Origin of the sequence: Mycobacterium bulgaricum (assembly GCF_041287165.2) — a bacterium.
Classification (GTDB): domain Bacteria; phylum Actinomycetota; class Actinomycetes; order Mycobacteriales; family Mycobacteriaceae; genus Mycobacterium; species Mycobacterium bulgaricum.
This window is the reverse complement of record NZ_JBGGKV020000013.1, coordinates 1-56,702: the sequence shown is the minus strand read 5'-3', so window position 1 is coordinate 56,702 and position 56,702 is coordinate 1. Positions and strand designations below refer to the sequence as shown.

Genomic DNA, 56,702 nt, shown 5'->3' with positions numbered 1-56,702 from the left:
TCGTCGACCTGTTTGTAGGTCAGGGTCCCGCGTTCGTCGACGATCGCCGGCAGGGACGCATACTTGCGGCCGCCCTGGATCGTCATGGTCGCCTGGGGACCGTAGACGCGGGAGAGCTTCGCCGTCCGCACCGACCCTTTCAGGTCGCCGAAGTCGATGATGCCGGTGTCCACCAAACGCTTGAGTGCTCGTCCCGACTCGGCCGCCAGCTGCACTTTCTTCCGCACACTGCCGAGCACGTCATTCATCCGGAGGCCTCCTCGCCATGTCGTCTTGGACGCAAGGTACCAAGCGTCGACGGCTGTCGACATCACGCGTTGTCACCGGGGTTGATCCCAAGGACACCGGTTCTCGTCCCGACAGTGGTCTTATCGTGACCTTATTTTTGCCTTATGTTTCTTAGGATTGGGTGTAACCTCCGAGGAACGTCGAGCAAAGGAGCCCACGATGCGACCTTCACATGCCACACCAGTCGTCCTCGTCAACGGCGCTTCCGGGGCCATCGGAGCTGAGATCGCGCGGCAGTTCGCGAGCAGCGGGGCCCACGTTCTCGTGAATTGCGGCGATCCTGGTCGGGCGTCCGAGGTGGCCGACGCCATCCGCTCCGCAGGCGGGCTCGCAACCCCGCTCGCCGCCGACACCTACGACCAGACGCAGACCGCAGCGTTGATCGCTTCGGTGGGGGCTCGCTTCGGCAGGCTGGATGCAGCGATCCTCGCCGCGTCCGAGGCGCCTGGGCGGAGCGCGGCGGCACTGAAGCGGTTCGCCGAGTCGGTACTACCGCTGATGTCCGCCGGCGGTTACTTCGCCTTCGTGACGAACCACCAGGCCCACTTCTATCCGAACAAGGCCGTGCCGAAGGGCTACGCATCGGTCGCGGCGACGATGCGCGCCGGCGAGACCGCGCTCTATGCCATGCGTCCCCAGTTCGCGGGCGCCGGAGTCCGATTCAGCGTCGTCACCGGTGACATGCACGGGGACACGACCGCCGTCGCCACCGCCGTCGTCTCGGCGGCCACGGCCGTCAACCCGTCGGGTGTGGTGTGCGTCGGCAGCGCCGACTACCTGATGACGGCATAGTCGTTCGCGCCCCCGACGGGCGCCTCGCCGTGCTCCAGGCGAGCGGGTTGAGGTGACGGAACGGGTCTGCCGCACGCACGTCCTGCAGATCGCCGAGGATTGTCTCCAGAGCGATCTGTGTGCGCTCCTTGATCGTCAATTCCCATCGCGCAGTGTCGGTTTCGGTGGGCCGAGACGTGTCGATCGGAGATCCGAACCGCAGGTACATCCGTTGCGGCCGCGGGATGAGCGTCGGACCGAGTCCTCGGACCAGCGGGAGGCCGACGCCGCTGACGCCGTGTAACCGCTGACCAAGGCTGCGGGTCATCCGCTCCCAGGTGCCGCCCCGTTCGACGAAGCTGCGATACACGTCGTCCCCGCCGACGAGGCCGACCGGGACGATGGGGTATTCGTGCGCGATGGCCAGGCGCGCGAACCCGCTGCGCCCCTCCCACAACAGCGCATACTCCTCGCCTTTGAATTTCAGCATGTCCCTTCCGCCTCCGGGAAACACGAGCACGGTCTCGTTCTGACGCATCAGGTCAGCCCCGGTCTCGGGGTCCCCGACCACAGCTCCCGCCGCTTCCAGCGCGTCTCGGAAGAGACCGCCGGTGTCGGCCAGCTGCCGAGTGGCCAGGCCGCGCACCCTGGTTCCGAGTTCGCGGTAGACGAAATAGGGAATCGCCACGATCTCCGCCCACCCGGAGATCGTGTGGTTGCCGACGAGGAGGAAGCGTCCGTCGCGCGGGAGCCCGTCGAGCCCGTCGACATAGATGCGAGAAAGGTCGACCGCGGGCGACAAGGTGTCGGCGAGGCCGAAGATCGCCTTCTGCATCACCTCCACCCGGCGTGCGCGATCGGTGAGCGATTCGATCATGACGGTCTCCTCGGGATGGTTGTCTGCAATGCTACACGCGTTGCTGACCGAAATACCGATTTGGTCAGTACGCCCATAAAGGCTGCTCGCAGGCTACGATCCACACGTGGCTTCTGCGAATGGTGATCTGCCGGAGCAGCAGTCGACGAAGGCCGCGCGACTGCTGGCATCCGCCGGTGAACTGCTCCTCTCGCGCGGTGCGCGTGGATTCACCGTCGCCGACGTCGCCAAGCGCGCCCGGGTCGGCAAGGGCACCGTCTACCTGTATTGGCCCACCAAGGAAGACCTCCTCACAGGATTGGTGGGCCGAGGTTTCCTTGGCTTGATCGACGATCTGGTCACAAGGATCACCGACGATCCCGAACTCGCGCGTCCGTCGCGCTTCTGCCCGATGATGCTCGAAGTCGCCACGCGTCAGCCACTGCTGGCGGCGCTTCAGCGCCACGACGACGACCTCCTCGGCGTCCTCGCCGATCATCCACGTTCGGTTGCTTTGCACGATGCGCTTGGCCCCAGCGCGGTCATCGGTACGGTGCTTCCCATCTGGCGTCGCCACGCACTGGCCCGCGACGACTGGGACCTCGCCGATCAGGGGTTCGCGCTGCACGGGCTGATCACCGGGATGGCGATGTCTGTCGTCGAACCCGGTGCAGGCCCCCGGCCTGCCGCTGATCCGTTGGAGGTCTTGGCAGACGCTGTCACCGCACTACTGGGCCCCGAGCACGCGGACCGCCGTCAGATCGCTTCTACAGCAGCGGAAGTGATCGAATTTCTGCGCGCGGGCAGGGCCACCGCCCTTCGCCTCATCGGCTAGGCCGGCGCCGACTTACTCCTCGTTCACAGCCTTTTCGAAGGTGCGCTCGTTACGCCCAAAGCATCGCGATGCGACGCCGACCCGGCTAGCGTGTGTCTGCCCACCCGGGCCGAGAGGGGAGACACACTCATGGGTATCGGTTGGTCGCGGCGTGAGACCGCGGCACTACGGCGACATCCCGCCCGCGGTCTCGCCGTGGCCGTCGCGGCGATCCTGCTGGGCCTGCTCGGTGCGGCGTCGGTCGCAGCCCCGCACGCCCACGCCGACGGTGAAACTTATGTCATCGCGACCGACACGACGTTCGCCCCGTTCGAGTTCCAGGACGACAAGGGCGACTTCGTGGGCATCGACATGGACCTGATCCGGGCCATCGCCGAGGACCAGAATTTCACCGTCGACATCAAGCCGCTGGGCTTCGACGCGGCACTGCAGGCCGTGCAGGCCAATCAGGTCGACGGCGTCATCGCCGGTATGTCCATCACCGACGAACGCAGGAAGGTCTTCGACTTCTCGGAGCCCTATTTCGAGTCCGGTATCCAGATGGCGGTGCTGAAGGACAACGAGGACATCAAGTCTTACGAAGATCTGCGCGGCGAGCGAGTCTCGGTCAAGAACGGCACGCAGGGAGCTGATTTCGCGAATTCCATCAAGGATCGGTACGGCTTCGAGGTCGTCTCGTTCGCCGACTCGTCGACCATGTTCGACGAGGTGAAGACCGGCAACTCGGTCGCGGTCTTCGAGGACTACCCCGTGCTGCTCTACGGCATCGCCCAGGGCAACGGCTTCAAGACCGTCACGCCGAAGGAAGACCCGACCGGCTACGGATTCGCGGTCAACAAGGGACAGAACCCGGAACTGTTGCAGAAGTTCAACACCGGGCTCGACAACCTCAAGCAGTCCGGCCGTTACGACGAGATCATCGACACCTATCTCGGTGAGAACGCCACAGCCGCCGACGACTCGTTCTTCGGATTGATCAAGAGCACCTTCCCGCTGTTGCTCGAGGGCCTCAAGATGACGGTGATCCTCACCGTCGTGTCCATCGCGATCGCGCTGGTCCTCGGCACGATCTTCGGGCTGATGCGGGTGTCGCGATCCATCTGGCTGCGCGCCGTCGGCACCACGTTCGTCGACATCTTCCGCGGCACACCACTTCTGGTGCAGGCGTTCTTCATCTACTTCGGCATCCCGGCGGCGCTGGGCTTCCAGATGTCGGCGTTGACCGCCGGCATCATCACGCTGTCACTGAATGCCGGCGCGTACATGACCGAGATCGTCCGCGGCGGCATCCTGTCGGTCGACAAGGGACAGATGGAGGCGGCGCGCAGCCTCGGCATCGGCTACCTGCCGACCATGCGTAAAGTGATTCTCCCGCAGGCGATCCGCACGATGATCCCGTCCTACATCAACCAATTCGTCATCACGCTGAAGGACACGTCGATCCTGTCGGTCATCGGCATCGCCGAGCTCACGCAGACCGGCCGGATCATCATCGCCGGCAACTACAAGTCGTTCGAGATGTGGCTGATCATCGGCATCATCTACTTCATCGTGATCATGGCGCTGACCAAGCTGTCCGACCGGGTCGAGAAGAGGATCATCAAATGAGCCAGCTGATACCGGAAGCGGCCGCCGCCGAGCCCGAGGGCAAGGTCAAGATCCGCATCGAGGGACTCAAGAAGTCCTTCGGTGAACTCGTCGTCCTCGACGGCATCGACACCACCATCAAGCACGGCGAAGTGGTCTGCGTCATCGGACCGTCGGGGTCCGGCAAGTCCACGTTCCTGCGCTGCCTCAACAAGCTCGAGGACATCACCGGCGGCACGGTGGTCATCGACGACTTCGACCTGTCCGACCCCAAGGTGGACCTCGACGACGTGCGACAGCACATCGGCATGGTGTTCCAGCACTTCAACCTCTTCCCGCACATGACGGTCATCGAGAACGTCACGCTGGCACCGCTTCTCACCAAGAAGATGGACAAGGCGGCGGCCGAGAAGCGGGCGCTGGAACTGCTGGACCAGGTGGGGCTCAAGGAGAAGGCGAACGTCAAACCGGCCACGCTGTCGGGCGGTCAGAAGCAGCGCGTAGCCATTGCCCGGGCGCTGGCGATGAATCCGTCGATCATGCTGTTCGACGAGGCCACCAGCGCGCTGGACCCCGAGATGGTCGGCGACGTGCTCGAGGTGCTGCGCGAACTCGCCCGCGGCGGCATGACGATGGTGGTGGTCACCCATGAGATGGGATTCGCGCGCGAGGTCGCCTCCCGGGTGCTGTTCATGGCCGACGGCAAGATCGTCGAGGACGACACCCCGGCCGAGGTGTTCGACAACCCCAAACACCCACGGCTGCAAGAGTTCCTGTCGAAGGTACTGTAGCTCCGGTGACAGCCAGACGCGTCGCCGTCATCGGGGCCGGCATGTCCGGCGCTGCCTGCGCCCAGGCTCTGAGCGAGCACGGGATCGCCGTCGACGTCCTCGAACGCGGCCGGACGGGCGGTGGCCGGATGTCGTCGCCGACGGTGCAGGAACGACGCGTCGATCTGGGTGCGGCGTATCTGACCGCCAAGGACGAATCCTTCTCCGCGGTGGTCGACGACTGGGTGCGCCGGGGCCTCGCCCGCCCGTGGACGGACACGTTCGACGTCGTGTCCCCCGACGGGCGCGACACGTCCTCCGGGCCTGTGCGCTACGCGGCAGCAGACGGATTGCGTTCTCTGGTCCGCGATCTCCTGCCCGGTGACGTCCGCTACGAATCGCACACCGACTCGGTGGACGTTCTCGACCACGACGCCGTGGTGCTGGCGATGCCCGACCCGCAAGCCGCCCGGCTGATTCCCGACGCGTTCGAATGGGTGGACTACGAGCCCGTGATCGCTGTCGCCGCCGGGTGGCCCGAGCTGTGTTGGGATGTGAGCGACGCGGCGTTCGTCAACGACGATCCCGACGTCTCCTGCATCGCCGACGACGGCGCACGTCGCGGGGACGGCGCCCCGGTACTCGTCGTCCACACCACCGCCGGCCGGGCACGCCGTCACCTCGACCGGCCCGACGACGCCGTGGCGCCGGCGCTGGCCGCGGTGCGCCGTCTCCTCGGTGTCGCGGGGGAACCGACCTGGACGCACGTGCACCGTTGGACCTTCGCGAAGCCGGTCGGCACCCACGGTGACGACGCGTACGGCCTGCTCACCGGCGGCCGCCCGATCGGCGTGTGCGGCGATGCATGGTCCCCCTCGGGTGCGCCGCGCGTGGAGTCGGCGTGGCTGTCCGGCCGGCGGCTGGCCGGCGCGATCGCCGACGCGCTCTCCTGACTACTGGGCAGTCAGCGCCCACCGGATGCCGCCGACGAGCGCCCGTCCGGACCACCGCACCGCCGTGGCCTCCAGCGGCGGTAGATAGGGCAGCCGCAGCGGCAGGCGAGCCCACACCGGCAGCATCGCCACCGAGGTCGCGGCGACCACCCCGTAGGGAGCGCGGGCCGGCAGCGGCAGCGGCGGGGTGAGCAGCAGGAAGCGGGCGGCGTCGCGGGCAGCCGCCGTGCCCTGCAACTCGGGCCGGTAGGCCTGGATCCGCTCCCGCAACTCGGCTTCGGTGCGAGGCGGATCCGCGACCCCGAGTGCGGTGGCCACGCGGGCGGTGTCGGCGACGTACCCGTCGCGGCCGCCCTGGTCGAGGGGGTTCGCGCCGTAGAGCTGGTGGGCCAGAAGGAAACTGTCGATCTCGGCGATGTGCACCCACTCGAGCAGGTGCGGGTCGGAGGCCTCGTAGGGTCTGCCGTCCGGCGCGACCCCGCGGACGCGGCGATGGATGCCACGCACCTTGTCCACGGCGCGCTGCGCGTCGTCGGCCGGACCGAAGGTGGTCATGGCGAGGAACGTGCTGGTGCGTTGGAGGCGCCCCCAGGGGTCGCCGCGGTAGTCCGAATGTTCGGCGACGCCGGCCATCGCCAGCGGATGCAGCGACTGCAGCAGCAACGCGCGCAACCCGCCGACGAACATCGACGCGTCGCCGTGGATGCGGCGGATCGGGCGGTCCTCGGCGAACCAGCGCGGTCCGGGCGTGCCGTGGATCCGGGCGCGATTGCCCGGCCCTTCGGGCCCCGCCACCATGCCGAACAGCGCGCGACCCACGCCGCTTCTGATCGCGTTCATCTCCCGCGCCAACACCATGGTTACGACGGTACGTGCGCGTCACGTGTGTCGTGCGTCCGTAGCGCTGACTTCCTGATGACGGCGCCTATGGCGGCGGGGTGGTGCTGAAGATCGGCCAGCAGATCTCCGTGGCGGTGAACGCCGTGGGAGTTGCGAGTGTGCTGCCGAGGTAGTGTTCGCGGATCGGCCCCTGGTCGCTGATCAGATGCTCGTTTGCGTAAATCCCGAGAGCTGCATAACTACGGTCGATGCCGTCGTGACCGCCCGGATGGGTGAGCACCGCGAATTCAGCCTTGGGCAAGACCTCGGCGCGGACGCCGTCAGGGGGCACCGCGGATTGCGGCGCAGGAACGAAAAGCGTTGCTCTGCCCCGTGATTCGAGGAACAGTGCCCGCTCGTACAGGCCGCCCGGCACAACCGCCGTGGGTGCGCCTTCCGCCGTCGCCACAGCGTCGCGCAGTGTCGTCAGTGTTGCCCCGAACCAGCTGTCGATCTCGGAAGTGTCGATGGTGGCGCCGATAGACCACACGGCGAGCGCAGGTTCATGGCGCACCTCCACGTGGGCGGGAGTGCGCACCGGAGAGAGCAACTCGCGCAGCGCGCCCACGGTGTCACGGGTCTGCTGCAGCTGCTCCTCCATCTGCGCGAGATGGGTTGTGATGATGTCGGTGCGGGCTGCGGCGTCGTCGGCGCTCAGCAGCGCCTTGATGTCGGGGATGGACATGCCGAGAGCGCGGAACCGGCGGATGATGTGTGCGTGATCGACCTGGCTGGTGTCGTAGAAGCGGTAGCCGGTGTGGACGTCGATGTGGGCCGGTTCGAGAATGCCGATGTCGTGATAGTGCCGTAGGGCCTTCCTGCTCAAGCTGGTCATCACGGCGAAGTCACCGATCGACACCTTTGCACCCATGGCGTCCTCCTCTGCGATCCCCGGCGTATTCCTGTCAGGCCATCGTGCAGCTTCCCCCTGGGGGAAGGTCAACGTCACAGTGCCTCTCCGATAGTTTTTTCGTCCCGGGGTTGACCTTCCCCTTACGGCAAGCTCCACCGTGGGCTCATGACCAACACAGACTGGGATGCACTCCCCGACACCGTGAGAACGTTCATGACCGCGCTGGATGCCCGTCACGTGGATCACGTGCTGACCACACTCACCCCGGACGCCGTCGTCACCGACGAAGGCCACGACTATAAGGGACACAACGACATCGGGTCCTGGGTCGCGACAGCGGCCGGCGAGTACACCTACACCACCGCATTCACCGGCGCGACCACCACTGCAGCCGGCGTCGACGTCGGGCAGCACCTTGAGGGCGACTTTCCCGGCGGGGTCGCCGACCTGCATTACCGCTTCACCCTCGCTGGCGCGCTGATCAGCCGGGTGGTGATCGAGCCGTGAGCAGGAGATGGTTCATCACCGGTGGCACGCCCGGCAACTTCGGGATGGCGTTCGCCGAAGAAGCGCTCGCGGAAGGGGACCGCGTGGTGCTCACGTCCCGTCGCCCGCAAGAGCTGGCGTCGTGGGCGGACCAGTACGGTGACCGCGTTCTGGTTGTGGCGCTCGATGTCACCGACGCTGCTCAGGTCTCCGAGGCGGTCCGTATCGCCGAGGAGCGCTTTGGCGGCATCGACGTGCTGGTCAACAACGCCGGCCGCGGCTGGTACGGATCCATCGAGGGAATGGACGAGTCCGCGGTGCGTGCGATGTTCGAGCTGAACTTCTTCGCGGTGCTGTCTGTGACGCGTGCAGTACTCCCGGGCATGCGTGCCCGCGGGGGCGGGCAGATCGTCAACGTGTCCTCCGTGGCCGGTCTCGTGTCGGCGGTCGGTTTCGGCTACTACAGTGCGACCAAATTCGCCATCGAAGCCGTCACCGACGCCCTGCGCGACGAGGTCGCCGGGCAGGGCATCTCCGTGTTGACGGTCGAACCGGGGTCGTTTCGCACCAACGCCTACGCCGGCTTCGCGAACGAGCTCGTCGAGGAGCCGATTCCGGAATATCACGACCTGCTGGAGCAGGTTCGCGCCGCATTCGTTGAGATGGACGGTGTGCAGCCCGGCGACCCGCACCGCGGTGCCCGTGCCGTGATCGCCGCGATGGCCCAAGACCCACCTCCCCGCCGGCTGGTTCTAGGCAATAGTGGCTACGACGCCGTGATCGATGCGTTCGAGCAGAACCTCGCCGACGTCCGGGCCAACGAAACCCTCTCGCGGAGCGCTGATTTCCCTTCGTAGGCGGCCCGGGGGCGCTCGAATCCGCGGTGCAGCGCGGCGTAGATTGATGGCGGTCAGGCCGCTCGATTGTCGGGAGGCGCGGGACCGCCGGGTCCACCGGGGTCGTCCACCGGACGCGGCGTACCGGTCTCGGCATCGTCGATGCGATCACCGTCGGAAGATTTCACCGGTCTCTCAATATCACTGCCGCGGTGAAGTTCTGGATCGTCCGGCGGGCGCAGGAGGCGATCGGGGCGATGATAGTTGTTGATCCGGGCTTGGCCGGTGTCGAGGTCGGGTGGCGGGATCCATTCGACCTCGTGGCGCTCGTTCATCCGGGTTACCCAGCCACCGGCACGGTCGACGCTGCGGTTATCGGGTCCGCACGCCAGACACATCTCATCGACATTGGTGTTGCCACCATCGACCCAGTCGGCGACGGCGTGGTGGACCTGTGAGCCGTAGGCCCCGACGGTGCAGCCGGGCTTGGTGCAGCCGCCGTCGCGAGATATCAACATGATGCGCTGCGCCGGCGAGGCAATGCGTTTGGTGCGGAACAGCTCCAGCGCCGACCCGGTGGCTTTGTCGAACACCGCCAGCGCGTGGTGGGCATGAGCACCCATGCGCACCACGTCAGCGATCGGGACGACGGTGCCCCCGCCGCTGACACCGACACCGGCGCGGGACTCCAGATCTTGCAAGGTGGTGCGGATGACGACCATCACCGGGAGGCCGTTGAGTTGGCCGAGTTCCTCACTCATCAACGCGATTCGCCCGACCGCCACGATCGCATCGTGTTGGCGCTGGGCAAGGCTGCGGTGATCGTTGTCGATCTGCGCTTGGGTGGGCGTGCCTGAGGTGCAGGGTTCGGGATCGGCCGGGTTGCACATGCCCGGGGCGGCCAGGCGAGCCAGCAGCGACTCCCACACTGCACGCGCTTCGGGGGTCATGTCGGCGACGAGGTGGGTCATGCCGTCGGCGCCCTGTTTACCCATCGACACGCCACGTTTGCGCTCACGCTCGGCGTCATCGGGTTCGGGGCCGTCTTGATCCAGCAGGAACAAGGTGAGTTCGGCCAGGTCCTTGACTTCTTTGGGGCCGTTGCCGACGGCGTTGCGCACCAAATCGACTTGGAATTGGTCGCGGGTGGTGGCATGGACAAAACCGGGCAGCTTCTTGATCGCTTTGCGGATCACCTCCACGTGCTCGGCGGTGATCAGACCCAGACGCTGCGCGACCGCTGTGGCATGCAGCACCGGAGGCAGCGGTGGCCCGGTCACCGAGGGCCGCGGCGCCAGCAATGAGGCTTCAGTGAGCCGCCGGTTGGCCTCCGACGTCGAAATCCGCCAGCGCACGGCGAGGACTTCTTTCCAATTCTTGGCGCCCATTGCTTGCGGTGTCGTCTCGGTCTGCAACCGCGCCAGCAGACGGTGCGATACCGAAGGCAGCTGACACGACAGGGTCTCCAATTCGTCGAGCGCGCCGAGAAGCTCGGTCCGGTCGAGCATGTCGACATCGCAGGCATCTACGGAGTCGAAGGCGGCACGCAACGTGGAAACCGCGCTCGCCACATCACCTTTCGACATTATTCGAACATACATTCGACCACCGACAAATCGAGCGGCCGACGTCCTCGGGCCGGTACTGCTCGCCGGCATAGGCGCCGATGGCCACGTCCGGCGGCAGTACCCGTCGCGCGCGTGCGCAAACTCATCGTTCATGACGTCCTGTGGAAGAAATCGTCAGAATTCCGCGGCCGCCACCGGGGTTTCAGGCGTTGGCGGCCGTGTACTCGTTCTCAGCAATCTTCATGTAACCGGCCCGATTCGGAGGAGCCATGACACCGTGCACCGCCGGCCTTGCCCCGGCCCGCCCCCGGCTGCCCCATGGCTGAACGGGGACGCCGAATAGTCGTCACCGGCGCGTCGGGCAACGTTGGCGCCGGAGTGCTCAGAAGCCTCGCCCGGCTCGAACCCGACGCCGAGGTGGTCGGGGTCTGCCGGCGACCGCCGCCCGACAGCAGCGGAATCTACGACGGCGTGCGCTGGCACGCGGTCGACCTCTCGGCACCGGATGCCGCGGCGCAGCTGGCTCCGGCGATGCAGGGCGCCGATGTCGTGGTACATCTGGCGCTGGCCATCCTTCCGGTGGACGGCGAGGAGTACCTATACAAAGCCAATGTGCTTGGTACACAGGCGGTCTTGGATGCCATGAACGAGGCCGGCATCACGCATCTCGTCTACGCGTCGAGCCTCGGCATCTACTCCCCCGGTCCAGGAAAGCCCGTGTCCGAAGAGTGGCCGACAGCGGGCCAGGAGTCGTCGACCTACAGTCGCCACAAGGTCCTGGTGGAGGCGCTGCTCGACGACTTCGAGGCGAGCCGGCCCGAGACGGTGGTGGGCCGGTTCCGGCCGACGGTGGTCGTGCAGCGTGACGCGGCATCGGAGATTCGATCGCTGTACCTGGGACCGTTCATCCCCAGGGCCGCGCTCACGCTGCTGCAGCGTCGTGCGCTGCCGGTGCTGCCGCTGCCGAACGACCTGTCGCTGCAATTCGTCCATGCCGACGACGTCGGGGACGCTGTGGTGCGACTGGTGCAGCAGCGCGCACGGGGCTCGTTCAACATTGCCTCCGACGTACTGGACCGCAACCAACTGGCCGGGCTGGTCGGAGCCCGCCCTGTGGCAGTCGATCCGGCTGTGATGAGGCGCGCGGTTGTCGCCCTGCATCGCCTGGGGGTGGTGGCGGTGACGCCCGGCTGGTACGACGTGGCGACGCGGTCACCGTTGATGGACATCTCGAAGGCCCGCAACGAACTGGGATGGAGCCCCGGCTGGCCGTCGACCCATGCGGCGCGTGAACTGATCGACGGTCTGGCAGACGGCGCCGTGGGCGGCAGCGCAGCGATGGGACTGAACGGCCAGGAATTCGCGGCCCCGTCCTCAGTGCAGCGCCTGCACGACGCGAGCCTGCTGCTGTGGTGTGTGAGCGCCGTTGCCCGCGCCGCGAATCCCGGCCGTCCCGGGCCTCTGCACGCCGCGTTCATCGCGACGAACCTCCTATCGGGGACGCCCGCGGCATTGGCGCGGGTGCGGCAGAGGCGCCGCGACACCGTGGCGCTCACCGCGCCGGTTGCCGTTGCCGCAGCGGTGATCACGAGCCTGCGTGGCGGTCGCCCGGCGGCCGTAGCCGCCATCGTTCTCGGCGCACTCGGCATCGCGGAGCGCCGCCGCATCGAAGGAAAGGCCGACAGATGACGACGCAGAACCCGAAAACGGGCCAGGTGGTGGTGATCACGGGCGCGTCGAGCGGCATAGGCCGAGAGGTGGCGCTGCTGTACGCACGACGCCACGGCCGTCTCGTGCTGGCGTCACGATCGGAGGATTCGCTGCGTGAGGTGGCCGAGGAATGCTTCGACGCGGGTGCGGCCGACGTCCTGATCCAATCCACGGACATTGCCGAATGCGATGACGTACAAAAGCTGTTCGATGTCGCGATTACGACATTCGGCGGTGTCGATGTCACCGTGCAGTCCGCGGCGATCACCGCATTCGGCCGGTTCGAGGACATTCCCGCCGACGTCTTCGACGCGATCATCCGCACCAATCTGCTGGGGTCCGCCAACGTCGCACGAGGCGCACTGGCGCATTATCAGCAGGTTGGCTCCGGACACCTGGTTCTGGTCGGATCCCTGCTCGGCGCGGTCGCGGTCCCCTATCAAACTGCTTATGTGGCAAGCAAGTTCGCGCTCAGTGGCCTCGTTCGGGCGCTACGTCAGGAGAATAGGAACCTGCCGGGCGTCAGGGTGCACGGCGTCTATCCCGGGCCCGTTGACACGCCGGTATACGGCACGTCAGAGAATTTCCTCGGGCAGACGCCGCGCGTGCCACCGACCGCTGACGCGGCGGCAACCATCGCCAAAGCGATTGTGCGGGCATCGGATCGGCGGAAGTCGACGGAGCGTCAGATCGGATGGTTCAATCTGCCGGCGATCGCGGCCTACCATCTTCTGCCGAGGGCGTTCGACGCACTCATCGGGCCGTTGCTGCGCTCCACCGCGTTCACGACAGAAAGTCCGGAGTCCGCTCGCTCACACTGACGAGAAGTCCTGGGAGGAAACCCGTGGGCCAAAAAACCGAAGAGACGAAATTGTGCGCCGCGTGTGGGCGCCCGTTCGCCAATCGGAAGAAGTGGCGGTCGCGTGGTCAGTGGGATCAGATCATCTACTGCTCGCGACGCTGCCGGGGCGCGGCGGGCTGACGACGGCAGCGTTGTCACCGCCGCAGGAAGTCGCCCCACACCCATCCACCGCCGCCGGGTACCGCCCCGCCACTCACCTGGCACCAGTTGTCGGCTTTGCACTGCTGCAGGTCCACGGTGGCGCCCCCGCGCAGGATGCCGGTCACGGTGCCGACACCACCCGGGACGTCGTAGACGTCGACGTCGGAGGTGACGGTCGCTGTGGGCGTGGGCGGCGGCGCAGGGGCCGGCGCAGGCGCTGGTGCCGGCGCCGGAGCGGGGGGCAGATTGTTGACCGGCGGGCCCGGGTTCGGCTTCGGCACATCAGGCTTGCCGACGATGATTGCGACATAGCTGAGTTCGGTGACGTCGTCACGGACCATGCCGACGCCGTATTCGTAGTAGCCGCACTTGTGAATGTCCTCGGTGGCGATGGACATCAGCTGATTGTTGGCAGTTCTGGTCGGGTCACCGGACGCGATATTTCCGAGCGCATCGCCGTTGTAGGCATCCGCGGGGAATGTCGGCGTGTCGAGGGTGGCAAGGGCCCGCGCTGTCCGCACCCACTCCTGGGCATAGCCCTCCAGCACGCCGGAGTACTGAATCGGGTTGCAGATTGAGTTATTTCGCGCATTCTCCACCAGGGCGCGGATGTCGCCGAGGGGGTCGGCATTCGCAGCGGGAACCGCCGCAAAGCTGCCCAGCGACACCAGCGTCGCCGAGACCAGAAAGCCTCGACGTGCGCGGCGGGCGGGTGCGCGGGTCTTGCCTGCGCTGGTGGTACCGACTTCGTGGTGCAACGCAGACATGGCTCGGACCTCTTCCAATTCGGCTGACGCGTCATGGCTGTCCATAACGCTGAGACGAACGCTATGTCGGGTCGCGCAGACCTGATTGCGTAGTCGACTACCTGAGTTTCGCCGGCGGCGCGGTCGGGTTACCCGGGCGGCTTCTTTCGGTCGACTTGGGGTCGACAACCGGATCGTTCAGTGGCCTCGATCGGTGGGGTCTCCGAACCCGCTGCGGCCGTTGGCCGTTGGTTGGAGCTGCGGTCATCAACCCTGTGACATCCGCCGTCGCCGGGGTCAGGCCTACTTGTCTTCTCGCGCGTTGTAGCTCTGGTGCACCGGCGACTCCCAGGTGTAGGGCTCCTCGGGGTGCCCGGAGCCGCCCAGGATGAACGCCCGGTCGCTGCGGTTGGCCCGGAGGATGGTCGCCAGCCATGTACCGACGGTGCTGAACCGGTTGCGAACACCCGTGAGAAAGGCGATGTGGATGAAACCCCACCCGACCCAGCCGGGGATCCCGGCGAGCTTGACCGGCCCCGCCTGCAGCAGCGCGTGGCCTCGGCTGATGTAGGCCGCCGATCCGAGGTCGCGGTAGCGGAATTTCTTGCGCCGCTTGCCGGTGACATCGCGCCGGAGGCACGCTGCGACGTGCCAACCGCCCTGCATTGCGTTTTCAGCGACTCCTGGCAGGCCGTCGCGGCCGGCCAGATCGCCGATCACGAAAACCTCCGGGCGGCCGGGCACCGACAGATCGGCGTCCACCGCGATGCGTCCCGCGCGGTCGGTGGTGGCGCCCAGCACCTCGGCGGCATGGCGGGCGAACGGCACCGCCTCCACGCCTGCCGTCCACAGCACCGTACGGGTGGCGTAGTCCTCGCTGGGCCCCCCGTTCTTCGGACTGACGGTCACGCCGTCGCGGCGCACGTCGGTAACCCGCACCCCGAAGTGCATCTCCACGCCCAGCTCTTCGAGTGCACGCTGCGCCCGCTCCGACAGCGCAGGGGCGAAGCTCTTGAGAACGCGATCGCCCCCGTCGAACAGCAGTACGCGCGCGTCCTTCGGTTGGATGCTGTGAAACTCGTTGGCCAGCGATCGCGTGGCCAGCTCGCGGATCTGGCCGGCCAGCTCGACACCGGTCGGTCCCGCTCCGGTGACCGCGAACGTCAACCACTGGTCGCGCTCGGGGCCCGGCGGCAGGGTTTCGGCGATCTCGAACGCGGCGAACACCCGTCGCCGGATGCTCAGCGCGTCATCGAGGGTCTTCATGCCGGGCGCCCAGGTGGCGAACTCCTCCTTGCCGAAATAGGACTGGCGCATGCCCGCGGCGATGACCAGATAGTCGTACTCGAGCTCGAAGGTGGAGTCGTCCGGACGACGGGTGGTGACCCGTCGAGCGTCGGCGTCGAGCCGGATGGCTTCACCGAGCAGTGTCGTGACGTTGCGATGATGCTGCAGTTCGTCCCGCAGCGAGCGGCTGATCTGCCCGATGCTCAGCGTTCCCGTGGCGCACTGGTAGAGCAGCGGCTGGAAGACATGGCATGCCGCGCGGTCGACCAACGTGACGTCCACATCGACCCCACCCAGCCGGCGGGCGCAGAACAGCCCGCCGAATCCGCCGCCGATGATCACGACCTTCGGGCGGCGTCTGCCGCTGCCGGGTCGTTCCTGGTCGATTGCGTCCACTGCAAGGTCGAAAGACATGGGACAGCCATACCCCGTGACCCCGGTCTTGTTAACCGACGCGGCCGATGAGCCCCTCACGGCACTCCGTCCCCGGCGGCGCTGGCGCCGCTTGCTGATCACCTGGGACGCCTCAGGCCCGGCGGAAGTACCTACGCGACTGAACGCCTCGACACGGTGGCGCCGGCGGTGCGTGGCACGGAAGGCGAGAGCGCAGTTCGAGCCACGATCGGTTCTTGCCGGCGAGCTGTTCGGTGCCCCCAGTCGGACTCGAACCGACACTGTGCGGATTTTAAGTCGCACTTTTCGGTCTCCGTACGGTAGCTGTATCGCCCCGGCGCGATCCTTCAGAGGCTACAAAAGCCCATTTCAGACGGTACAGAATCGGCATTGGCGATCCATCAGCGGCTGCGCGATCCGTTGCCGCATCTCCGCAAGTTGGCCAATGCCTGCTGACGCGACGCCGACGACAGACTGCTGAGAGCCTGTCGCAACCTCTGCCATGTCGGTACTCGCGGCTAGCCTGCACCCTATGGGATCGGGTGGGGTGGTCGAGACCTTTCGCGACTTCGGCCGGATGACCAAGTTTGCGATTTGGAGCATGCTCGGTGCGGGTTTGGCGTTGTTTGCCGTGTGCCTGATTGCGGACCTCGTCAGCGCTGAGTGGATACGGACGTATGCCTACGTTCCCAATATTCTGGCCGGCCTGACCGGCTTCCTCGTCGGTGTGCCATTCGCTTTGGTCGTGCTCGCTACCCTTGCTAGCCAACGAGACGACAAGGCCGCTGCTGACCGCGTGAACGCGGTATCGCAGATCGCATGGAACCAGTTTCGCGAAGCGATCACCGCTTTCTGTAAACCGGAACGGCTAGAAGCAGTGAGGGCTAACGCTGGACGCATCCAGTTCATCCACGACGAGACGTGGCAGGGGTTGAACGTTGATGTCGCCAAGCAATCGGCCGAAGAGTTCCAACGCACGGTTGCATTCGCTGCCCAGCAGAGTTCTGCATGGAGCGAGGCGTTTCAGAGCTTCCTGCGAGACGTCGGCACCATTTCAGATCTGACGCTGGAGTGGCTGGCAGCGGTCCGCGACTGGAACACCCTGGACCAGTACATCCGACTGCAACGGCTAGAACGCGGTCTACCGTGGTTTCATCGCGAGTTGGATACGTTACTGCAGCAATGGATGATCGCCGACAAACACCCGATGCGTCCGTTCTTCGACGTGCATGACCGGCAGAGCGGGCAAATCCATCGCTACGGCGACGCAGGCGATATGTACACAGCCTTCGAAAACGTTGGGAGCCTTGCTTCGCTGGGCTACAGCCAAGAGACGTTTGCCCAAGTTATGGGCTACACCAATCAATACCCTGTCACGCGTGTCAATGGTTACGCCGCTTACGCTGAAGTGGTACTAGAGCAGATGGGGAAGCTGTCGGCCCTGGTGCAGCAAATTGACCGGAGTGGTTGGCCCGCAATCGCTCCCGAGAATCCGCCGTTGGATCCGGTAGCCTCCCTAGGGGCCAAGTAGCGAGATTCCCAAGCTCTCACTAGCCGCTTGCGAGAACTCAAATCTCACCTTGGCCGCATTGGCGCGCTTTGACTCAAACTGCTCAACCGCCGCGTCGATTGCCTTCTGATCAGGCGGCATCTGCGATCTGGCCAGGGCCATGTCTGTGTATGCGAATGAAACGTCGTGGTGTGCATCGAGTAGGTCCAGTGCTCGCAAGCGCACATTGCCAGAGCCGACCAAATCGAGAGCGGCAGCAGCGCTAGTCAATTGGTCACTCGCCGTCTGCCAATCGGCGAGCAAAGCCTGTGACTTATTGAGATTGTCGATCGCTTGTTGATCAATTTCAAGCGGACGCCGGTACTCGGTCGTCATCACCTTGTCTTCCACATTCTCGAGCAGCAATGCCTTCGCCAGAAAGTCGCTATACGCAGTCTTGCGTTCTTCGCGTTGAAACTCTATCGAGCTCTGCTCGCGCTCGGCCCGCTGCGTTTCGATGCTCGTTTGATATCCGAAGAACGACACAGCACACGCGGTGACGACCCCCGCAGCGATGCCCGCAAGCGCAACGCCGTTCTTCGTCCAGAAGCTCTCAGGCGGCGCTGATGTCGGCGGCGCAGAGCCCGGTCCAGGTGGCGGTGTGTCCCGGCCCCTGCCCGCGTCGCCTTTTCCAAGATGACTTCGATCGTCTGCGTCCTGATCCGCCTCGTCATCTGATGGATTTGTCATACGCTTAACCTACCCAGAGCGGCGACGTATTGACACGACTGTCTTGGGTTCAACAACACCACGCCCAACCTTCGGGGCTGTTTGTTCGTCCTCGTTGACATAGTCCGCGTATGTAGTCAGTGTCAAAACAAAAGTACTGTAGCCCAACCACTTTGACACCTGCATGTAGTGCTCCCCCGCGCTCAGGTTCATGGTAGCGAAGGTGTGGCGCAGATCGTGAAAGCGGACGTTGCCTAGTCCCAATGCCTTGCAGGCGGGTCGGAAATGGTGCCCGTACAGAGCGGCCGCGCAGACGGGCTTGGCCCAATCGAACACATAGCGATTCCGCCGACCAGGAAACAGCGGCGCGTGCGGGATGTACTTAAGGCCCTGCTTATCGGACGCGGAGAACGGATGCGTGTCAGTCAGATACTCGCGCAACTCGTCCGCCAACCACGGCGCCAAGGGCACCACACGGTCAGCGCTGGCATCGCTTTTCGGCGTTCCGTAGGTCCCCTTACCTTGCTTGCGTGCGGCGGGTGCGGGCGATTCGGATGCTGCCGACGGTGCCGGGGATGTCGGACAACGTCACGTCCTGCACCTGCAGACCTTGCAGCTCTGCGGCCCGAACACCGGTGTGCGCCGCGAACAGCACCGCCAGGGCATAGACGGGGTTTCCTGGCCGGGTGTAGGTGCTGCCTGCCGGACCGGACGAGTTCGCCGCTTCGCGGGTCGTCGCATGCTCGGAGGCGATCCAATCAAACACCGCGGCTACTTGATTGGCCGTTAGCGGTCGGTGCTTGAACGGGGTGCCGCTGCGTTTGGTCGTGCGACGTCGACCGGCGACCACAGGGTTAGCGGTGATGGCCTGATCGTCCTGTGCCACATCAAGGATGCGCTTGAGCGTTCCGACGATGTGCTTGACCGTTTTCGGGCTGCGGGTGACCAGGCAGGTGCCGGGGAGGGTGGCGGCCTTCGCTCTGCCGTGACGACGGTGATAGGGCGCAAGCAACTTGGCCCGAAAGGCCGTCACCTCCGCCGTGGTGATCCCGGCCACCGGCCTCTGTCCGAACACGGACGCTAGGTGAGTGCGATAGATCTTCTCGTAGTCCTCGATGGTGTTCGCATCGATGGAGCCGAACAGGCCGTCGAGGTACTGCTTCGCGTACACGCCAAGAGGAGTGTTGGCCTTCGCTTTCGCGCTCGATGGGCTCACGCCTGCAGCGGTCTCGAGATCGGTTTCCACTTTCCGCAGTGCCGCCTTGGCTTTCCGCTCGGTCGGGAACGTCTCGGACGTCTGCTTGAGCTTGCCTGTGGGCGCTCCGAACTCGTCTCTGACCGGCTCGCGCCACACGACCTGATAGCTGGTCGTCGGATTGCCGAACCTGTCGAGCTTGCCGGTCTCACGCTTGCGGATGTACGCCATGTCAGTCGTCCTCTTCGATCAGTCCCGGGACATCAGCCATGCCCTTGCACGTCGGCTCTGGCCGCTCCTGGATGTCCTGGCTGTCGTCGTCCTGTTGCCGGTCGCGGTTCATGCCGTCACTGCCTCAGCGGTGGCGCTGGCGTAGATGCGGCGCACAGTGCTCGGTTGCCACGTCGGTTTGCCTAGGGGCGATAGGACTTTCTCGGCGGAAAGCGCGGAAGCGATAGCGTCGTATGTGCAGCCGGCGTCCCTGTCCTGCACGATTCGGCGAACTACCGAAGCTGATGCAGCTCTAGGACGCCCGGACTCTTTCGCCTCTGCGCTTCTTCGCGGCCAGCGCGGCCTTCGTACGCTCGCTGATCAATTCGCGCTCGTACTGTGCGAAGTTGACCAGGTTCATGGCCATCATGCGACCGGCTGCTGTGGTCAGGTCCACGCCAAGGTCAAGGATCACCAGTGACCATCCTTGCGCCTGTGCGGCCTCGATAATGTTGGCGGCGTTGACGATTGATCAGCTCAAACGGTCCAGCTTCGCGATCATCAAACCGTCACCCTGTCCAGAAGCTAGAAGCTGCAACACTTCCTGCAGTTGCGGGCCGATGATCTTCCCCGACACGCCTTCGTCAGCGAAGTGCTCCACCGTCCAGTTGCGCCGTGCAGCCTCAGAGTCGATGACATCGCGCTGCGCTTCAAGACCGTTCCGGCTCATCGCCTGCTCGTCGGTGCTCACTCTCGTGTAGCCAAACATCAACCGTTGCATCGGTTCTCGTGCCTCTGCCTTGGTCGGCATGTCGTGTCCTCTCAGTCGGGGCGCAACCGCTCGGTTGCGCCTTAAGCCCTAATTTCTAGCCGACCGACACAAAGGTGGCTACAATGTTTGACCTGCGGAAATGCGCCATCTCAGGGCCGCCTGTAACCCTTATGCGGCGATCCGATGGCCTTCTGTGGCTCCCACACGCCGCTGTCCCTGTTCGCCTGGTTCGCCATCCTGATTGCCGCCATGCCCGTGATGTGCACTTCTCGCGGCGCTGGCGTGCCCGGCGAGGATGCCCCGTCGCGGGCCTCAGGCTGGCCGTGGCGGTCGTCGCCGTGGCGGTCGGCCTGTGTGGCGGGTCGTGCCGCGAAGACCGGTCGGCGTCGTTGGCAGCTGACCCGCCGTGCCCGTTGATGCCTCCCCCAGCCTCTGCCTGCTGCCCGTGGGTAGATGTGTCGTAGGCAGGTGCCGGGGAGGGTTGACCGCCGGCTGATATGCCGTCTTCCATAGCGCCGAAGTCAAATCCGGCTGCGCGCGGATCGACACTGATGCCCTCAAATACGGTCTCATAGGGCTTCGTTTCACCCTGGGACAGAACGACCTCGGCCGGGGGTTTGAGGCCTGCACGGTCGAGACTGTTCTGAATCGCCTTCAGTTGCACATCGGGCGGCTTGGTGTCGTCGAACGCGAACTCAATCAGCTTTCCTATCAAGCGGTTTGAGGCGTTCTCGACACGGATGCGAGCAGCCTCCTTGAACCTCTTCGTCGCTCCACCGTGTGTCCGACACACCGTCGCTCCGTAAATGGCAAACTTGCGGCACCGTTCTCCACGACTATTCGTTGCAACACAACGTCGTCCAGGATTATCGGCCAGCAACGCATCTTGCCGATTGGGCAGTTCGATGGGTTCGGAGCTCGATGCCCGTTCGACGACAACAGCCGGAAGATTCTCGCTGTCCTCAACTTCCACTGCTTCAACGTCGATGATTTCGTTGTCATCACTCATGGCGCTGTCCGTTCCTTCTGCGCTGCAGGCATTTCCGCAGGTCACCGCGACTCGACCTTGCTGACCTGGGAAAAGGTGGTTTTGGTGGTTTTGTCTGATTCGCCCATGGGGTCACCAAGCACGGCACAAATGCAGCCAGTGAGGTGAATGTTTCAAAACCACCAAACCCACCTTTTCGCAGGTCAGAAGCCATTTCCAGCACCCGCCTTCGGCCGCAAACCGGCGATGCTGGCCCGGTTCTTCAAGTGCTTGAAATCCTTGTCGCGCAACGTCTGCAGAAACTCCTGTATCCCCATCTGCTTGGCTCTGGGGCGGCTCACCGAGCCGTGTGTGTCCACAGCAGCGGCCCACTCGTTGTAGTCGTCGAGCAGAACCCGCGCCTTGGTCTGGAAGTCCGTCCCCGTGCCACGTTCGCAGCACTCGTCAAGCCACCGCTCCACAGCGTCGTTGCGGCGCCGGTGCTCCTGCGTTGCGGCTTTGACCGCACCGGGAACGTCGAGCTTGCTTCCGTCCCGCCAGTAACGCAGCAACCCGGCATGGGCCCACATAAAGATTCCGTCGGATTCCTTCTTCAATTGTTCGTCGATGTCCGGGATCCGATCAGGGTCGTCCAGCGCGAAATGGCGGGGAAAATCAATGATCATCAGTCGGTCCCAGATGGCCGCACCCTGCCCCGACACCTGTGGGAGGTGGTTGGTCACCATGACCGCCAGCCAACTGCGATGGAACCGAATGTTGTCGCCAAGACTCAGCCGTTAGGTGTTTCCAGCCGCACCTAGCGGCTGAGTGCTTCCTAGCCGTAGGCAGGGGCCGGGGGGGTGACGCGACACGCTCGAAAATAGACATAACTTTGTCGGACAAGTGTGCTTTTCTATACGGCTGCCCACCAGAAGGGAGCCACACACTATGTGACAGTACGAGGAAAGCACCGATATGGACGACGAACAGGAAGAAGTAGAGCGCGTACGAGAGTGGATCGGCCAGCTGGAGGCATTCAGCGGAGCACTCGGGGACCTGGAAGGCGAATCGCCGACCGACTATTGCGAAAGTGCGTGTAATGCGTGGCAGCACATCGCCATGGACGGCAGTCCGCCGCCGACAAGTCCGGCAGTGTTGATCATCAGTGAATCGTTCGCAGTGCTGACGAGAGTCATGACCCAAGTGGCAACGGACTGGGCGGACACGCCAGACGAGCGCGACCGCCTTACGCGCAGCGATGTCGAGCAAATGGTGCGGGATGGCCTCGCACCCATACTCGACGAGACCAAGCGGTGGCTGGATGCGAATTTTCCCTCGCCTGAACAGATCGCCGAACGCAATGCGGCTGTCCGCACGGTCATCGAGGACTCCCTGGCATACCACAGGACAAGGAGCGCAGAGCACGACGCTCAAGACGCAGAAGCGGCCGCAGACCCCTACGGCGCCATCCTGGTTCACGTTGACCCTAGTAGATCAGATGCCCCGATCATCGAGAAGGTGTGTTCGTTGACCGAAGACGAGGACAAGCGTTACCGCGATGCGTACGAACAGCTTCGGCGCATGATCGACAGTGAATTGCTGGAGCACATCTCCGACGAGAGCGACCGGCTGTGCGACGTGATGGTGGCACTGCTAATCGATTTGCGAGACAACCGCATACCGCTTTTCGACGAGGACGCGTATGACGCACACAGGCGCAAGATTCGCTCTGCGTTGATCTCGTTTACCGCTGCGTTGTACAGCCACAGGGAGCAGACGGTCAGGGCGGCGAAGAAGACGCTCAATCGCGGTCCCGGAGTTCAGGAAGTCGAGAAATTGTTTGACGACCTGCGCAAGACGTCGTTTGAGTACGGGTGGCTGGAGGAATTGCGGGGCGCGCTGCAACACGGTGACATCAACGCTTTCAGATGGGGCTTCGGCGCGTCACTAGATGATGAGCCCACGGCGAACGTGTACATGAGTCGGCGATTCATGCTGGATTTCACGCGCAACTCGTCACAGAAAAAGTGGCTCCAACGCCACAAGTTGCAAGACATGGACACTGACCCGAGCGTGCTGGACATGATCAAAGCGGTTCAGCCACTCATGGGACCGCTTCAGGAGAAGCTGGACGCCATCTTGTACCCGAACGTTGCGGACGACGTTGCGACCGTTCGGCAACTGCTGAACCGTTACCCTCACCCGAACGGACTGCACGCATTGCAAAACGGCCCCGGCTTCACGCGGCGTAACTTGTGGCCGCCAATGAGCCCTTTGGCCGCGCGCGTGCTGAAGTTCGCGGCGACATACGAGCCCGGAAGCCAAGGTTTACAGGCGCAACCAGGGTCACTGTGAAGTTTTCAATCAACACCTATCGTTGCTAGAAAATACGTGCCAGTCGCGGAATCGAACCGCGATCCTCAAGTAACGGAAACCATTCTGGCTAAGGGAGCTACCTCTCAGCGGGGACCTGGCGGACGAGCAGCGGATTCGGGCCTCCAGGCTCGACATGCCGACTCAGGGCCGCCGCTTGGGCTAGGTAGACACTTAGGCGTTCGGCGTCATAGGCGGTCATGAAGAGGTTGAGGCCCGCGTCGGTCCCGACACCGAGCACGACGGTTGGTTTCTGGTCATCATTGAAATCCACTACGTCGACTTGAACGTCTAAGTCACGCGAGGTGTCGAAGCGGGATACCAAGCTCGCGCCGATGCCACGGATGTGGCCGTCGCCCCAGATCGTTACAGTGGGTTCCTCTGATGTGCCGTTGCTGCTCATACTGTCAATTCCGTTCTTTCTAAGTTGGATTCGGTCGCCGGCTGGATGCTGGCGAGCAGCTCGTCGATCAATCTGCAGATCTCTGATTGCTTCTCGACGCCGACGCCGTCGAGGCCGTTGATGTTGTGAATGGCTGTCTTCGCACGGGTTAACGTGTCAGCAGCGTTCCGGGATCCCCTCGCACCGCCATTGCTGCGCTTTGACTGGCGCACCTCGCGATAGAAGTTGCGCCACATTTCGCGGTGCTCTTGGCTGCGTACGTCAACCGCCGACAGCTTCGGGTCGTCGTCGCCCGGTAACAGCTGCTCGGCGGGCGTGCAGTGGCCTTCCTCGGCGGCTAGCTGCCATATGTCGTAGACCAGCTGAACAGTGCGCTCGGATACGCGCGCTAACTCGGCGAACTTCGAGCAGGAGACCTTATTCCGAACCTGTTCGGATTCTGATGGCTTACCGGGTCGTGCCCGTTTACAAACGTCGCGGGCGACCAGCAGGCCAAGCTGCCAGCCACCCTCGAAATTGCGGCTGAATCTGGCCGCGTCGTCTTCGACGAGACATAGGTACCCCGTGTCATAGGTGTGCGGAATGAAAGTCCATTCGTTCACCTAGCGCCTTGGGACTTGTGCGCTTTTACAGACACTGCAGGGGACGTGTGGGGTGACGAGCACGTCCGGTCACACGGTGGGCATCCCAGCTGACCTGTACTCGAAACGTCAGTGGGGGTCGTGGTAGCACGTGACAGTACCAGCTGCCACCGGGCGGTGCGAGCCTCAATTTCACATGCCTCACCGTCCGATCCGGCGCGTCAGCGGAACCCGGCTTAAGTCAACTGACTGCTGACGCGGTGCTGACGTGGACGCCTGAAAGAGTGGGAACCGCTCACTTGTTCGACTCCGCAAGGCCTTCTACCTGCAGGTTCTCAGTGCCCCCAGTCGGACTCGAACCGACACTTGGCGGATTTTAAGTCCGCTGCCTCTGCCAATTGGGCTATGGGGGCTTTGCAGTTTAGAGGGTAATTCAGGCCTTTGCCGCCTCGTCAAGATGCTCTGAATACCGCAGAGATACCGCAGTGCTATCGATAGCCTTCCCCAGGGCGTCCGCCACACCGCTCAAGTCGTCATTGAGAAGATGGCCGTAGCGGTCGAGCGTCATCGCGGCGGTCGCGTGCCCAAGCAGTCTCTGCACGACCTTGACGTTAGCGCCTGCACTGATCGCCAGTGACGCCGTGGTGTGTCTCAGCCCGTGCGGTACCAGCCCGTCGATGCCGATATCAGCACACGCGTTGTCGAACGCCCAGCGGTATTCGCCGAGTGGAAGGAACCCGCCCTTTCGGCTGGGAAAGACCAGCGCGTTGGGGTCGGCGGGCAGCTCGGCCTTGAGCTTTTTCCAAACCGGTTCGGGCACAGGCACGTGACGATCTCGCTTCGTCTTAGTCGTCGACTCCACGATGCCCTTACCGGTTACGGCTGTTGCGGACGAGCGCACCGTCAGCATCCGATCCCCCACATGCCGGCGGCGCAACGCAACGGCTTCGCCAAACCTCAGTCCGCAGTACCCGAGAACGAGCGTCAGCGTCTCGAACCGATCAGCAGCCTTCGCCAGCATTAGCAGCTCGGCATGGGTCAGGTAGCGCCGCTCACGCTCGCCCTGCTCGGGAAGATCTTCGTCCCGCTTGATCTCGAACGCGACGTTCTTCGCCACCTTCCCAGTCCGTTGGGCGTACTTAAGGACAGCGCCCACCAGCTGATGAGCTTGGGTGATCCGACTTGCCGACAGGCCGGTTCCGCGTTGCCCGCCGTCGACTGACAGCGCCCCTAGCCACGTTGAATATGATTCATAGTCAATCCGTTTCAGCTGAACACTTTCCCACTTCGGCAGCACCACAGTGTCGAGCAACGAGCGATATCCGGCAACGGTTTTCGGCTTGCGGTGCTGTTTGGTGGCGAACCACTGCTCGGCCACCGATCCGAAAGTCTCCGCACTCTTCCGCGGATCGACATACTCGCCGCGCTGCACATCGGCGGTCAGCCCATTTAGGTAGGCCTGCGCATCCGGCTTACGCTGGAAACTCTTGGTGCGCTCGGCTCCACTGGCGTCAACCCACCTGACACGCCATCGCGACACCTTGCCATATACCGCAGACCGCTCAGTGCGCATCGCGCCGTCCGGCGCCTTGACTCGTTTGTGCCAGCGGTCGTCAATTCCCGCTCGCTCGTTCCGAGTCGTCATACGCTGAAAGTACCGCAGTGCTCCGCTCCCCTCATCCGCTTCGTTGTCCGAAGGCCGGACTATGAGCCCGCCGAAGACGTCACGACCCCCGAGTCATTGAAAGGCTTTTCTTCAAGCGAATGTGGCTGTGGTCGTGGACAGACCGTCAAGTCACCAGTCACTGTTGGCTCAGGCGAACCGACCATAGCTGAGGAGTAATTTGATGGATTTGCTAGGAGCGAAGGAAGTTTCGGACATCACTGGAGTTCCGATGGGGACGCTGAGGTACTGGCGGCATTCGAATATTGGGCCGGCGAGTTTCACCTTGGGACGCCGAGTCGTTTATCGGAGGGCCGAGGTATTGCGCTGGATATCGGAGCGAGAGAGCGCAACCCGCCGCGGAGGCGGCGACGCCGCTTAGTGCCTGCGCACGAAAAAGACCTCGGGGACTAGCCGAGGCCTTCGTTCGAACCACCCGATCACGCCACACGGAAGTTCCTCATGAGAATAGCGCAGCATGCCCATAATCGACAGCACCACGGGCAGGAAATCCCTTGAGCGGCAGGGGGGAGGGGGACAAGAAGTCAGTCGCGGCACGCTTAGTCGATATGGCCCGGGAACGCTATGTTCTCGGAGTCTCCAAGGACGGCGAACCATTTGGCGCCGAACGCAGTCGACCCCACCTCGCGATACTCCTGCGTGGTGGGAGGGCTGGCCTACGGGCAGATCTCGCCGCTCGCTACTTCACCGAGACCGGTGCGGTCGCCGGGGGCCAAGCACTTACCGACGCCACACTGATTTTGGAAGGTCTGGCGGCCACGCAGGCACCCGACAAGTTGAACCTACGCGTTGCCGACCACCACGGGACGATCTACATCGACACTGGAGATCCAAACGGTCAAGTAATCAAAGTCTGCGACGGAAGGTGGTCGATGGCTCCCACTGCGCCGGTGCGGTTCCTCCGAAATACGAAGCTGACGGGGGCGATGCCGGCACCAAGCCCCCGCGGGGATGTGACGAAGCTCTGGGAGTTCGTCAATGTCGCCGTTGAGGACCGCCCAGTTCTTCTCGCGTTCCTAGTAGCTGCTTTGGTTCAGTGCGACGTCCCGCATCCGGTACTAGCCCTGTTTGGCGAGCAAGGTAGCGCTAAAACGACATCGACACGGAGCTTGGTCGAACTCATCGATCCTTCGCCCGCCCCCTTTCGTCAGGCGCCGCGGGACGCGGACTCATGGGCGGTTGCCGCTTCTGGATCGTGGGTCGTTGCTCTGGACAACCTGTCGGCCATCCCGCCGTGGCTGTCGGACTCGTTATGCCGCGCTGCGACAGGCGACGCCATGGTGAAACGGTCTCTATATACCGATGCCGATCTGGCTGTCATCAAGTTTCGTCGATGCGTGATTATCAACGGAATCGACGTCGGCGCCATCCGACCCGATCTGGCAGAGCGGCTAGCGATCGTCGAGCTGCGACGCATCGACCCCAGAATGCGACAGTCAGAGGCCGAGATGCGACAGCGGTGGGAAACAGCTCTACCAGGTATTTTTGGCGGACTACTTGACTTGGCTGCCTCCGTTCACCATCGGTTGGAGACCATCACAGTTGAGGACTCGCCCAGGATGGCGGACTTCTGTCGCACGCTGGCGGCCGTGGACGAGATCTTGTCGACTAATGGCGTACGCCGGTACATGTCGCGCGCCAATCAGTTGTCTGAGGACAGTTTGTCCGTCGACCCGTTTATCGAACAGCTTCGCTCGCGGACATTAGAACCTGCTGTTGGTCAATCCGGCAGTGATTTGCTGATGCTGCTCACACCGGTCAACGACGACTGGCAACGACCGAGGGACTGGCCGAAGAACGGTCGCGACGTTTCTGGGCTGCTGCGTAGGCACGCACCCGCTCTACGCAACCTCGGATGGGTGATCGAAGATGATGGCGCGCGCAACCGCAGGAACGTACTGCTGTGGACAATCTATCCGCCGTACAAAGATGTTGTGGCTCAGCGAGCCTCGCAACCCTCGCGTCTCTCGCTTACGCAGATCAGCGAGAACGCGAACTTCGACCGGAGTCAGCAGAAAGTTTTGAATGCCGACGCGAAGGCTGGCGAGGGTCGCACGGCGGCAGCGTCTTGACCGTGCGCTGTGGTGCAGGGAAACAGGTGCCCAGATAGTTGATCGCATACCGTTTCATCCGGTCTGATGATGCGTCAACACCGGCGAAGCGTCGACATGTGGCAGCTCGCCTCGGTGGGGTGGCTGGGTCCTAGAGCTCATCCTGAATCGGCAGCAGCAGGGCGATGGCGTGACCATCCTCCGCCCGGATTTCGAATGAATCCCCTCGTTCGACGCTCAAGAGCACTTCGTCGAAGTTCTCTAGGAGGTCCTGCATTGCAATGATCTTCACGATTGGTCCAAGAGTATGAGGTCACCGGTTACATGCCCGAGAGCAGTGAAGCACCGTGAGGCCAAAGACTGCCGCAGGCGCCACTCTGGCATTTGCGTCGGTCTTGTATCAGCCGGCGGAGCAGGTCAGGGCGTGGGAGGGCACCAAACTTCCTGGACTGCTCTGCAATCCGCGACAGCTTGCGGGTCTACGACCTCGATGTCGCGAAGCACGGAATCACAATCACCCAAGGAGCACCCATGGTCGGTCAGTGCCTTCATCCAACTCACCAGCACGGTCATTGAACGAGTTCCATCCTCGGAAGATCCGGTAGCCCACGCACGACCAAACGTGGCGGCCGCACTGTCGAGAAACGCTCTGTGCACCACTCGATATGCTTTGTCGAACTCCGATCGAGCCATCCAACCGTAGGCAACTAGTTGCGGCACACCGATTTCGCGTTCGATGATGCTTGGGCTCGCAAGGCGAAGGGCAGCGCTCCACTGTTCACGAGCGGTAGCCGGGTATCCGGGTGGCGAAGTGGGCTGAAGCATCAGCAGGTACCGACCGCCTTCCGAGTAATCGGCCCGTCGCCAATCTGGGTCTCGCCCGGGCACCGCTATAGCCGGGGGCGCATGCAGGGTCGTGCGGTCCCAGGTCGGCGGCGGAGGCTGTAGCGAAGCAATTGCGCACACTCTTTTTAGTGCTGAGCTGAGCTGTCTCAGCCTGTTCGCGTAGTCCAGCAGGGGATAACTCTTTAGTGAGGTGTAGTTGCCGCACAGCTCAACCCCAGTTTGCACGTGGAACTCGCGCGTCCAGGCACATGCTTGATCGACGACGTTCGCCAGATACGTATGCTGCCGCGCGAGCTCGGCGCGCCAAGCTTCACCATCTACCTCCTGAGGGAGCGAATCCATTATCAGGATGAACCGCCTGCAGCGTCGAAAATTGCAGTGATCCAGCCGGTTCCCCGACTGTCGAGGTAGGCATGTGCTGCGGCGTAGATCATGTCTTCCAGCGGCAGGTCCGCCTGCATTGCCCCGCAGTTGTCGTCAGCTATCCACCCCAGGACCACCTCAAGCGCCCGGCAAATAAGCCATTGCCCCCTGTACTCTGCACAGACGGTGTCAGTGCGTTCATCTTCCCAACCCGGCTGCACCATTCCGATGCTGAACCATTGCTGCTGAACCGCTTCGGCGAAACGGGCGCGATCCGAAGCGTCTACTCTGCCGTCAGCTGCAGCCGGCCACACCGAGTCGAAGTTCGGCGGAATTCGGGGGCCACCGTCGGCGACGATCGCAAGGCGCGCGTCGGAAACGATTGCTTCCGTGACCAGTTTGGCGGCTCGCTGGGTAAGCCCTCTGGCACGAAGTTGCGCTACACGCTCGAAAAGGTCGGGGTACTCCCGCTCCAATCGGTGCGGAGTATTCGCGTTGGCGATAGCGTCACGTTTTCCGATTGAGGCGGGCATGGACATACCGGAGCAGGTGGCCCATTCAGTGCCCCAGCGTTGCGCGGCAGTCATGAGCGCTGTTACGTCCGACCAGGTGGTCGCTGCAGCGGCTAAGCGCCAGCCAGCCGGCTCCGCGGCCTTGACTTCTGCGAAGGCGATCAGTGTCGCAGCCGGATCGAGATTTCCGATCCATCGGCTACGAAAGCCCTCTCCAATAGCTTGGTCAGACCAGAGCATCCGCACGCCCTTAGGGACCACAATCCCCGCGGGGACGTAACCCGCACCGTGATGTGTCAGCGCCACAACATGCCGATCGCCAGCCGCTGAATACATCAGGCCGACGGCCCACAGTGCGAAGGTTCGGCAGGATTCGGTGGCGTACAACAGTTCCCACGCCAACCATTTAACCGTCTGTAGATCACTCGACTCGTTGCGCCGCCGTTCCAAGTCCCGGGCCGCCGCGGCCGCTACCCGGGACGGCAGCGTCGCGGCGGGAGTTGTCAACGCTGCCGTCGCGACCGATGCGCCGGCAGGCGCCATTGAGGTGTGAGCGCCGCCAATCAATGGGACAGCACCGGCGGCCGGTGGAATTGCGGCCGGAACTGAAGGCGGCGGACCCAGCGGCCCCGGGGGCAGCAAGGGTGCTGAAACCGCTGGATAGGGATTAGTACTCGACACTACCTGCGGCCCGGCAATAGACGCTGGCACGGCACCCGTGGTCGCTCCTATTAACGGATGCCAGATTCCACTCGGAGATGCCGCCGGCTGCGCCGGCGTCGCAGTGGCTACGACAGCAGGGAAGCTGGTCGTCTGAGCGCCGGTGACCGATGACAGCGGCGCAGGACCACTTGCAGGCATGACCCCTTGCAGCGCGACAGCAGGAGACGGCGATGCAGATACTGCCGGTCGTACCAAACCCGACTGCGACATTCCTCCAGTGCCCGATCCCGATAGCGGAGATGCTGAACTTCCGAACGCGGCCAACGAGCCGATGGATGAGGAACGTCCTGGTCCGGCGAGGCCTACCCCACTGCTTCCGATGTCACCAACCGCGGCTACGGACGCAGGACTGGCGCTCTGCGCCGGGGGGTGCGGTGACAGCGATGAAGAACCAGGGGTAGGCCCGGTGCTGACCCGCGGCGCAGTGTTACCAGACCTGGATTCGGCATCAGACGGGTCTGGCACCGAAAGACGAGGCTGCGTATCACCGGTCTCCACTGCTGCCTCGGGTGGACGCTCAGGCGATTCGTCGGATCGCTTATCGGTCGACCGATCGTCATCGCCGGTACTAAACGGATCGCCATTCGGGGGTCCCTCCGGCAGAGGCGTAAATCCCTGGACGAATTGCACAGTTAGAGCGCGGATCTCATCGGCTGCCCCTACTGCGATTCCTCGCGCCCGCGCAGCAGCACTGGTGATGATGTTGATAGCGGTGGGACTTCTGCTCGGCACGTGTACCAGTTGTTGATGTGCCTCAGCATCAATCGTGTCAATCATCAGCTCAGCACTCATCTGGATCGCCGCAACACTCTGCATCAGATCAGCGGCAGCCTTATCCGCGTCGGCCTTATCGTCGGCCCGAACCTGAATACGCCTGTAGGCAGCGTGCATTGCTTCGAAACCATTTGACTGCGCCACACCGACAACCTGCAAGCCGTGCAAGGCGACCCGGTGAGCATCTACTGCAGCCGCAGTCGCCATCGCCAGACGACGTTGAGCAGCAGCCCGTCCTTCAGATTGCTCGCGGGTGACCGGCCATACATCGGGCGCCACGATGAAGCGTGAATAGCTACGAGCGGGTGGTGGAGCGGCCATTAGCCGGCCCCCGTTTCTTCGCAGGCACTTTCAGCGGCCCGCAGGGCACTCGAGTACTGATCAACCATGTCGTTGGAAACGGATGCGGGTTCACGGCGCAAATCTGCGTCGACCACAGCCACGATCGACCGCCGGACATCAGCGAGCGCATCAACAATTTCTCGTGGTACGCCTGGACCTAGCCGGGTGGCCATATAGTTCAACTCCGCACCCACCGCGCTGAAGTAGTAGCCCTGCACCCCCAGGCTTTGTGATGACTCCCAGTCATTGGCCCGGTCGACGCGATCGATGAAGGCGCCACGCGCAATCCCAACACCGCTCTTGAAGTTCCTCAGGCCAACACACGCCTCAATTGCTGCGTCGCGCTTTTCTGAGGGCTCCGCAGCAGACGTGGACGAGGTCGACGGCCTTATCGCGTGTTCAGACTGCCCACTTGGGAAGATCTTGAGACTCACAGCGAGCGACATGATGGCAACGACGGTGCTAACGACCGCGAGGTAGAACGCCAGCTTGCTCACAGTCACTCCACCACGGATCGAAGCTGTGTCGCGTTCAGTTCATCAACGACAACAAGGGAATTCACTGCTGCGGCCGCTGCAGTGCTTAATGCTTCAACCCGCAGAAGGAGCCCCGCCGCGTGACCCTGCTGGGCAGCGACAGAAGTGAAGTCTGCGAGGCCGGCTGCGGCGTCGATGATGGACAGACTGCCGCTAGCGATTGGACCGGCCGGTTCAACAGACGCGGCGTCTGAACCGGCCACGCCAGCTGCCGCAATTCCGCCCCACGCGGTGGCCGGCTGCAGATCTAGACGCTCCATGACCCATAAAGTACCGCTTCGCACAGACACTTCGCCACAGCTGAGCACACATCCGTTTAGCGGATACTCCCAGTTCAGTGGGCTGATCTGCAATTTCAAGCAAACAGGACACTGGCAGCCGCGTCATGTCCAGAACGTTTGATTCCAGCCGAACTCTCATATGTCAGGATCAGTCACGCTGGGATTGATGCCGCCGCCTGTTTGCATGGCCAGCAATGCCCCATCAAGTGAAGGCGGAACACGACATGCGTCGCATCTGACGGGGTAGCGCCGAGCCAGCGTACGCGTTAATTCCTATTTGGATAAACCACTTTGGCAAGTTCTCGGGCGGCCTCAAATGTGCTGCGGTCCAACTCTTTACGCCGTGCCCGCTCAGCCACACTCGACAATAATATCTTCATGGCATCCGCGTTTCGGAGCGCGAATTCTACCGCGTCGCATGCGGAACGAATTACCGGAGCGGTGGCACCGTGTTGCTGTGTACCCGATGCACTTCGGACGGCAGCACGAGGAACCTCGACGATGCGAATCGGTTCTCCGTGCCGCTGTGCTGCTGTACGCGCGGCCGAGGCGTCTCTGCGGCACGTGTCAGAGCAATAGCGACGCGGACGCCCCCGCCGGGAAGTGACTTCGGGATCTAGCATGACCGCGTCGCAACGGACGCACCGGTTCGGATCTGATGTCGGGTAGTTGTCCGCTGCGATCGGTTGATGATGGTCAACGCCAACTGCGCTATGGCTCCCCAGACTTGCGCCGTTTGCGCGGAGGGCCGCGGCGTTTCGAGACTCCGTTGCACGCTGCGCGCCGCCCTCGTCAGCACGCGCTCTGCGAAGGACATTTTGGAGGTCGCGAACCTCGACCTCAGCGAGAGTAGCGATCGACGCGATCGTCTGACCGCGGTCCCTCATCCGCCCAGTAACCGTTTGCAGGTTGACGAAATGACTCACACGCTTGCGGGCTGCGTCCGTGCGCACGTTTTCATTCACTTGATCGAGGCGCGCACTCTCCCAAGCGTCAACGGCGCCCAGCCGCTGGAGCAGCACACGAACCGAGGCGGCATCGTCTACATTGGCACGTTCAAGGCTCGCGCGTTTCTCGTTAGCCCTGCGCTGCGCTTCCACCGCACGCTTGCGCGCCCGTAACTTCTCACTTCCGCTCATAGACGCAAACGTAGGACGAGCCGCGCGCTATCGTCCACCACCACAGCCAAATTCGCGAGCAACTAGGGGCTGGCTGCTCGGAATGATCCGAACTGCCCACGATGCCACCGCGCCGTCCACGCAGGGAGAGTCGGTTACTACACTAATCAGCGGCAAGCCGTTTAACCGTCAGTCGTCGACGGTTGTTCGCCCTCACGGCGGCTTATGTAGTTGCCGCGCGCCGCGCGCCTCTCTGCGTCGGCGACGTCAGCGTTGAATGTGGCGGCGAACTCTGTGTACTTGACGTCGAGCAGGTGCTCGTCAGGCGGCGCGGGTTGCACGGCGGCTGGATTTGTGAGGGCGTAGTAGGCGTAGCGGCTGTCGAGACGGTTTTCCGGCACCAAAGTGATTAGCCTTGGGGTGAGTCCGCACTCTGCCGCCAGGTTCCAAAACTCTTCAATGGTGAAGGTGGTGGTCGATGCGAGGTTTCGGTCGTAGGCCGTCCCGGCGAAGCCGCGGGTCCGACGATCGCTGGTGTGGTACTTGATCTGGACCAACGCCATGCCTTCGGGAGCCAACACGGTGCGGGCGATTTCAAGGATGGCCCGTACCGCGTCGGTGTCGGTCGTTAATTCGATCACGTATAGACACAGGAAGACGTCGCTGCTGCCCGCCAATCCGACGGTGGCTTGTTCGGGGCAGGCGAGGTCGATGCGCCGTGTCTCGACGGGTGTCGTGCAAGTTGCGCGGACTTGTCGGACGCATTCGTCGAGGTTTTCTTCGGAGATGTCGGCGGCGATGAAGCGCTGCGCATGGGGGGCGAAAGCCACGGCGTTGGCCCCGCCGCCGGCGCCCCACTCCATCACCGTGTTCGGGCTGGGCGAATTAAGGGCTCGGGCGAAGGTCTCATAGATCTTCCAATGGTCGTCACCAACCTCCAGCCAGGCTTGATCGCCGATTCCGTTGCGCCAGTGCGAGTTCGCTTCCCAGGCCGATCCTGTGGGCGCCGACCAGTAGCGGGCGGCTTGCCCGGCGATCCGGTTCCGGAATCGCCGACTTCCCGCTGCTGCCAGCGCTGCTGCCAGGATTCGCTCCCCTCGCACTGCCACGTCAATACCTCCGGTCAAAAACTTGTTTCCGGTTGCGCTGACAGTAACCGGCCTTACGTTGAAATGGCCGCCTTCGACGCCGGACCGACCCGGCCCGACGCGACGCCGCCCACTAACGACGCCAGTGATGAGCTGGGTGTCGGCGGCGAAGCATTTGCTGATTACAGATAGCGAAGGTGCTCCTGATTTCGGGCGCGGCGGGAAGAGTTGCAGACGGTTGACCGGCAAGTGGCGATGGTGCTTGACCGCGTGGCGACCTCTTCCGATTCAGCGGCGGGTGTCAACCGTCGCCATAGGAGCCCAGGGCAAGGCCATGTCGATCGGCTTCTGACATCATCTACTATCTCGGTACGTAGGTTGTAGACGCGAGGCGATTACTTTGCCGGGCCCCACGGTAGGGAGTAGATGTGCTCAAGTTCTGTTTGATGGCGGTATTGGCTGTGATGGCGCCGATGGCGGGACTGGGCTCGGCTGGGGCGGCGTCGGCGGCGGAGCACTGTTTGCACCGCTTTGGAGCGCATCAGCAGGTAGCGGACGGTGGTGGCATTCAGAGTTGGTCGGTCGCGGATCTGAAGAAAAGCGGTGATGTGCCTGACTTCCCGGTGGCCGGCCAGCTGTGGGAAGCGACCGCGACGGTGACGGCGATCTTGGGCACTTCGACACCGGTAATCCCCAACTTCGCCGCAACCTCTGTAGGCGCCCGCTACCCAGCGCTGTGGCAGATGGCCAGCCCGCGGGGAATTTCCCCGGCCACCTTGACTCAAGGGCAGACGGCCACCGGCAAGATCTACTTTGACGTCACCAGCGAGAACCCCATGGCGGTCACGTACACCGCCGGTGGCGCCAGGCCACTGATGTGGTGCTGCGGCGAGACGATGATGGCGATGCCGATGGACGCATGCCCTTGCTGCGCCAACATGAAGGAACCGTGCCCCTGCTGTGCGGGAAAGATGTAGGGACGAGCAGCCATTGTCTGGCGGCCGACCCGTGTGGCGGGCGGGCCAGACGGTGAAACCATGGGTCACGCGCTGCAGGTCTGCCAGGTTGCGATGAAAGCGAGCCAGGGATCTGATAAACCAGGCCGAATATTCTTAAGGGTCTTCTTTCCACGCCCTTGCCACGTGAGGCAACCGATGCCGTTCAGTAGATTCGAGACAGACGTCTATCCGCGCACCAAAGCCTGGTCAAGCGCTGTGGAGAGGTCTTCATAACTGCGCGGCTGGATGCGTTCGCCGTTGAGGAAGAAGGTCGGGGTTCCTTGCACGCCTAATGCGGTGCCGTCGGCGATGTCGAGCTGGATGCGTTCCAGGGTGGCCGGGTCGTTGTAAGTGTCGTCGAATGCGCTCATGTCCAGGCCGAGTTGCTGGGCGAAGCCGCGGAATACGTCGTCGGCGGGAGTCTGCTGCTCGCCCCATTCTGCTTGTGTCTCATACATTTTCCGGTACATGGGTTCGAGTTGGCCTTGTTGGGCGGCGGCCTCGACTGCGCGTGCGGCGCGCTCGGCGTTGAAGTGCGAGCGCAGCGGGAAGTAGCGCAGCACGAAGTTCACCCGGTCGCCGTATTCGGCGCGCAGCTGCTCAATGGCGGGATACACCGCGCGACAGCCCTCGCACTCGAAATCGAGGAATTCCACGAAGTAGACGTCGCTGTCGGGTACCGAGTTGAGCCGGTGACTGTTGTCCCGGACCGTCTGTCCGGCTGCCCCGTCGAGTTCGATCGGAGGTGCCGAGTCGGTGCCTCGGACCGAGAGGAACACCGCGGTCCCGATCGTTGCTAACGCGATAACGAAGACGGTCAGCAGAACGCGGGTGTTGGTCAGGATCGCTCCGAGACCTTTCATGTTCATATCGACGTACTTTAGTATATGGATATGAGTGAACCGGTGGATACCTGCGATCTGCTCTGCTTGGACCTGCCCCACGCGGAGTCCATTCGCGCCACGGTGCCCGATAGCGCCACCGTCCAGGCCGCCGCCGCGGCGGCGCGCGGCCTCAGCGATGCGACCCGGTTGTCCATTGCGGCCGCCCTGGCGGCCGGCGACGAATTGTGCGTGTGCGATATGGCCTGGGTGGTCGGATTGCCGCAGGGCTTGGTGTCCCACCATCTGCGCCAGCTCAAGAACGCGGCGCTGGTGTCGTCGCGCCGTCAGGGCAAGTTGGTCATGTATCAGCTGACCGAGCGCGGACGCGAGTTAACCGCAGCTGTTTTGCCGAGCGTGGCCGCAACTAGCGCTAAGGAAGCCAATCGTGTCTGATGCGTGCTGCGGGCCACGCAACGACGTCGAACCCGACGCGGGTCCCGAAAGGCTTTGGCAAATACGGGAATTGCAGTTCGCGGCGCTGGCCGCGGTGCTGCTCGCTGTGAGCTGGATTGCCGGGCGGGTCGGCTACGAGGGCATCGCACACGCCGTCGAGCTGGCTGCGGTCGCTGCCGGCGCGATCACGTTCGTGCCCGATGCGGTGCGCGGCCTGCGGCATGGCCGTATCGGGGTCGGCACGTTGATGACGATCGCCGCGATCGGCGCAGTCGCGTTGGGTCAGTTCGCCGAGGCCGCCTTGCTGGGCATCCTGTTCTCGATCGCCGAGGGCTTGGAGCACTACGCCGTCAGCCGGACCCGTCGCGGGCTGCGCTCCCTGTTGTCGCTGGTGCCGCCGAAGGCCTCGGTGCTGCGGGACGGCATCGAGACGACCGTTGCCCCCCAGGATCTCGTGATCGGTGACGTCATGGTGATCCGTCCCGGTGAACGGGCTGCCACCGATGGCACCATCCGAGCCGGTCAGACGAGCCTGGACCTGTCGGCGATCACCGGCGAATCGGTGCCCGTGGAAGCCGGGCCCGGCAGCGACGTGTTCGCCGGTGCCATCAACGGTGGCGGAGCGATCGAGGTCGAGGTCACCGCCCCGGCCGCCGACAGTTCCCTGGCGCGGATCGTGCACATCGTCGAGCAAGCCCAGGAACGCAAGGGCGCCGGGCAACGAATGGCGGATCGGATCGCCCGTCCGCTGGTGCCGGCGATCATGGCGTTGGCCGCGGTGATCGCCGCGGTGGGCGCGGTGTTGGGTGATCCGATGCTGTGGCTGGAACGGGCACTGGTGGTGCTCGTGGCCGCCTCACCGTGCGCACTGGCGATCGCGGTCCCGTTGACCGTGGTCGCGGCCATCGGGGCCGCCAGCCGCCACGGCGCCCTGATCAAGGGTGGCGCGGCGGTGGAAGAACTTGGCCGCATCACCGTCGTCGCCCTGGACAAGACCGGCACGCTCACCCGCAATCAGCCCCGCGTCGTCGAGGTGATCACCGCCGATGACCTCAGCGACGCCGACGCCCTGCGGTGGGCAGCGGCCCTGGAGATGCGCAGCGAACACCCACTGGCCCAAGCGATCCTGACCGCCGCCGGCGACTCGCCGGCCGCCAGCGATGTGACCGCACTGGCTGGCCACGGTCTGCACGGTGACCTCGACGGCCACCGGTTGCGGCTGGGGAAACCCTCCTGGGTCGCCCCCGGACCACTCGCCGCTGACGTGGAGCGGTTGCAGGCCGCCGGCGCCACCGTGGTGGTGCTCGCCCGCGATGAACAGCCGGTCGCTGCCATCGCCGTGCGCGATGAACTTCGCCCCGAAGCCGCCGAAGCCGTCCGTCTGTTGAAGCGAATGGGCATCACGGTGGCCATGCTCACCGGCGACAACACCCGCACCGCGGACACGGTGGCCGCCGACGCCGGCATCACCACCGTGCACTCCGAGCTGCTACCCGAAGACAAGGCAGCCCTGCTGCCGACCCTCTCCACGGGCCGACCCATCGCCATGGTCGGCGACGGCATCAACGACGCCCCCGCGCTGGCCACCGCCGACATCGGCATCGCCATGGGCGCCATGGGCACCGACGTCGCCATCGAAACCGCCGACGTCGCCCTGATGGGCGAGGACCTTCGGCACCTACCCCAGGTGCTGGCCCACTCGCGCCACGCCCGCCGGATCATGGTGCAGAACATCGCGTTCTCGCTGGCCATCGTCGCCGTCCTGATACCGCTGGCCGCCTTCGGCGTCCTGGGCCTGGCCACCGTGGTCCTGATCCACGAAACCACCGAAATATTCGTCATCCTCAACGCCATCCGCTCCGCCCGCATCACCGCCCTTCCCGGCGTCACAGCGACAACCTTGCGAACCACAACCCACACCCTCGACATCGGCCCAGCACCCGTCCTCGACGACCCCTGCTGCAGCCCTCTACAGTCCGCGCAGACCCCCGCCACCAGCATCAGCCTTTCCCTGATCACCCCAGCCCCGGCACAGGATGAGCACGGGTGCGACTGCTGCGCCCCCACCGCATCTCCACCGGCCGTCAACGGCACGACCGCACCCACCAAGCGGACCAGCCGCCGATAGCCCCACCAAGCTCATCCCCACGACAGGAGCCAACTCAATGCCACGAATCAGTGAGCAGGCCCGCAAGGTCTACCGAGCGGAAATGACCGCCGCGAAACACGCCGCAGACCCCGCGACCCGGTGGCGACACTTAGAGCGGGCACACATCGCCTCCCAACCAAGTCCCTGGTTGCACACCTGCAACCACGCCGCCATGCTGGCGCTCGCACTTCGCCAACACGACCGCCGCGAAGCCATCGGCCAAGTCCTGCGCCTCATCGTCGCCGCCCCCGGCTCGATGACCGGCCGCTACCCGGTCGGCAACACCGGCCGCGTCAACGCGGGCCTCATGACACCCATGCCCATCCCAGACGACCTCGCCGCCGCCATCAAGCAACGGGTGAAGCCGAGACCCGTTCGAGACGACAGGGGTCTAATCTTCGTCTCGATGAATCAAGACAGGAACTGATTGGTCTCAAATTTTCAGAAACGAGACAGTCAACTAGTGACGTTCTTGCTCGGCGTCGTAGTAGTCGCGCGAAGCGGCCTCTCGATCGGAAGTGGCCGCTCTGCGATGACGTTGAGCTTTGGCCTTGTGCGCAGTGACGTCTCCGACGCCTGCTGACGGTGCTTGGTCGTGAACCTCGGCTGCCCGCTGATGTGCGTCGCCGGCGTGTTCGTGGAGATGGGCTGCGGACAGGTGGGCGTTTCGGCCCGCTGTTTCGCTTCCTCGGCGCGCTATGTCGCGTGGTCGACGTCCTCAGAAGTGACCGAGTGTCCAGCTCCAAGATCGGCTCGCCGGTGGGCACGGCATCAACGCCAAGTGCGGCAGAAGAAACTCCATGCACTTTCGTCGATGTCGGCGGTCATCAGCGTCTTTGTCGACGTGAACCACGACGAAACCGGTGACCGGAAGGCCTGTCACGGCCGCGACCAGCTCGACACCTCAGCGCTGCTGCCGTGCCAACGCAGCTTCGCCTCACCGACACGCAGAGCGTCGCGGGGCCTGCTGTCCGGAACTAGACCAACGCCGACGAGCGTGACCGCCCGGCGCACCAATACGCCTCTGAGACACACCCGGGTAGCTGGCGACAAGCCACCCGTGCGATCAGTGGCCGCAGGGCGGTCGAAGAACACTACGGCAGAACTCGGACAACTATCTGAGCGCTGTTGGCGCTGCTAGCGGGCACGACACAGTACGGCGCCGAACCCGCGGTGGTGAACGCATCTGCAATGATCGAGCGAGCGCATTGCGCAAGGAGGGGCCACATGGCGAGGTCTGACCTAGTGATTGATCTGGTCGAGGCGCAGCAGCGTGGCGACGTCGCCCGCTTTCGCATGCTGGTGGAGGCGATCATCGCCGAGGAGCGCAACAATCAGCACCATCTTGTGGCTGATCGTCTGTCCGAATTGATCACCACTGCCGGTGCTCGCAGCCTGCTCGCCCGTGATGACACCGCCCGCCAGGTCGCTGATCTGGTCACCGAAATTGTGCCTAAACGGCGATTGTCAGAGGTGCATCTGGCGCCTGCCGTCACGGCGGCGGTGAACGAGATCATCGAGGAGCATCACCGTAGCGAGCTTCTCCGCAGCCACGGCCTGGAACCGCGTAACCGCATCCTTTTGGAAGGTCCGCCTGGTAACGGTAAAACCTCGCTTGCTGAAGTGTTGGCAGCGGAGTTGATGGTGCCGTTCTACGCCGTGCGTTACGAGGGAGTTGTATCTAGCTTTCTTGGAGAGACAACGAGTCGAATCGATCACGTTTTCGAGTTCGCAAGGACTCGGCGCTGCGTGCTCTTTTTCGACGAGTTCGACACCATCGCCAAGGAGCGCTCCGACGCGCACGAAACCGGCGAGATCAAGCGCGTCGTTTCGACGCTGCTCCTACAGATCGATCGCTTGCCCTCCCACGTCGTCGCCGTCTGCGCGACCAACCATGGCGAACTGCTCGACCGCGCGGCATGGCGCCGCTTTCAGGTGCGGTTAGCACTGCATCCCCCGTCTCGCATACAGGCCACGACTTTTCTCGAGCAGCTGCGTATGCGGCTCGGCGGGAACCTCGGTATGGCGCCGCGCACCCTCGCCGACAAGCTTGCCGGTGCCAGCTACGCCGACATTGAGGAGTTTGCGCTGGATATCATGCGGCGCTATGTGTTGTCGCTACCCGATGGCCGTATCGAGGATGTGGTGCGCGAACAGCTCAAGCAGCGCAACGCCATGAGGCAGATGTGACCTCTGTCCTTCGGCGCCCCGCCCGGTGACGCGCGTAGTCCCGTCGACAATCTGAGCCAGTTCCGGACGCGAACAGCGACGTGCGCTACTGCCGCATTGGCGAGGTCTCAAGAGAAGCCGGTGTTGGTTATCGCCAAACGGCGGTGGTTGAGACTCGCAGACGAAGGGTCGCATCGATCCATCTACGTAGGACGGCAGTAGTTGATGACGAATGAATCTCGGTCGGGTTGAGATGTGGCCTCGTGCAGCCGGTGTCTAGGGTGGCGCTGTCATCCTTGTTCGGTGGCGCCTAGGACAGCGAAGAAGACCGACAGCCGGTTAGCGGCTCGGCTTGCCGCGCTCGCCTCACTAGGCGCTTCTGTCATCCACTTCGCCGTCGTTCCCACGCACTGGCAGGAATGGATGCCAGCGGGCCTGTTTTTTACGGCAATCGCGCTGTTCCAACTGTTGTGGGCGCGGCTAGTACTCACCCGTACCACCACCCCGGTGCTAGCTCTTGGCATCATGGTCAACCTTGCCGTTATTGCGCTTTGGTCCGTGTCGAGAACCGCGGGAGCGCCGCTCGGGCCCCACGCCGGTCAAGCCGAACTGATCCAAGCCGCGGACCTATGCGCGTTGCTGCTTCAGATCTATGTCGTCATGGGCGCTGGCTGGGTCTGGCACCGCGGCCTTCAAGGAGAACCGGTGCCCGCCGTCGGCAGTGCCATGGTGCTCCTGGGCGCGATTGGGATCGTCACGTTGGCGTCCACGGTGGGCGCTGCCTCTGGTCTACGGCACGGCCACCACGCCCCAGCCGGCGCGGAAGCAGGGGCTCATCACCACGGATCTGGTGCAGAGCAGACTGACGACCATCACAGCCATCCTGAACCATCCCCTGCAGCGCCCGCTGGGGAGCCCGCCTCCGATGACCACGGAACCAGTGCAGAAAACGTCGACGACCATCACAATCACGACCCGGAACCGACGTCTCCCCCGCCTGCCGTCCGCCCAGTCGAAGCTCCTGCGCCCGCCCCTGGCTCTGGCGGCGCGCCTGAGCAGGCTACGTCTGTGCCCGTGCCCATCAGCGAGCCGCTTCCAGCAGCGACGCCGCTAGACGACCACCAAGACCACGACCATGTGCATTGACCTACGCATGTGTGGCCAATCCACGGCCTGACGGCTAGTTTCCGCCCGTCAGGTCTGCCCGCCCGATGGCGTCGCCCGGATGACGCAGGATGTCGAGGGCCGACATTCCGATGCCGTAGGTGGATAACCATCGCCTCGGCCGGACCGCGATGAAGCACAGCTCAGCACTCTGAGAGACTATGCGCTCCTCGGCGGCGAGAATGCGACGGAGGAACCAGTCCGCATGGAATGCCCCTCGCGCGTCAGCGTTTTCGTGGTTCAGTATTTCGGCCGACCCCGCGAATTGGATAGCTGCCGGCGGCATCATGGGGAGGAAGCGGTGCGGCACGGGAATGACGAAGGCTACCTGTGGGCGTCGTCGGATGTTTCTCACCTTGATGTTCGTAGTCCGGGTCGTGATGTACAACGTCAGGTTTGTGCCTTCACCGGCCGCTGCGTACGTGACGGCCGTTGCGTGGGGGTTGCCGCTGCTATCGAGCGTCGACAGGGTGCCGAACGACCGTCGTCGAATCGAATTTTCGACAGTGGCGAGGTCGGTCACTGGTGCTCCTTCCTCCGCTTCCCCGGCTCCGATTGGGTGGCTTGTCGCTCAGCTACACGCCGTCTACGGCGCATCCGAAGGTACCGGCGGTCGACGGATAATTGAGAATTCGACCGGCGACTGCATTTGCTTTCTTCGTGCGAAGCTCCACATGGTTGGGAGCGGCGATTCGAATTCACATGGTCGCCGGCTGCTCCACATGGTGGGCCGTCCCCTAACGGTTGAGAACGGCGCGGGTGCTCGCCTCGGGCGTCAAATCGAGGCGGCGCAGAAGTTGCGCGTTGAGCGCGACGACGATCGTTGACAGTGACATGAGGATGGCGCCGACCGACATGGGCAGCACGATGCCGATGGGTGCCAGCACACCAGCAGCCAGGGGCACAGAGATGAGGTTGTACCCGGCGCCCCACCAGAGATTCTGTTTCATCTTGCGGTAGCTGGCGCGGGACAGCTCAATGACCGACAGCACCGAGCGGGGGTCGGAACTGGCCAGGATGACACCGGCGGAAGCGATGGCGACGTCAGTGCCGGCACCGATGGCGATGCCGACATCGGCCTGCGCCAAGGCGGGGGCATCGTTGACGCCATCGCCGACCATGGCAACCTTCTTGCCCTCGTCTTGCAGGGCAGCAACTTTCGACGCCTTGTCTTCGGGGCGCACCCCCGCGAACACCCGGTCGATGCCCAGTTCGTGGCCGACACTATTGGCGACGGCTTCGGCGTCGCCGGTGATCATGACGACTTGCACGCCAAGCTTGTGAAGCGCATCGACGGCTTCGCGGGATTCGGGGCGGATCTCGTCGGCCAAGCGCAGGCCCCCGAGCACCTCTCCGTCGCGGATGACGTGCAGAATGATGGCGCCTTCGCCGCGCCACGCGGTGGCCGCGGGGACCTCCTGGGCGCCGACTTCTTCGAGAAGTCGGGGGCCGCCCACTCGGATTTCGTGCCCGTCGACCGTCGCAGTCACACCGACGGCAGGAGAGGACGAGAAGCCGCTGGCGCGCGGCACCGTTAATCCCCTATCCTCGGCGGCTTTCACGATGGCCCGCGCCAGGGGGTGTTCACTGTCGGTCTCGGCGGCGGCGGCGAGCGCGAGCACGGTGTCGCCGTCGTCGTCTCCGGTCGCCTCGACGGCGGTGACGGTGGGTTCGCCTTTCGTCAGGGTGCCGGTCTTGTCGAACAGCACGGCGTCGACAGTGCGCATACCTTCCAGGGCCAGCCGGTCTTTGATCAAGACGCCGCCTCTGGCGGCGCGTTCGGTGGCGATGGACACGACCAGTGGTATCGCCAGGCCCAGCGCATGAGGGCAGGCGATGACCAGCACGGTGATCGCTCGTACCACCGAGGCATCGGGATTGCCGACGATTGTCCATGCCGCCGCAGTGATCGCGGCGGTGATCAGGGCGAACCAGAACAGCCAGCCGGCGGCCTTGTCAGCAAGGCGCTGGGCACGCGAGGACGAATTCTGCGCTTCGGTGACTAGGCGTTGGATGCCTGCTAGGGCGGTGTCGTCGCCGGTGGCGGTGATCTCGACCCGAAGCCCGGAATCGGTGGCGACGGTGCCGGCTGTGACGGGATCCCCGACACCGCGGGTAACGGGCCGGGATTCGCCGGTCACCATGGACTCGTCCACGTCGGCGCGTCCGTCGACGATCTTGCCGTCGGCAGGGATGCTGCCGCCGGGTCGGACGACAACGACATCGCCGACGTGCAGGTCGGCCGGCGAGACGGTGACGGTGCGATCGCCGTCGATCTTCTCGGCTTCGTCGGGAAGTAGTGCGGCCAGTGAGTCCAGCGCTGAGGTGGTCTGGGCCAGCGAGCGCATTTCTACCCAGTGGCCGAGCAGCATGATGACGATGAGAAGGGCGAGTTCCCACCAGAATTCGAGCTCGTGGTGGAGCAGGCCCAAGCTCGCGCCCCAGGACGCGAAAAAGGCGACGGTGATCGCCAGTCCGATCAGGAGCATCATTCCTGGTTTGCGGGAACGGATCTCGTTCAGCGCACCGGTGAGGAAGGGGCGGCCACCGACGACGTACATCACTGTCCCGAGCAGGGGCGCGATCCAGCGTGCGCCGGGGAAGTCGGGGACGTCGTAACCGAGCAGCATCGCGAACATGGTCGAGAACGCGACGACCGGTATGGCGATGATCAGGTTGATCCAGAAGAGCTTGCGGAATTGGGCCACGTGGTCACCGCCGTGGCCGCTATGGCCCGTGTGGCCGGTGTGATTGTCATGGCCGTGGTGTTCGCCGTGTGGGTGGGTGTCAGGGTGTCCGCCGGGGAATTGGTGGTGGACGTGCCCGCCAGGGTGGGATGTTGCTACGCCGTGGTCATCGCGGTTTGTCATGTTCTTTCCTTAGGGGGACTTCGCGTTTCAGTCGACGCGCATTGATGATGTGGGTGTTAGGAACGCACCAAGCGGGCGATGGCTTCAGAGGCTTCTGTGAGTTTGGCGTCAGCGGCCGGTCCGCCGGTGGCGGCGGCGTCACGGACGCAGTGGCGAAGATGGTCGTCAAGCAGTGCCAGCGCGACGCCTTGGAGGGCTTTGGTGAGCGCGTCAGTTTGGGTCAGGATGTCGATGCAGTACCGCTCCTCTTCGATCATTCTGCTGATGCCGCGGGCTTGGCCTTCGATGCGCTTCAACCGCTTGAGGTATTTGTCTTTATCGGTGATGTAGCCGTGGTGGGTGGTGCCTCTTGAGGGGCAGTGCCTGGTGTTGTCGGCGTGGGTCATGACGCTTTCCTTGTGCGTGGTGGTGACTAACTTCGGGTGCCCGGCGAGGAGTGCGCGACAAGGGTCGCGGTCATGCGACGGCGGCATACTTGTCGGGGTCGCGGTCAAAGCGTGGTCCGCATCCCTTGCAGCAGAACCAGTAACGCCGACCGCGATAGTCACGGAATAGTCCCGCCGCTTCGGCGACCGTCTTGTTCACCGGCGTGCCGGGCATCACGGGGCAGGTGGTCTCGTTCTGCGATCCGAAGTCAAGCAGGTTCCTCGCCGTAGGGTCGATGGCTGAGGTATCGATTTTGTCGGCTGCGCCGCTGCAGCAGCAGGCTGACGTGCGGTTCTGATTCTCGGACATTGGTTCTCCTCACAGGTGGCGGTGATTTAACTGGTGGTGTCGGCGGAAGTGGTTGTGAAGCGGCGCAGGCGCAGGCTGTTGCCCACCACGAAGACGCTGGAGAATGCCATTGCGGCTCCGGCCAGCATCGGATTGAGCATGCCCAGTGCTGCGACGGGGATCGCTGCGACGTTGTAGGCGAACGCCCAGAACAGGTTGGTTTTGATCGTCGACAGTGTTTCGCGGGACAGCCTGATCGCGTCAACGGCGCTGCGCAGATCACCGCGCACCAGGGTGATGTCGGAGGCCTCGATGGCGACGTCGGTGCCGGTGCCCATCGCCAGACCGAGGTCGGCTTGGGCGAGGGCGGGCGCGTCGTTGACTCCGTCGCCGACCATGGCGACCGTCTTGCCTTCGGCTTGGAGGCGTGCGATCACGTCAACCTTGCCTTCGGGCATGACTTCGGCGATGACGTCGTCGATGCCGACTTCGACGGCGATCTGTCGAGCGACGGCTTCGTTGTCGCCGGTGAGCAACACGGGGGTCAGCCCAATGTCACGCATCTGCGAGATTGCCTGTGCGCTCGTCGATTTCACGGTGTCAGCCATGACGAGTACACCGCGCGCCTGCCCGTCCCACCCGACCGCTACCACGGTCTTTCCCTGGGCTTGCGCGCGCGACTTGGCGTGGGACAGATCCGGGCTGAGGTGTTGCGCCCAGTCGGCCAGCAGTGATTCGCGCCCAACGACGACGGCGTGTCCATCCACGATGCCGTGGACGCCTTTACCTTCGACATTCGCGAAGTCCTCCGGAACGGGCAAGGCGTGGAGTTCCTCGGCCGCCGCGGCGGCGACGGCTTGGGCGATGGGGTGCTCGGAGGCGTTCTCCAGGGCGCCGGCCAGTCGAAGCAGCTCCGCACGTTGGGTTTCCGGCGCTGTAATGACATCGACCAGCGTCATTTTGCCGGTGGTGACGGTTCCGGTCTTGTCCAGCACCACGGTGTCGACCTTGCGGGTGGATTCGAGCACCTCGGGACCTTTGATCAACACGCCGATTTGCGCGCCGCGGCCGGTGCCCACCAGCAGGGCGGTGGGCGTGGCCAGCCCGAGGGCGCAGGGGCAGGCGATGACGAGGACCGCGACCGCTGCGGTGAACGCGGCGGCGACTGAGAATCCCGCCCCCAGCCAGGCGCCGAGGGTGATCACGGCGATAGCGATGACGATCGGTACGAAGACGCCGGAAATGCGATCGGCCAGGCGTTGAACTTCGGCCTTGCCGGTCTGGGCGCGTTCGACTAGCTGGGCCATCTGCGCGAGCTGGGTGTCCGAGCCGACGCGAGTGGCCTGCACCACCAGCCGGCCGCCGGCGTTGACGGTGGCACCGACCACGGTGTCGCCGGTAGCGACTTCCACGGGTACCGCTTCGCCGGTCAGCATCGAGGCGTCGACAGCCGAGGAACCGGACACCACCACGCCGTCGGTGGCGATCTTCTCCCCCGGGCGCACGATGAACTCGTCGCCAACCACGAGTTCTTCGATGGCGATCTTGGTTTCCGTCCCGTCGCGCAGGACGGATACGTCTTTGGCGCCTAGGTCGAGTAGGGCTCGTAGTGCCGCTCCGGCCTGCCGTTTGGACCGCTTCTCGAAGTAGCGTCCGGCCAGGATGAACGTGGTTACGCCGGCGGCGACTTCGAGGTAGATGTTGGCGGCGCCATGCGACGGCGCCAGGGTGAACGCGAAGGGATGCTTCATACCCGGCGTGCCGGCGCTGCCCAGAAACAGCGCATACAGCGACCACAGGAACGCCGACACGGTGCCCAGCGAAATGAGCGTGTCCATGGTCGCGGTGCCGTGTCGCAGGTTGGCCCAGGCGGCCCGGTGGAATGGCCATGCTGCCCACACGACGACGGGGGCCGCCAGCGTGAGCGACGCCCACTGCCAGTACGTGAACTGCAGCGCCGGGATCATCGCCATCGCGACGACCGGCACCGTCAGGACGGCCGAGGCCCTCAGGCGGTGCCGCAGCGAGGCCAGTTCGGGGTCGGCGGTGTCCGCGGCGTGCGGGGTGTCACCGGATGCGTCGGAGGGCATCGGCGTGCGCGGTGTCGGGAGCGCGGCGGTGTAGCCCGTCTTCTCCACCTCGGCGATCAGCAGCGCCGGATCGTATCCGTCAGGCACCGTGACGGTGGCCTTTTCCGTCGCGTAATTGACTGTCGCGGCCACGCCGTCGAGCTTGTTGAGCTTGCGCTCGATGCGGTTGGCGCAGGAGGCGCAGGTCATTCCCCCGATGCGAAGTTCCACACTCGGGCCAGACACCGGTGTCGATGTCGTCATGAAGCCACTGCCTTTCAGTTTCTGATTCGGACGGGATAGCTCAGTGCCCGCCGGCATGGCCGGCGTCACGCGATGGCTCTGGCGCGGGCTCGTTGGTGCCACCGGGTGCGGCGTCGACGACGAAGCTGGCGGTGTGCACGGTGTCCTGGACTTTGAAGTCGAGGTAGAGCAGGTAGCGCCCCGCTGTGGGTGCGGTTGCCGCGAACGACACCGCAGGCCCACCGGTGCCGCCCGGTACCGGCTCGGCCCCCTCAGGGTGCACATGTAGATACGCCAGGTCTCCCTCACGCAAGGCGACGAGATGGCCGTAAGCCCCCAGGTAGGGCTGCAAGGTCATCACCGGCCGGCCGTCGCGCGTGACTGTCGCGGTGAGTTGGTGGGAGACGCCCGCGGTGAGTGCACCGTCCAGTTTCACGGTGTATCCGGCGATTTCATCCACGGTGCGTGTGGCACTCGCCACCGCCGGGACGAACGCGCCGGCCACCTGCACGGTTCGGGTGAGGGTGAGTTTGGCGCTGCCCGCCCCTGCGGGTTGGAAGTCGGCGAACACGCGGTAGGTACCGGCGGCATTCCACGTCCACGGCGTTGACCACGTGCCGGTAGCCGCGTCCAGCCTTGGGTGCACATGGGCGAAGTGCTGGCCGTCGGAACGGACCACGATGAGGTGCAGTTGCTTGTCGTGCACGGTCGCGTAGTCCAGCAGCGGCGTGCCGCCCGGGTCGACGATGGTGAAGCTCATCGTTCCCCGATCGTTGGGTGCGCTGGGGGACCGCACCGGGCTCAGGACGTATCCGTCTTCGGCCAACGACAACCCCGGCGGGTCGGCGAAGGGAACGACTGGCGACGCCTGCTCGGTCGGCGGCGCGCTGTGATCCGCTGCAGCATCGGAAGTTTGGGTCTTGGGAGATGTCGCCGCGGTATCAGGGACGACCGCTGCGGCGGTGACGTACGCAGCCGTGAACGCCACTGCCAGTCCGGCGCCAAACGCTGTCAATCGTCCCGCGGCGTTCATGCGACACGCACCGCCGAGTAGCCGGCCTCGTCGACGGCGTTGAGGATCTGCGCGTCGTCGACGGGACGGCTCGACGTCACGATCAGGGTGCCGGTTTTGGCGCTAACTTCGACGTCTTCAACTCCGGCGACCTCGCTGACCTCTTCGCGCACCGAGAGCTCGCAATGTCCGCAAGTCATTCCTGTGACGGCGTACGTGCTCGTGCTCATCACCGATCTCCTATCCTCGACGGGTGTAGATACCCCTACCGGGTATACGTAAAAGAGCATATACCCCTTGGGGGTATGCTTCAAGGGTCACTTTCCGGGGGTCACTGGCGTGGTGTCGACGCGCGTAGCGCTTTCCCGGAACGACAGGAGGGATCAGTTGGTGCGCACGTTGCACGTCGGAGATGATGGCTGGCCCCTCATGGGGGAGGTCGTCGGCCGCGGCGAACTGATCATCATGCTTCATGGTGGGGGTCCGGATCACTACAGCATGCGACCGCTTGCTGACCGGCTCGCTGGCCGGTATCGCGTTGCGTTGCCCGACATTCGAGGGTACGGAGCATCCCGTTGTCCCGACCCGACGTTGCACCGATGGGATCAGTACGTCAGCGACGTCATTGCGATCATTCACGCGCTCGATGACACCTGCGCCCACCTTGTCGGCGCCGGACTGGGCGGCACCATCGTTTTGCGGACGTGCCTCCAGCACCCCCGTATCGCCCGGTCGGCGGTGGTCATCAGCGCTGAAGCGATAGAGGACGATGCGGACAAAGCCGCAGACACCGATCTGATGGATCGTTACGCCGAGCGTGCCCGTTCCCGCGGTCTGCAGGCCGCCTGGGAATTGTTCATTCCTGATCTTCAGCCGCTGATCGCCAACCTGGTCGCTGAGGCTATTCCGCGCGCTGACGCCCACAGTGCGGCGGCCGCAGCGGCTATCGGCCATGACCGCGCCTTTGCAACGGTCGATGACCTCCGGCGCATCGACACTCCGACACTCGTCATCGCCGGCGACGACACCCGTCACCCCGAGTGCTTGGCACACAGCCTCGCCGACGTCCTTCCACGAGGGGTCCTCGCCGAAGTTTCGATGTCCCGCCAATTCCTCGACGCTGAGGACATGGCACACGCTTTCGGCCCAAAGATCAGAGGGTTTCTTGCCGCCGCGTCTGACCCAGACGCTGAAGGCGATCGGCACTAATGGCATAGCCCATAAGGGAGCACCGAGGTGGCGCGACTGGCCCGGAGCCCATCAGCCGCAGCAGGACACTCTCTTATCGGCCTTGATAGGTTGGCGCCCGCCGATGACTTTGATAAACGTGCACCGAGCGATGCACCTGGCGATCGACCGCGTGGTTGAACTTACTAGGAGCCGCCGGAATCTCTCTTGCGCCTTCATGCGTTAGACCTTTCCAGTCGAGGGGTTACCCGCGCGGGTACAACCCCAAGTTACCCCTGGGGGGTATCAGCACATAACGTCGGTCCCCATTGTTGATCGCGATTCTCTTGTAATCGCAATAAGGCAGGGCGTCGATAGCGCGCGCAAGTAACCTCGTCGCTGCCGATCGGTGTTAGTCGAGCGGTGGTGTCGATCTATCGCGGAGTTCGTTGCCAGTAGCGGACCGTGCCCCCGGGGCGTCCTTGCTGGGAACGCAGCAATCACGCCCACTAGCGATCGTGAGCACCGCCTTGTGGCGAGTACTCGGGCTGGCGGCGATACCACCGGCCTTCCCGTCGGCGACACCGGCCGCGGCCGCGCGACCCCAGGACTGATGACGCCGACGCCCATTCCGGACGATGCCGCCGCTAGTACTAGAACGCCGCTACGGCGACCGGGGGACGCAACGCTATGTCCCTCGTGCAGGTGTCAGCGCTCGGTGGTGAGCCGATCCAGGAGTGGCCGTAGGTCTTCGGCCAGTAGTGCCATCAGGTACACCGCGGCGACCCTGTGTTGGCGGTCCAGGACCATGGTGGTGGGCACCACGCTGGTCGGGTAGTTGCGTCCCAGGGTGATGAGGCTGCGCAGCGAGGGGTCGAAAATAGAGGGGTATCCCACGTTGCGGTCTGTGACGAAGTCGCGTGCGGTGTCGCGGTTGTCGCGGACGTCGATGCCGAGGAACTGCACGCCTCGGTCGCGGTATTCGGCGTATACCGTTTCCAGTTGCGGTGTTTCGGTGCGGCATGGTGCGCACCAAGAGCCCCAAACGTTGATCAGGACCACTTTACCGGTGAAATCCGACAGTCGGATCGGTTCGTCGGTGAACAGGTCGGGTCCGGTCAGATCGCCGATCGTCTCCCGTGTTGAGGGTGGGTCGTAGAAGATCGCGGTTTGACCTCCGGGCGATACGAAGTCGAAGGTGCCGCCCTGAGCGACAGCACCCTCACCCGTGGTGCAGCCGGTGACCGAGGCGGTAGCGACGACAAGGGTCGCCACGACGGCGACTATTCGCCTGAGACGAGGCATCTGGAGCATTCCTCTCGACGATTACGTTTGACGCGGATCCACCGTCGTAGCTCGTGGCTGCCCAACTTAGCTCTCGAAGGCCAGACCGCTGACCAGGATGAAGATGCCCAGGCCAATCAAGACAATCGGAAACAAGACGTGTTCCCAGCGTTCGAGGACTTCGGCGATCGGGCGGCGGGTGGCAACGAATCGGGCGGCAAGGACCAGGACCGCGACGAGGGCGAGGAAGACGACGCAGTAGGCCACCACGGCCGCGGGTCCCACGCTCAAGAAGACCGGAACGTAGACGCCGATGTTGTCCCCGCCGTTGGCGAAGGTGACTGCTGCGACGGTCCAGACACCGACGTTCTTGCCGGCAATCTTGCCGTCGTCGTCATCGTCGTTGTCTCGCCAGGCTTCCCAGGCCGCCCACAGTCCCAGTGCCAGGGGTATGAGCCCGAAGTACGGGATGACCTCTGGGGGAAGGAACGCTCCGGCACCCAGTGTCACCAGCACAGCCGCACCCAGAATGCCTGCAAAGCCGAGGTATTGGCCTGCGGTGATCCGGGCCGTGGTGCCGCGTTGTCCTGCGCCGCGGGCGAAGAACAGCGAGAGCACGACGATGTCGTCGATGTTGGTGACGATGAACAGGCCGATGGCGGGCAGAACCGACGACACGATCACCGGCCTGGCCTCGTGTTGCGTGCGGTGACGCCGGCCTGCCGAGGCGCGACCACGCCGGTGTGGCCGGCGGTCACGATGGCGCGCCGACCGGCGCTGCGCGGGTGGGGCTGGCTGCCGGATCCGTCGGCGCGCCGGCCAGCGGTGTGGTGCGTCCGGCCCGGACACCGTTGGCGATGACCACGATCTCGGCGAGTTCGTGGACGAGCACGACGGCGGCCAGCCCGAGCACACCGAACAGGGCCAGCGGCATCAATACGACGATCAATCCCAGCGACAGGGCGACGTTTTGCAGCATGATCTGCCGCGCCCGGCGGGCATGGCTGAACGCTTGGGGAAGGTGGCGCAGGTCTTCGCCCATCAACGCCACGTCGGCGGTTTCGATGGCCACGTCGGTGCCCATCGCACCCATTGCGATCCCCACGTCGGCGGTGGCCAGCGCGGGAGCGTCGTTGACGCCATCACCGACCATCGCGGTGGGGCGCTGGCCCCGGAGCTGGTCGATCAGCCGCGCTTTGTCTTCGGGGCGCAGCTCGGCGTGCACCGCTTCGATCCCGACATCGCGGGCCAGCGCGGCAGCCGTAGCCGTATTGTCGCCGGTGAGCATCGCCACCTGGTAGCCGTCGCGGCGCAACCGGGCGACCGCCTCGGCGGCCTCGGGCCGTAGCTCGTCGCGCACCGCGATGGCGCCGATCACCTGGCCGTTGACTTCGGCGAGGACCGCGGTGGCCCCGGTCCGCTGCATGCGGGCGACGTCACCGGCGAGCGGGCCGGGGTCCAGCCAGCCGGGGCGACCCAGGCGGATGGTGTCCCCGTGGCGGCATCCGGTGAGCCCGGCCCCGGTGACGGCCTGCACATCGGTGGCAGCCGTGACGTCATCGACGGCGGCGAGGATCGCCGCGGCCAGCGGGTGCTCGCTGCGCGCTTCCAGGGCCGCCGCCACATCCAGCACCTGCTCACGAGTGGCACCACCGGTGGTGGCAACGTCGATGACGGCGGGCCGGTTCGCGGTGAGTGTGCCGGTCTTGTCGAGTGCGACGCCGCGGATCCTGCCCAACCCTTCCAGTGCCGCACCGCCCTTGACCAATGCGCCGAACTTGCTGGCGGCGCCGATGGCGGCCACGACGGTGACGGGCACCGAGATCGCCAGGGCGCACGGGGAGGCGGCGACCAGCACCACCAGGGCCCGCTCGATCCAGGTGGCCGAGTCCCCGAGCAGGCTGCCGATCACCGCGATCAGCGCCGCGACGATCATGATCCCGGGCACTAGGGGTTTGGCGATGTGATCGGCCAGGCGTTGGGAGGCGCCCTTGCGGGACTGTTCGGCCTCCACGATGCGCACGATGCGGGCCAGTGAGTTGTCCTCGGCGGTGGTGCTGACCTCCACCTCGAGTGACCCGGTGCCGTTGATCGACCCGGCGAACACCTCATCACCGGGCCCGGCCTCTACGGGAACCGACTCACCGGTGATGGCCGAGACATCCAGCGCGGTGCGGCCGTGGCGGATGATGCCGTCGGTCGCGACACGCTCACCGGGCTTGATCAGCATCCGGTCGCCGATCTGCAAATCCGAAGGCGCGACGGTCTTTTCAGCACCGTCACGCAGCACGGTCGCCTCGTCGGGGACCAGCGACAATAGCGCGCGCAGTCCGCGGCGGGTGCGGGCCAGCGAGTACTCCTCCAGTCCCTCGCTGATGGAGAACAGGAAGGCCAGCATGGCGGCCTCACCGACCTCGCCGAGGATCACCGCGCCCACCGCGGCGATGGTCATCAGCGTGCCGACCCCGATTTTGCCCGTCGCCAGCCGCTTCAGGGTGGACGGCACAAAGGTGTAGGCGCCGGCCAGCAGCGCCACCGCTTCCAGCGCCAGGACTACCGGCTCGGCGGCGTCGAGGAACCCGGCGGTTACCGCTGCCAGCAGCAACACTCCCGAGAGGGCGGCGAACTGCAGTTCTTTGATCTGCCAGAGCCGCTCGGGCTCGCGGTCCCGCTCGTCGGCGCCGCGGGGTTCTTCGTTGCCGCAGCCGCAGGCATCGCTCATGGGCGCGTCTCCTGCGCATCCGTCGTCGCGTCGGTGCGGCCGCGGGTCCCGTAGGTCGGGCACAGCGCCACCTGGTTGCCGGTGGCAGCCAACAACGTCTCGGCCGCGGCCATCAGATCCATCAGCTCTGGTCGAGTCAGCGAGTAGAACACCTGACGGCCTTCGGGACGACCGGTCACCAGGCCGCACTCGCGTAGACACGCCAGATGCGCCGACACCGTGGATTGCGCCCCCCCCAGCAAGCTGGTCAGGTCGACCACGCGCGCTTCGCCTTCAGCGAGTCGCTCCAGAATCGCCAGTCGTGTCGGGTCGGACAGGCTGTGAAACAGCGCTACCGCCGGTGTGAGGTCCGCGGACGGCTGCATCGAGGATCTCCCCGTTGTCATCGCCATAGAGCGATGATAGCGTTTCGACACCATTAATCGTCAAATTATGGTGATAGCGCTGTCAGGCGTTTACTTAAGGGGTCGGAACGACACAACCTCGGGCCACCAAAGCGCTCAGACAATGCAGTCAGCGAACCAAGCGACGGGATGACCTCAACGCCGTAGTCGACCAAGAAAGGTGGTATGCGCAGTGTTGATGAACCGAGCCGAGACCTGGCTGGTGAATTCGCCGCCGCGGCGCTGGCTGCAACGCGTCTATGAGGTGCCGGTGCTGTTGCGGATGGGCGGCCGCCTGTTGCCCTGCACACGAGTATTGGAGATCGGCTGCGGGTCCGGGTACGGCTCGCAGCTGATCTTGGAACGGTTCGGGGCGGCCACCGTGGACGCGGTGGATCTGGACCCGGTGATGATCGGCCGCGCCGCCCGGCGCCTGGCCCGCTACGGGGATCGGGTTCGGCTGGCCCAGGGCAGCGCGACCGACTTGCGCACCGCACTGGATGTCGACGACGACAGCTACGGCGCGGTCTTCGACTTCGGGATCGTGCACCACATCCCGGACTGGCGTGAAGCGATCACCGAAGTCGGCAGGGTCCTGACACCGGGCGGTCGGTTCTACTTCGAGGAGGTCACCTCCCACGCGCTGGCGCGCTCCACCTACCGGCGGCTGTTCGATCACCCCACCGACGACCGATTCAGCGCCGAACAGTTCCTCGATGAATTGGTCCACCACGGCCTGGTGGTGCTGGGATCGCTCACCCGAGTCCAGGGTGACTACCTGCTCGGCGTTGCGGCCAAGCCGGTTCGCACCGGGGGTGAGCGGTGATGGCGGTTGCTGGGCTGGCGCTGTTCGCCGCCATGATGCTGGTGTTGGGCGCCTTGCGCGCGGTGATTCAGCGGCGCCGCACCGGCGAGATTGGCACACGGCGCACCTTGCGCCCGGACGGCTCACTGGAGTGGTGGGCGCTGGCCGGGACCGACCTCGGCTGGCTGACAGTGGGCGTCGCCGCCCCCGTCGCCGACCTGGCCGGTATTTCGCCGCTGGCGATCCTTGATCATTCGGTGCTGCGCGGGGCCGGTGTCGCGGTAGCGGTGCTAGGCATGCTGTTGGCTTTCACCGCTCAGATGGCCATGGGCGCGTCCTGGCGGACCGGAATCGACAAGGCCGAACGTACGACTCTGGTCACCGCCGGCGCCTTCCGAGTCGTTCGCAACCCGATCTTCACCGCCGCAACTGTCGCGTTCGTCGGCCTGGCGCTCATGGTGCCCAACGCGGTGGCGATCGCCGGCCTAGTGGTCTGCGTGATCGGCATACAAGCACAGGTGCGCTTCGCCGAAGAGCCCTACCTACGCCGAGCCCACGGCGTGGCCTACACCGAATACGCCTCCCGCATAGGTCGCTTTCTGCCTGGGCTCGGACGCCTACAACGCGAGCACCAGCACCGGAGCTAACCGATGCGGGCAGACGAGGGCGATCGTCGCGTAACTCCTCACCGCGACGGGATCGCGGACCTGCGGCCCCACAGACCAACGTCGCCGCCAATGAAAGGACTCTCAATGAAGAAGTCAAGCCGCGGCGGTGACCGGGGGTGAATCAGGTTGCCAGGTCCGGTTGTCACGGAT

Annotated in this window: 54 protein-coding genes, 1 tRNA gene and 3 pseudogenes (1 of these 58 running past the window's edge); 24 read left to right on the top strand and 34 right to left on the bottom strand. The window is 64.4% G+C overall.

The window, feature by feature from the left end; translation table 11 throughout:
• Positions 1-248: the 5' portion of an acyl-CoA synthetase gene (locus ACAG24_RS25295; RefSeq protein WP_370475143.1), read on the bottom strand. 1,405 nt of this gene lie to the left of the window's left edge; 248 of the gene's 1,653 nt are visible here — the first part of the coding sequence; the start codon lies at positions 246-248; its stop codon lies beyond the left edge, outside the window.
• A gap of 199 nt (positions 249-447) precedes the next feature.
• Here ACAG24_RS25295 and ACAG24_RS25290 point away from each other — a divergent pair, with 199 nt between their 5' ends.
• Entirely contained in the window at positions 448-1,080 is a 633-nt protein-coding gene (locus ACAG24_RS25290) for an SDR family NAD(P)-dependent oxidoreductase (protein WP_370475142.1), read from the top strand.
• Here the strand turns inward: ACAG24_RS25290 and ACAG24_RS25285 are convergent.
• The gene (locus tag ACAG24_RS25285; protein ID WP_370475141.1) at positions 1,025-1,936 is read right to left on the bottom strand and encodes a lysophospholipid acyltransferase family protein; all 912 of its coding nucleotides are present in this window, start codon (positions 1,934-1,936) and stop codon (positions 1,025-1,027) included. The genes ACAG24_RS25290 and ACAG24_RS25285 overlap by 56 nt on opposite strands.
• Before the next feature lie 106 nt (positions 1,937-2,042).
• Here ACAG24_RS25285 and ACAG24_RS25280 point away from each other — a divergent pair, with 106 nt between their 5' ends.
• The 4 genes from ACAG24_RS25280 (at position 2,043) to ACAG24_RS25265 (ending at position 6,060) form a co-directional block, all read left to right on the top strand.
• On the top strand, positions 2,043-2,750 hold the full coding sequence (locus ACAG24_RS25280) for a TetR/AcrR family transcriptional regulator (RefSeq protein ID WP_370475140.1): 708 nt from the start codon (positions 2,043-2,045) through the stop codon (positions 2,748-2,750).
• 129 nt (positions 2,751-2,879) lie between these two features.
• Complete coding sequence (locus ACAG24_RS25275) at positions 2,880-4,358, top strand: amino acid ABC transporter substrate-binding protein/permease (protein ID WP_370475139.1); 1,479 nt, start codon at positions 2,880-2,882, stop codon at positions 4,356-4,358.
• Positions 4,355-5,128, top strand: coding sequence for an amino acid ABC transporter ATP-binding protein (locus ACAG24_RS25270; RefSeq protein ID WP_370475138.1), 774 nt, complete (start codon positions 4,355-4,357; stop codon positions 5,126-5,128). Before ACAG24_RS25275 ends, ACAG24_RS25270 begins: the two co-directional genes overlap by 4 nt.
• Positions 5,129-5,133: 5 nt before the next feature.
• Positions 5,134-6,060, top strand: a complete 927-nt coding sequence (locus tag ACAG24_RS25265; RefSeq protein ID WP_370475137.1) for an NAD(P)/FAD-dependent oxidoreductase — start codon at positions 5,134-5,136, stop codon at positions 6,058-6,060.
• Here ACAG24_RS25265 and ACAG24_RS25260 read toward each other — a convergent pair whose 3' ends face one another.
• Positions 6,061-6,918 (bottom strand): oxygenase MpaB family protein, encoded by an 858-nt coding sequence (locus tag ACAG24_RS25260; protein WP_370475136.1) that lies wholly within the window; start codon positions 6,916-6,918, stop codon positions 6,061-6,063. It abuts the gene before it with no gap.
• A gap of 67 nt (positions 6,919-6,985) precedes the next feature.
• On the bottom strand, positions 6,986-7,810 hold the full coding sequence (locus tag ACAG24_RS25255; protein WP_370475135.1) for a MerR family transcriptional regulator: 825 nt from the start codon (positions 7,808-7,810) through the stop codon (positions 6,986-6,988).
• A gap of 147 nt (positions 7,811-7,957) precedes the next feature.
• On the opposite strand from ACAG24_RS25255, the gene ACAG24_RS25250 reads away from it, so the two are divergent.
• Together ACAG24_RS25250 and ACAG24_RS25245 are read left to right on the top strand one after the other, a co-directional pair.
• A complete protein-coding gene (locus ACAG24_RS25250) occupies positions 7,958-8,299 on the top strand; it encodes a nuclear transport factor 2 family protein (RefSeq protein ID WP_370475134.1) in 342 nt (113 codons plus the stop codon).
• On the top strand, positions 8,296-9,135 hold the full coding sequence (locus ACAG24_RS25245) for an SDR family NAD(P)-dependent oxidoreductase (protein ID WP_370475133.1): 840 nt from the start codon (positions 8,296-8,298) through the stop codon (positions 9,133-9,135). Before ACAG24_RS25250 ends, ACAG24_RS25245 begins: the two co-directional genes overlap by 4 nt.
• Positions 9,136-9,188: 53 nt before the next feature.
• Here ACAG24_RS25245 and ACAG24_RS25240 read toward each other — a convergent pair whose 3' ends face one another.
• Positions 9,189-10,715 carry an HNH endonuclease signature motif containing protein gene (locus tag ACAG24_RS25240; protein ID WP_370475132.1) on the bottom strand — a complete coding sequence of 509 codons (1,527 nt, stop codon included), beginning with the start codon at positions 10,713-10,715 and terminating at the stop codon, positions 9,189-9,191.
• Positions 10,716-11,000: 285 nt separating this feature from the next.
• Between ACAG24_RS25240 and ACAG24_RS25235 the strand changes: the two genes are divergently transcribed.
• Genes ACAG24_RS25235 through ACAG24_RS25225 form a run of 3 tightly spaced genes read left to right on the top strand, consistent with a single transcriptional unit; the run spans position 11,001 to position 13,374 of the window.
• Positions 11,001-12,371 (top strand): NAD-dependent epimerase/dehydratase family protein, encoded by a 1,371-nt coding sequence (locus ACAG24_RS25235; protein ID WP_370475131.1) that lies wholly within the window; start codon positions 11,001-11,003, stop codon positions 12,369-12,371.
• Complete coding sequence (locus tag ACAG24_RS25230) at positions 12,368-13,213, top strand: SDR family NAD(P)-dependent oxidoreductase (RefSeq protein ID WP_370475130.1); 846 nt, start codon at positions 12,368-12,370, stop codon at positions 13,211-13,213. Before ACAG24_RS25235 ends, ACAG24_RS25230 begins: the two co-directional genes overlap by 4 nt.
• A 23-nt stretch (positions 13,214-13,236) precedes the next feature.
• The gene (locus tag ACAG24_RS25225) at positions 13,237-13,374 is read left to right on the top strand and encodes a DUF2256 domain-containing protein (protein ID WP_370475129.1); all 138 of its coding nucleotides are present in this window, start codon (positions 13,237-13,239) and stop codon (positions 13,372-13,374) included.
• A 14-nt stretch (positions 13,375-13,388) separates the two neighbouring features.
• Here the strand turns inward: ACAG24_RS25225 and ACAG24_RS25220 are convergent, their stop codons facing one another.
• Together ACAG24_RS25220 and ACAG24_RS25215 are read right to left on the bottom strand one after the other, a co-directional pair.
• The gene (locus ACAG24_RS25220) at positions 13,389-14,162 is read right to left on the bottom strand and encodes a hypothetical protein (RefSeq protein WP_370475128.1); all 774 of its coding nucleotides are present in this window, start codon (positions 14,160-14,162) and stop codon (positions 13,389-13,391) included.
• Positions 14,163-14,444: 282 nt separating this feature from the next.
• A complete protein-coding gene (locus tag ACAG24_RS25215) occupies positions 14,445-15,842 on the bottom strand; it encodes an NAD(P)/FAD-dependent oxidoreductase (RefSeq protein ID WP_370475127.1) in 1,398 nt (465 codons plus the stop codon).
• Between the two features lie 511 nt (positions 15,843-16,353).
• Here ACAG24_RS25215 and ACAG24_RS25210 point away from each other — a divergent pair.
• The gene (locus ACAG24_RS25210) at positions 16,354-17,352 is read left to right on the top strand and encodes a hypothetical protein (RefSeq protein ID WP_370475126.1); all 999 of its coding nucleotides are present in this window, start codon (positions 16,354-16,356) and stop codon (positions 17,350-17,352) included.
• Here ACAG24_RS25210 and ACAG24_RS25205 read toward each other — a convergent pair.
• From ACAG24_RS25205 to ACAG24_RS25180, 6 genes and pseudogenes are all read right to left on the bottom strand, one after another.
• Positions 17,338-18,060 (bottom strand): hypothetical protein, encoded by a 723-nt coding sequence (locus ACAG24_RS25205; RefSeq protein ID WP_370475125.1) that lies wholly within the window; start codon positions 18,058-18,060, stop codon positions 17,338-17,340. The two genes, ACAG24_RS25210 and ACAG24_RS25205, sit on opposite strands and share 15 nt — an antisense overlap.
• A 9-nt stretch (positions 18,061-18,069) precedes the next feature.
• Positions 18,070-19,465 (bottom strand): annotated as a pseudogene (locus tag ACAG24_RS25200) (tyrosine-type recombinase/integrase).
• A 108-nt stretch (positions 19,466-19,573) separates the two neighbouring features.
• On the bottom strand, positions 19,574-19,726 hold the full coding sequence (locus ACAG24_RS25195) for a hypothetical protein (protein ID WP_370475124.1): 153 nt from the start codon (positions 19,724-19,726) through the stop codon (positions 19,574-19,576).
• Positions 19,727-19,757: 31 nt separating this feature from the next.
• A pseudogene (locus ACAG24_RS25190) lies at positions 19,758-20,174 on the bottom strand (recombinase family protein).
• Positions 20,175-20,310: 136 nt separating this feature from the next.
• On the bottom strand, positions 20,311-21,225 hold the full coding sequence (locus ACAG24_RS25185; RefSeq protein ID WP_370475123.1) for a hypothetical protein: 915 nt from the start codon (positions 21,223-21,225) through the stop codon (positions 20,311-20,313).
• A gap of 182 nt (positions 21,226-21,407) precedes the next feature.
• Positions 21,408-21,929: a hypothetical protein gene (locus ACAG24_RS25180; RefSeq protein WP_370475122.1), complete on the bottom strand. Its 522-nt coding sequence runs from the start codon at positions 21,927-21,929 to the stop codon at positions 21,408-21,410.
• Positions 21,930-22,158: 229 nt separating this feature from the next.
• On the opposite strand from ACAG24_RS25180, the gene ACAG24_RS25175 reads away from it, so the two are divergent.
• The gene (locus ACAG24_RS25175; RefSeq protein ID WP_370475121.1) at positions 22,159-23,538 is read left to right on the top strand and encodes a hypothetical protein; all 1,380 of its coding nucleotides are present in this window, start codon (positions 22,159-22,161) and stop codon (positions 23,536-23,538) included.
• Positions 23,539-23,635: 97 nt separating this feature from the next.
• Here the strand turns inward: ACAG24_RS25175 and ACAG24_RS25170 are convergent, their stop codons facing one another.
• The 4 genes from ACAG24_RS25170 to ACAG24_RS25155 form a co-directional block, all read right to left on the bottom strand.
• On the bottom strand, positions 23,636-23,959 hold the full coding sequence (locus tag ACAG24_RS25170; protein ID WP_370475120.1) for a hypothetical protein: 324 nt from the start codon (positions 23,957-23,959) through the stop codon (positions 23,636-23,638).
• Complete coding sequence (locus ACAG24_RS25165) at positions 23,956-24,561, bottom strand: hypothetical protein (protein WP_370475119.1); 606 nt, start codon at positions 24,559-24,561, stop codon at positions 23,956-23,958. Before ACAG24_RS25165 ends, ACAG24_RS25170 begins: the two co-directional genes overlap by 4 nt.
• A 318-nt stretch (positions 24,562-24,879) precedes the next feature.
• Positions 24,880-24,953 (bottom strand) — tRNA-Leu (locus ACAG24_RS25160).
• Positions 24,954-24,973: 20 nt separating this feature from the next.
• Entirely contained in the window at positions 24,974-26,185 is a 1,212-nt protein-coding gene (locus ACAG24_RS25155; RefSeq protein WP_173838228.1) for a tyrosine-type recombinase/integrase, read from the bottom strand.
• Between the two features lie 202 nt (positions 26,186-26,387).
• Between ACAG24_RS25155 and ACAG24_RS25150 the strand changes: the two genes are divergently transcribed.
• Entirely contained in the window at positions 26,388-26,585 is a 198-nt protein-coding gene (locus tag ACAG24_RS25150; protein WP_011856752.1) for a helix-turn-helix transcriptional regulator, read from the top strand.
• Between the two features lie 187 nt (positions 26,586-26,772).
• Positions 26,773-28,296 (top strand): AICE element replication initiation protein, encoded by a 1,524-nt coding sequence (locus tag ACAG24_RS25145; protein ID WP_234880200.1) that lies wholly within the window; start codon positions 26,773-26,775, stop codon positions 28,294-28,296.
• Between the two features lie 130 nt (positions 28,297-28,426).
• On the opposite strand, the gene ACAG24_RS25140 is transcribed toward ACAG24_RS25145, so the two are convergent.
• Positions 28,427-28,567 (bottom strand): hypothetical protein, encoded by a 141-nt coding sequence (locus ACAG24_RS25140; RefSeq protein WP_156448508.1) that lies wholly within the window; start codon positions 28,565-28,567, stop codon positions 28,427-28,429.
• Between the two features lie 898 nt (positions 28,568-29,465).
• The gene (locus ACAG24_RS25135; RefSeq protein ID WP_234788706.1) at positions 29,466-30,398 is read right to left on the bottom strand and encodes an EspK C-terminal domain-containing protein; all 933 of its coding nucleotides are present in this window, start codon (positions 30,396-30,398) and stop codon (positions 29,466-29,468) included.
• Positions 30,399-31,451: 1,053 nt separating this feature from the next.
• Here ACAG24_RS25135 and ACAG24_RS25130 point away from each other — a divergent pair.
• The gene (locus ACAG24_RS25130) at positions 31,452-31,628 is read left to right on the top strand and encodes a hypothetical protein (RefSeq protein WP_185292653.1); all 177 of its coding nucleotides are present in this window, start codon (positions 31,452-31,454) and stop codon (positions 31,626-31,628) included.
• A gap of 185 nt (positions 31,629-31,813) precedes the next feature.
• Here the strand turns inward: ACAG24_RS25130 and ACAG24_RS25125 are convergent, their stop codons facing one another.
• From ACAG24_RS25125 to ACAG24_RS25115, 3 genes are all read right to left on the bottom strand, one after another.
• Complete coding sequence (locus ACAG24_RS25125) at positions 31,814-32,332, bottom strand: hypothetical protein (RefSeq protein ID WP_234788707.1); 519 nt, start codon at positions 32,330-32,332, stop codon at positions 31,814-31,816.
• 2 nt (positions 32,333-32,334) lie between these two features.
• Positions 32,335-32,631 carry a hypothetical protein gene (locus ACAG24_RS25120; protein ID WP_064280680.1) on the bottom strand — a complete coding sequence of 99 codons (297 nt, stop codon included), beginning with the start codon at positions 32,629-32,631 and terminating at the stop codon, positions 32,335-32,337.
• 1,321 nt (positions 32,632-33,952) lie between these two features.
• On the bottom strand, positions 33,953-35,107 hold the full coding sequence (locus ACAG24_RS25115) for a methyltransferase domain-containing protein (protein ID WP_236728394.1): 1,155 nt from the start codon (positions 35,105-35,107) through the stop codon (positions 33,953-33,955).
• Positions 35,108-35,304: 197 nt separating this feature from the next.
• On the opposite strand from ACAG24_RS25115, the gene ACAG24_RS25110 reads away from it, so the two are divergent.
• A complete protein-coding gene (locus ACAG24_RS25110; protein ID WP_173838375.1) occupies positions 35,305-35,835 on the top strand; it encodes an MPT63 family protein in 531 nt (176 codons plus the stop codon).
• A 206-nt stretch (positions 35,836-36,041) separates the two neighbouring features.
• Here ACAG24_RS25110 and ACAG24_RS25105 read toward each other — a convergent pair whose 3' ends face one another.
• Complete coding sequence (locus ACAG24_RS25105; RefSeq protein ID WP_046361646.1) at positions 36,042-36,725, bottom strand: DsbA family protein; 684 nt, start codon at positions 36,723-36,725, stop codon at positions 36,042-36,044.
• A 24-nt stretch (positions 36,726-36,749) separates the two neighbouring features.
• Here ACAG24_RS25105 and ACAG24_RS25100 point away from each other — a divergent pair, with 24 nt between their 5' ends.
• From ACAG24_RS25100 to ACAG24_RS25080, 5 genes and pseudogenes are all read left to right on the top strand, one after another.
• Positions 36,750-37,133: an ArsR/SmtB family transcription factor gene (locus ACAG24_RS25100; RefSeq protein WP_046361678.1), complete on the top strand. Its 384-nt coding sequence runs from the start codon at positions 36,750-36,752 to the stop codon at positions 37,131-37,133.
• Positions 37,126-39,261, top strand: coding sequence for a heavy metal translocating P-type ATPase (locus tag ACAG24_RS25095; RefSeq protein ID WP_270720526.1), 2,136 nt, complete (start codon positions 37,126-37,128; stop codon positions 39,259-39,261). Before ACAG24_RS25100 ends, ACAG24_RS25095 begins: the two co-directional genes overlap by 8 nt.
• 37 nt (positions 39,262-39,298) lie before the next feature.
• Positions 39,299-39,625: pseudogene (locus ACAG24_RS25090) on the top strand (DUF3703 domain-containing protein); the annotation flags it as partial.
• An 884-nt stretch (positions 39,626-40,509) separates the two neighbouring features.
• Positions 40,510-41,472 carry an AAA family ATPase gene (locus tag ACAG24_RS25085; protein ID WP_270720525.1) on the top strand — a complete coding sequence of 321 codons (963 nt, stop codon included), beginning with the start codon at positions 40,510-40,512 and terminating at the stop codon, positions 41,470-41,472.
• A gap of 234 nt (positions 41,473-41,706) precedes the next feature.
• The gene (locus tag ACAG24_RS25080; RefSeq protein WP_133414274.1) at positions 41,707-42,597 is read left to right on the top strand and encodes a hypothetical protein; all 891 of its coding nucleotides are present in this window, start codon (positions 41,707-41,709) and stop codon (positions 42,595-42,597) included.
• Positions 42,598-42,631: 34 nt separating this feature from the next.
• On the opposite strand, the gene ACAG24_RS25075 is transcribed toward ACAG24_RS25080, so the two are convergent.
• From ACAG24_RS25075 to ACAG24_RS25045, 7 genes are all read right to left on the bottom strand, one after another.
• Positions 42,632-43,138 (bottom strand): pyridoxamine 5'-phosphate oxidase family protein, encoded by a 507-nt coding sequence (locus ACAG24_RS25075; RefSeq protein WP_046361650.1) that lies wholly within the window; start codon positions 43,136-43,138, stop codon positions 42,632-42,634.
• A 214-nt stretch (positions 43,139-43,352) separates the two neighbouring features.
• Entirely contained in the window at positions 43,353-45,485 is a 2,133-nt protein-coding gene (locus ACAG24_RS25070) for a heavy metal translocating P-type ATPase (protein ID WP_270720524.1), read from the bottom strand.
• A 56-nt stretch (positions 45,486-45,541) separates the two neighbouring features.
• Complete coding sequence (locus ACAG24_RS25065) at positions 45,542-45,871, bottom strand: metal-sensitive transcriptional regulator (RefSeq protein WP_270720523.1); 330 nt, start codon at positions 45,869-45,871, stop codon at positions 45,542-45,544.
• A 70-nt stretch (positions 45,872-45,941) separates the two neighbouring features.
• Entirely contained in the window at positions 45,942-46,220 is a 279-nt protein-coding gene (locus tag ACAG24_RS25060; RefSeq protein WP_270720522.1) for a YHS domain-containing protein, read from the bottom strand.
• A gap of 26 nt (positions 46,221-46,246) precedes the next feature.
• Entirely contained in the window at positions 46,247-48,532 is a 2,286-nt protein-coding gene (locus ACAG24_RS25055) for a heavy metal translocating P-type ATPase (RefSeq protein ID WP_270720521.1), read from the bottom strand.
• 40 nt (positions 48,533-48,572) lie between these two features.
• Entirely contained in the window at positions 48,573-49,544 is a 972-nt protein-coding gene (locus tag ACAG24_RS25050) for a DUF8832 domain-containing protein (RefSeq protein WP_270720520.1), read from the bottom strand.
• On the bottom strand, positions 49,541-49,753 hold the full coding sequence (locus ACAG24_RS25045; RefSeq protein WP_011856847.1) for a heavy-metal-associated domain-containing protein: 213 nt from the start codon (positions 49,751-49,753) through the stop codon (positions 49,541-49,543). Before ACAG24_RS25045 ends, ACAG24_RS25050 begins: the two co-directional genes overlap by 4 nt.
• Before the next feature lie 199 nt (positions 49,754-49,952).
• Between ACAG24_RS25045 and ACAG24_RS25040 the strand changes: the two genes are divergently transcribed.
• Positions 49,953-50,732 (top strand): alpha/beta fold hydrolase, encoded by a 780-nt coding sequence (locus ACAG24_RS25040; protein ID WP_333563763.1) that lies wholly within the window; start codon positions 49,953-49,955, stop codon positions 50,730-50,732.
• Between the two features lie 666 nt (positions 50,733-51,398).
• On the opposite strand, the gene ACAG24_RS25035 is transcribed toward ACAG24_RS25040, so the two are convergent.
• The 4 genes from ACAG24_RS25035 to ACAG24_RS25020 all read right to left on the bottom strand — a co-directional run bounded on the left by ACAG24_RS25035 (position 51,399) and on the right by ACAG24_RS25020 (position 55,088).
• A complete protein-coding gene (locus tag ACAG24_RS25035; RefSeq protein WP_270720518.1) occupies positions 51,399-51,995 on the bottom strand; it encodes a TlpA family protein disulfide reductase in 597 nt (198 codons plus the stop codon).
• Between the two features lie 66 nt (positions 51,996-52,061).
• A complete protein-coding gene (locus ACAG24_RS25030; protein ID WP_270720517.1) occupies positions 52,062-52,658 on the bottom strand; it encodes a cadmium resistance transporter in 597 nt (198 codons plus the stop codon).
• A gap of 70 nt (positions 52,659-52,728) precedes the next feature.
• Entirely contained in the window at positions 52,729-54,696 is a 1,968-nt protein-coding gene (locus ACAG24_RS25025) for a heavy metal translocating P-type ATPase (protein ID WP_270720516.1), read from the bottom strand.
• Positions 54,693-55,088: an ArsR/SmtB family transcription factor gene (locus ACAG24_RS25020; protein WP_270720515.1), complete on the bottom strand. Its 396-nt coding sequence runs from the start codon at positions 55,086-55,088 to the stop codon at positions 54,693-54,695. The genes ACAG24_RS25025 and ACAG24_RS25020 overlap by 4 nt, the downstream gene beginning before the upstream one ends.
• Before the next feature lie 190 nt (positions 55,089-55,278).
• Here ACAG24_RS25020 and ACAG24_RS25015 point away from each other — a divergent pair, with 190 nt between their 5' ends.
• Together ACAG24_RS25015 and ACAG24_RS25010 are read left to right on the top strand one after the other, a co-directional pair.
• Positions 55,279-55,905: a class I SAM-dependent methyltransferase gene (locus tag ACAG24_RS25015; RefSeq protein ID WP_270720514.1), complete on the top strand. Its 627-nt coding sequence runs from the start codon at positions 55,279-55,281 to the stop codon at positions 55,903-55,905.
• Positions 55,905-56,531, top strand: a complete 627-nt coding sequence (locus ACAG24_RS25010; RefSeq protein ID WP_270720513.1) for a methyltransferase family protein — start codon at positions 55,905-55,907, stop codon at positions 56,529-56,531. The genes ACAG24_RS25015 and ACAG24_RS25010 overlap by 1 nt, the downstream gene beginning before the upstream one ends.
• Positions 56,532-56,702 lie beyond the last annotated feature (171 nt).

Coding starts and splice junctions, on each gene's coding strand:
- ACAG24_RS25220 (WP_370475128.1), bottom strand. CDS start 14,162: ATGTCTGCGTTGCACCACGAAGTCGGTACCACCAGCGCAGGCAAGACC.
- ACAG24_RS25155 (WP_173838228.1), bottom strand. CDS start 26,185: ATGACGACTCGGAACGAGCGAGCGGGAATTGACGACCGCTGGCACAAA.
- ACAG24_RS25020 (WP_270720515.1), bottom strand. CDS start 55,088: ATGGCGATGACAACGGGGAGATCCTCGATGCAGCCGTCCGCGGACCTC.
- ACAG24_RS25250 (WP_370475134.1), top strand. CDS start 7,958: ATGACCAACACAGACTGGGATGCACTCCCCGACACCGTGAGAACGTTC.
- ACAG24_RS25105 (WP_046361646.1), bottom strand. CDS start 36,725: ATGAACATGAAAGGTCTCGGAGCGATCCTGACCAACACCCGCGTTCTG.
- ACAG24_RS25120 (WP_064280680.1), bottom strand. CDS start 32,631: ATGGAGCGTCTAGATCTGCAGCCGGCCACCGCGTGGGGCGGAATTGCG.
- ACAG24_RS25040 (WP_333563763.1), top strand. CDS start 49,953: ATGGGGGAGGTCGTCGGCCGCGGCGAACTGATCATCATGCTTCATGGT.
- ACAG24_RS25170 (WP_370475120.1), bottom strand. CDS start 23,959: ATGAGCAGCAACGGCACATCAGAGGAACCCACTGTAACGATCTGGGGC.
- ACAG24_RS25050 (WP_270720520.1), bottom strand. CDS start 49,544: ATGAACGCCGCGGGACGATTGACAGCGTTTGGCGCCGGACTGGCAGTG.
- ACAG24_RS25230 (WP_370475130.1), top strand. CDS start 12,368: ATGACGACGCAGAACCCGAAAACGGGCCAGGTGGTGGTGATCACGGGC.
- ACAG24_RS25110 (WP_173838375.1), top strand. CDS start 35,305: ATGGCGGTATTGGCTGTGATGGCGCCGATGGCGGGACTGGGCTCGGCT.
- ACAG24_RS25145 (WP_234880200.1), top strand. CDS start 26,773: ATGGCCCGGGAACGCTATGTTCTCGGAGTCTCCAAGGACGGCGAACCA.
- ACAG24_RS25260 (WP_370475136.1), bottom strand. CDS start 6,918: ATGGTGTTGGCGCGGGAGATGAACGCGATCAGAAGCGGCGTGGGTCGC.
- ACAG24_RS25290 (WP_370475142.1), top strand. CDS start 448: ATGCGACCTTCACATGCCACACCAGTCGTCCTCGTCAACGGCGCTTCC.
- ACAG24_RS25085 (WP_270720525.1), top strand. CDS start 40,510: ATGGCGAGGTCTGACCTAGTGATTGATCTGGTCGAGGCGCAGCAGCGT.
- ACAG24_RS25215 (WP_370475127.1), bottom strand. CDS start 15,842: ATGTCTTTCGACCTTGCAGTGGACGCAATCGACCAGGAACGACCCGGC.
- ACAG24_RS25060 (WP_270720522.1), bottom strand. CDS start 46,220: ATGTCCGAGAATCAGAACCGCACGTCAGCCTGCTGCTGCAGCGGCGCA.
- ACAG24_RS25065 (WP_270720523.1), bottom strand. CDS start 45,871: ATGACCCACGCCGACAACACCAGGCACTGCCCCTCAAGAGGCACCACC.
- ACAG24_RS25210 (WP_370475126.1), top strand. CDS start 16,354: ATGGGATCGGGTGGGGTGGTCGAGACCTTTCGCGACTTCGGCCGGATG.
- ACAG24_RS25100 (WP_046361678.1), top strand. CDS start 36,750: ATGAGTGAACCGGTGGATACCTGCGATCTGCTCTGCTTGGACCTGCCC.
- ACAG24_RS25255 (WP_370475135.1), bottom strand. CDS start 7,810: ATGGGTGCAAAGGTGTCGATCGGTGACTTCGCCGTGATGACCAGCTTG.
- ACAG24_RS25150 (WP_011856752.1), top strand. CDS start 26,388: ATGGATTTGCTAGGAGCGAAGGAAGTTTCGGACATCACTGGAGTTCCG.
- ACAG24_RS25270 (WP_370475138.1), top strand. CDS start 4,355: ATGAGCCAGCTGATACCGGAAGCGGCCGCCGCCGAGCCCGAGGGCAAG.
- ACAG24_RS25045 (WP_011856847.1), bottom strand. CDS start 49,753: ATGAGCACGAGCACGTACGCCGTCACAGGAATGACTTGCGGACATTGC.
- ACAG24_RS25180 (WP_370475122.1), bottom strand. CDS start 21,929: ATGGTGACCAACCACCTCCCACAGGTGTCGGGGCAGGGTGCGGCCATC.
- ACAG24_RS25205 (WP_370475125.1), bottom strand. CDS start 18,060: ATGACAAATCCATCAGATGACGAGGCGGATCAGGACGCAGACGATCGA.
- ACAG24_RS25275 (WP_370475139.1), top strand. CDS start 2,880: ATGGGTATCGGTTGGTCGCGGCGTGAGACCGCGGCACTACGGCGACAT.
- ACAG24_RS25070 (WP_270720524.1), bottom strand. CDS start 45,485: ATGACAAACCGCGATGACCACGGCGTAGCAACATCCCACCCTGGCGGG.
- ACAG24_RS25025 (WP_270720516.1), bottom strand. CDS start 54,696: ATGAGCGATGCCTGCGGCTGCGGCAACGAAGAACCCCGCGGCGCCGAC.
- ACAG24_RS25235 (WP_370475131.1), top strand. CDS start 11,001: ATGGCTGAACGGGGACGCCGAATAGTCGTCACCGGCGCGTCGGGCAAC.
- ACAG24_RS25035 (WP_270720518.1), bottom strand. CDS start 51,995: ATGCCTCGTCTCAGGCGAATAGTCGCCGTCGTGGCGACCCTTGTCGTC.
- ACAG24_RS25055 (WP_270720521.1), bottom strand. CDS start 48,532: ATGACGACATCGACACCGGTGTCTGGCCCGAGTGTGGAACTTCGCATC.
- ACAG24_RS25015 (WP_270720514.1), top strand. CDS start 55,279: ATGAACCGAGCCGAGACCTGGCTGGTGAATTCGCCGCCGCGGCGCTGG.
- ACAG24_RS25010 (WP_270720513.1), top strand. CDS start 55,905: ATGGCGGTTGCTGGGCTGGCGCTGTTCGCCGCCATGATGCTGGTGTTG.
- ACAG24_RS25175 (WP_370475121.1), top strand. CDS start 22,159: ATGGACGACGAACAGGAAGAAGTAGAGCGCGTACGAGAGTGGATCGGC.
- ACAG24_RS25285 (WP_370475141.1), bottom strand. CDS start 1,936: ATGATCGAATCGCTCACCGATCGCGCACGCCGGGTGGAGGTGATGCAG.
- ACAG24_RS25240 (WP_370475132.1), bottom strand. CDS start 10,715: ATGTATGTTCGAATAATGTCGAAAGGTGATGTGGCGAGCGCGGTTTCC.
- ACAG24_RS25185 (WP_370475123.1), bottom strand. CDS start 21,225: ATGAGTGATGACAACGAAATCATCGACGTTGAAGCAGTGGAAGTTGAG.